This is a genomic window from Acinetobacter sp. C32I (assembly GCF_023702715.1).
In the GTDB taxonomy this organism is placed as follows: Bacteria; Pseudomonadota; Gammaproteobacteria; order Pseudomonadales; family Moraxellaceae; genus Acinetobacter.
Genome location: NZ_CP098480.1, coordinates 2,997,690 through 3,055,360, shown reverse-complemented (window position 1 = coordinate 3,055,360; position 57,671 = coordinate 2,997,690). Strand labels below are relative to the sequence as shown.

The 57,671-nt window shown below is 42.5% G+C and carries 50 protein-coding genes, 2 tRNA genes and 3 rRNA genes (1 of these 55 only partly in view); 31 read left to right on the top strand and 24 right to left on the bottom strand.

The window, feature by feature from the left end:
- A protein-coding gene (locus tag NDN13_RS14560) for an MBL fold metallo-hydrolase (RefSeq protein WP_251115969.1) crosses the window boundary here: on the bottom strand, nt 1-254 show its beginning. 622 nt of this gene lie to the left of the window's left edge; only the first 254 of its 876 coding nucleotides appear in the window; its start codon is at nt 252-254; its stop codon lies off the left edge, out of view.
- A 205-nt stretch (nt 255-459) separates the two neighbouring features.
- On the opposite strand from NDN13_RS14560, the gene NDN13_RS14555 reads away from it, so the two are divergent.
- From NDN13_RS14555 to NDN13_RS14535, 5 genes are all read left to right on the top strand, one after another.
- The gene (locus NDN13_RS14555; protein WP_251115968.1) at nt 460-876 is read left to right on the top strand and encodes a hypothetical protein; all 417 of its coding nucleotides are present in this window, start codon (nt 460-462) and stop codon (nt 874-876) included.
- The gene (locus NDN13_RS14550; protein WP_251115967.1) at nt 873-1,781 is read left to right on the top strand and encodes a matrixin family metalloprotease; all 909 of its coding nucleotides are present in this window, start codon (nt 873-875) and stop codon (nt 1,779-1,781) included. The genes NDN13_RS14555 and NDN13_RS14550 overlap by 4 nt, the downstream gene beginning before the upstream one ends.
- Before the next feature lie 381 nt (nt 1,782-2,162).
- Nucleotides 2,163-3,074: a matrixin family metalloprotease gene (locus NDN13_RS14545; RefSeq protein ID WP_251115966.1), complete on the top strand. Its 912-nt coding sequence runs from the start codon at nt 2,163-2,165 to the stop codon at nt 3,072-3,074.
- A 387-nt stretch (nt 3,075-3,461) separates the two neighbouring features.
- A complete protein-coding gene (locus tag NDN13_RS14540; RefSeq protein ID WP_251115965.1) occupies nt 3,462-4,370 on the top strand; it encodes a matrixin family metalloprotease in 909 nt (302 codons plus the stop codon).
- Nucleotides 4,371-4,489: 119 nt separating this feature from the next.
- Nucleotides 4,490-4,873, top strand: a complete 384-nt coding sequence (locus NDN13_RS14535; RefSeq protein WP_167539957.1) for a hypothetical protein — start codon at nt 4,490-4,492, stop codon at nt 4,871-4,873.
- Nucleotides 4,874-4,931: 58 nt separating this feature from the next.
- Here NDN13_RS14535 and NDN13_RS14530 read toward each other — a convergent pair whose 3' ends face one another.
- From NDN13_RS14530 to purE, 4 genes are all read right to left on the bottom strand, one after another.
- Nucleotides 4,932-6,230, bottom strand: coding sequence for a lytic murein transglycosylase (locus tag NDN13_RS14530; protein ID WP_251115964.1), 1,299 nt, complete (start codon nt 6,228-6,230; stop codon nt 4,932-4,934).
- Between the two features lie 583 nt (nt 6,231-6,813).
- A complete protein-coding gene (locus NDN13_RS14525) occupies nt 6,814-7,785 on the bottom strand; it encodes an acyl-CoA desaturase (RefSeq protein ID WP_251115963.1) in 972 nt (323 codons plus the stop codon).
- Nucleotides 7,786-8,111: 326 nt separating this feature from the next.
- Nucleotides 8,112-9,233, bottom strand: a complete 1,122-nt coding sequence (locus NDN13_RS14520; protein ID WP_251115962.1) for a 5-(carboxyamino)imidazole ribonucleotide synthase — start codon at nt 9,231-9,233, stop codon at nt 8,112-8,114.
- An 11-nt stretch (nt 9,234-9,244) separates the two neighbouring features.
- Complete coding sequence (gene purE, locus NDN13_RS14515; RefSeq protein ID WP_251115961.1) at nt 9,245-9,760, bottom strand: 5-(carboxyamino)imidazole ribonucleotide mutase; 516 nt, start codon at nt 9,758-9,760, stop codon at nt 9,245-9,247.
- A 229-nt stretch (nt 9,761-9,989) separates the two neighbouring features.
- On the opposite strand from purE, the gene NDN13_RS14510 reads away from it, so the two are divergent.
- Nucleotides 9,990-10,448, top strand: coding sequence for a hypothetical protein (locus tag NDN13_RS14510; protein WP_251115960.1), 459 nt, complete (start codon nt 9,990-9,992; stop codon nt 10,446-10,448).
- 64 nt (nt 10,449-10,512) lie between these two features.
- Here NDN13_RS14510 and NDN13_RS14505 read toward each other — a convergent pair whose 3' ends face one another.
- On the bottom strand, nt 10,513-10,863 hold the full coding sequence (locus NDN13_RS14505) for a DMT family protein (RefSeq protein ID WP_251115959.1): 351 nt from the start codon (nt 10,861-10,863) through the stop codon (nt 10,513-10,515).
- 223 nt (nt 10,864-11,086) lie between these two features.
- Between NDN13_RS14505 and mpl the strand changes: the two genes are divergently transcribed.
- Nucleotides 11,087-12,448: a UDP-N-acetylmuramate:L-alanyl-gamma-D-glutamyl-meso-diaminopimelate ligase gene (gene mpl / locus NDN13_RS14500; protein ID WP_251115958.1), complete on the top strand. Its 1,362-nt coding sequence runs from the start codon at nt 11,087-11,089 to the stop codon at nt 12,446-12,448.
- A 672-nt stretch (nt 12,449-13,120) separates the two neighbouring features.
- On the opposite strand, the gene NDN13_RS14495 is transcribed toward mpl, so the two are convergent.
- The 5 genes from NDN13_RS14495 to NDN13_RS14475 form a co-directional block, all read right to left on the bottom strand.
- Nucleotides 13,121-13,564 (bottom strand): hypothetical protein, encoded by a 444-nt coding sequence (locus tag NDN13_RS14495; protein WP_251115957.1) that lies wholly within the window; start codon nt 13,562-13,564, stop codon nt 13,121-13,123.
- Nucleotides 13,565-13,676: 112 nt separating this feature from the next.
- Complete coding sequence (locus tag NDN13_RS14490) at nt 13,677-14,420, bottom strand: SDR family oxidoreductase (protein WP_004803292.1); 744 nt, start codon at nt 14,418-14,420, stop codon at nt 13,677-13,679.
- Between the two features lie 16 nt (nt 14,421-14,436).
- A complete protein-coding gene (locus tag NDN13_RS14485) occupies nt 14,437-15,135 on the bottom strand; it encodes a histidine phosphatase family protein (protein ID WP_251115956.1) in 699 nt (232 codons plus the stop codon).
- A complete protein-coding gene (locus NDN13_RS14480) occupies nt 15,132-16,253 on the bottom strand; it encodes a phosphotransferase family protein (RefSeq protein WP_251115955.1) in 1,122 nt (373 codons plus the stop codon). The genes NDN13_RS14485 and NDN13_RS14480 overlap by 4 nt, the downstream gene beginning before the upstream one ends.
- Nucleotides 16,254-16,269: 16 nt before the next feature.
- A complete protein-coding gene (locus NDN13_RS14475) occupies nt 16,270-17,499 on the bottom strand; it encodes an acyl-CoA dehydrogenase family protein (protein ID WP_251118242.1) in 1,230 nt (409 codons plus the stop codon).
- A 105-nt stretch (nt 17,500-17,604) separates the two neighbouring features.
- On the opposite strand from NDN13_RS14475, the gene NDN13_RS14470 reads away from it, so the two are divergent.
- Nucleotides 17,605-18,522 carry a LysR family transcriptional regulator gene (locus tag NDN13_RS14470; protein WP_251115954.1) on the top strand — a complete coding sequence of 306 codons (918 nt, stop codon included), beginning with the start codon at nt 17,605-17,607 and terminating at the stop codon, nt 18,520-18,522.
- A gap of 62 nt (nt 18,523-18,584) precedes the next feature.
- Here the strand turns inward: NDN13_RS14470 and NDN13_RS14465 are convergent, their stop codons facing one another.
- The gene (locus NDN13_RS14465) at nt 18,585-19,781 is read right to left on the bottom strand and encodes a low temperature requirement protein A (protein WP_251115953.1); all 1,197 of its coding nucleotides are present in this window, start codon (nt 19,779-19,781) and stop codon (nt 18,585-18,587) included.
- A 400-nt stretch (nt 19,782-20,181) separates the two neighbouring features.
- On the opposite strand from NDN13_RS14465, the gene NDN13_RS14460 reads away from it, so the two are divergent.
- Nucleotides 20,182-21,138, top strand: a complete 957-nt coding sequence (locus NDN13_RS14460) for a TerC family protein (protein WP_251115952.1) — start codon at nt 20,182-20,184, stop codon at nt 21,136-21,138.
- 24 nt (nt 21,139-21,162) lie between these two features.
- Here the strand turns inward: NDN13_RS14460 and NDN13_RS14455 are convergent, their stop codons facing one another.
- The gene (locus NDN13_RS14455; protein ID WP_251115951.1) at nt 21,163-21,789 is read right to left on the bottom strand and encodes a nucleotidyltransferase family protein; all 627 of its coding nucleotides are present in this window, start codon (nt 21,787-21,789) and stop codon (nt 21,163-21,165) included.
- Nucleotides 21,790-21,928: 139 nt separating this feature from the next.
- Between NDN13_RS14455 and guaD the strand changes: the two genes are divergently transcribed.
- The 3 genes from guaD to NDN13_RS14440 all read left to right on the top strand — a co-directional run bounded on the left by guaD (nt 21,929) and on the right by NDN13_RS14440 (nt 24,482).
- Nucleotides 21,929-23,257: a guanine deaminase gene (guaD, locus tag NDN13_RS14450; protein WP_251115950.1), complete on the top strand. Its 1,329-nt coding sequence runs from the start codon at nt 21,929-21,931 to the stop codon at nt 23,255-23,257.
- Between the two features lie 212 nt (nt 23,258-23,469).
- Nucleotides 23,470-24,000 (top strand): hypoxanthine phosphoribosyltransferase, encoded by a 531-nt coding sequence (gene hpt / locus NDN13_RS14445; RefSeq protein WP_016162105.1) that lies wholly within the window; start codon nt 23,470-23,472, stop codon nt 23,998-24,000.
- Between the two features lie 230 nt (nt 24,001-24,230).
- Nucleotides 24,231-24,482, top strand: a complete 252-nt coding sequence (locus NDN13_RS14440; RefSeq protein WP_004656846.1) for a GlsB/YeaQ/YmgE family stress response membrane protein — start codon at nt 24,231-24,233, stop codon at nt 24,480-24,482.
- A gap of 54 nt (nt 24,483-24,536) precedes the next feature.
- Here NDN13_RS14440 and NDN13_RS14435 read toward each other — a convergent pair whose 3' ends face one another.
- Entirely contained in the window at nt 24,537-25,235 is a 699-nt protein-coding gene (locus NDN13_RS14435) for a DsbC family protein (RefSeq protein WP_251115949.1), read from the bottom strand.
- Between the two features lie 434 nt (nt 25,236-25,669).
- Between NDN13_RS14435 and NDN13_RS14430 the strand changes: the two genes are divergently transcribed.
- Nucleotides 25,670-26,851: a PilT/PilU family type 4a pilus ATPase gene (locus NDN13_RS14430; RefSeq protein ID WP_251115948.1), complete on the top strand. Its 1,182-nt coding sequence runs from the start codon at nt 25,670-25,672 to the stop codon at nt 26,849-26,851.
- Nucleotides 26,852-26,905: 54 nt separating this feature from the next.
- Here the strand turns inward: NDN13_RS14430 and mnmE are convergent, their stop codons facing one another.
- From mnmE to rpmH, 5 genes are all read right to left on the bottom strand, one after another.
- The gene (gene mnmE / locus NDN13_RS14425) at nt 26,906-28,261 is read right to left on the bottom strand and encodes a tRNA uridine-5-carboxymethylaminomethyl(34) synthesis GTPase MnmE (protein ID WP_251115947.1); all 1,356 of its coding nucleotides are present in this window, start codon (nt 28,259-28,261) and stop codon (nt 26,906-26,908) included.
- A 114-nt stretch (nt 28,262-28,375) separates the two neighbouring features.
- Nucleotides 28,376-30,136 (bottom strand): membrane protein insertase YidC, encoded by a 1,761-nt coding sequence (yidC, locus tag NDN13_RS14420; RefSeq protein ID WP_159414015.1) that lies wholly within the window; start codon nt 30,134-30,136, stop codon nt 28,376-28,378.
- Between the two features lie 2 nt (nt 30,137-30,138).
- Nucleotides 30,139-30,462: a membrane protein insertion efficiency factor YidD gene (yidD, locus tag NDN13_RS14415; protein ID WP_251115946.1), complete on the bottom strand. Its 324-nt coding sequence runs from the start codon at nt 30,460-30,462 to the stop codon at nt 30,139-30,141.
- Nucleotides 30,463-30,471: 9 nt separating this feature from the next.
- Complete coding sequence (rnpA, locus tag NDN13_RS14410; RefSeq protein ID WP_251115945.1) at nt 30,472-30,867, bottom strand: ribonuclease P protein component; 396 nt, start codon at nt 30,865-30,867, stop codon at nt 30,472-30,474.
- 27 nt (nt 30,868-30,894) lie between these two features.
- Nucleotides 30,895-31,029, bottom strand: coding sequence for a 50S ribosomal protein L34 (gene rpmH, locus NDN13_RS14405; RefSeq protein ID WP_000831329.1), 135 nt, complete (start codon nt 31,027-31,029; stop codon nt 30,895-30,897).
- A gap of 669 nt (nt 31,030-31,698) precedes the next feature.
- Here rpmH and dnaA point away from each other — a divergent pair.
- From dnaA to gyrB, 4 genes are all read left to right on the top strand, one after another.
- Nucleotides 31,699-33,096, top strand: a complete 1,398-nt coding sequence (dnaA, locus tag NDN13_RS14400) for a chromosomal replication initiator protein DnaA (protein WP_251115944.1) — start codon at nt 31,699-31,701, stop codon at nt 33,094-33,096.
- A 90-nt stretch (nt 33,097-33,186) separates the two neighbouring features.
- Nucleotides 33,187-34,335 carry a DNA polymerase III subunit beta gene (gene dnaN / locus NDN13_RS14395; RefSeq protein WP_016543212.1) on the top strand — a complete coding sequence of 383 codons (1,149 nt, stop codon included), beginning with the start codon at nt 33,187-33,189 and terminating at the stop codon, nt 34,333-34,335.
- A gap of 28 nt (nt 34,336-34,363) precedes the next feature.
- Nucleotides 34,364-35,446 carry a DNA replication/repair protein RecF gene (gene recF, locus NDN13_RS14390; protein ID WP_016543211.1) on the top strand — a complete coding sequence of 361 codons (1,083 nt, stop codon included), beginning with the start codon at nt 34,364-34,366 and terminating at the stop codon, nt 35,444-35,446.
- Between the two features lie 49 nt (nt 35,447-35,495).
- Nucleotides 35,496-37,964 carry a DNA topoisomerase (ATP-hydrolyzing) subunit B gene (gene gyrB / locus NDN13_RS14385; protein WP_251115943.1) on the top strand — a complete coding sequence of 823 codons (2,469 nt, stop codon included), beginning with the start codon at nt 35,496-35,498 and terminating at the stop codon, nt 37,962-37,964.
- 32 nt (nt 37,965-37,996) lie between these two features.
- On the opposite strand, the gene NDN13_RS14380 is transcribed toward gyrB, so the two are convergent.
- The 4 genes from NDN13_RS14380 to NDN13_RS14365 all read right to left on the bottom strand — a co-directional run bounded on the left by NDN13_RS14380 (nt 37,997) and on the right by NDN13_RS14365 (nt 42,355).
- Nucleotides 37,997-38,173, bottom strand: a complete 177-nt coding sequence (locus tag NDN13_RS14380; protein ID WP_251115942.1) for a hypothetical protein — start codon at nt 38,171-38,173, stop codon at nt 37,997-37,999.
- Nucleotides 38,157-39,317: a PepSY-associated TM helix domain-containing protein gene (locus tag NDN13_RS14375; RefSeq protein ID WP_251115941.1), complete on the bottom strand. Its 1,161-nt coding sequence runs from the start codon at nt 39,315-39,317 to the stop codon at nt 38,157-38,159. Before NDN13_RS14375 ends, NDN13_RS14380 begins: the two co-directional genes overlap by 17 nt.
- Before the next feature lie 209 nt (nt 39,318-39,526).
- Nucleotides 39,527-40,084 (bottom strand): VTT domain-containing protein, encoded by a 558-nt coding sequence (locus tag NDN13_RS14370; RefSeq protein WP_241305868.1) that lies wholly within the window; start codon nt 40,082-40,084, stop codon nt 39,527-39,529.
- A 342-nt stretch (nt 40,085-40,426) separates the two neighbouring features.
- Nucleotides 40,427-42,355, bottom strand: a complete 1,929-nt coding sequence (locus tag NDN13_RS14365; RefSeq protein WP_251115940.1) for an ATP-binding cassette domain-containing protein — start codon at nt 42,353-42,355, stop codon at nt 40,427-40,429.
- 213 nt (nt 42,356-42,568) lie between these two features.
- On the opposite strand from NDN13_RS14365, the gene NDN13_RS14360 reads away from it, so the two are divergent.
- The 5 genes from NDN13_RS14360 (at nt 42,569) to erpA (ending at nt 47,757) form a co-directional block, all read left to right on the top strand.
- Nucleotides 42,569-43,576: a putative solute-binding protein gene (locus NDN13_RS14360; protein WP_251115939.1), complete on the top strand. Its 1,008-nt coding sequence runs from the start codon at nt 42,569-42,571 to the stop codon at nt 43,574-43,576.
- A 204-nt stretch (nt 43,577-43,780) separates the two neighbouring features.
- Nucleotides 43,781-44,782 (top strand): putative solute-binding protein, encoded by a 1,002-nt coding sequence (locus NDN13_RS14355; protein WP_005201754.1) that lies wholly within the window; start codon nt 43,781-43,783, stop codon nt 44,780-44,782.
- Between the two features lie 216 nt (nt 44,783-44,998).
- On the top strand, nt 44,999-46,006 hold the full coding sequence (locus NDN13_RS14350) for a putative solute-binding protein (RefSeq protein ID WP_251115938.1): 1,008 nt from the start codon (nt 44,999-45,001) through the stop codon (nt 46,004-46,006).
- 289 nt (nt 46,007-46,295) lie between these two features.
- Nucleotides 46,296-47,300 (top strand): putative solute-binding protein, encoded by a 1,005-nt coding sequence (locus tag NDN13_RS14345; protein ID WP_004656876.1) that lies wholly within the window; start codon nt 46,296-46,298, stop codon nt 47,298-47,300.
- 121 nt (nt 47,301-47,421) lie between these two features.
- Nucleotides 47,422-47,757 (top strand): iron-sulfur cluster insertion protein ErpA, encoded by a 336-nt coding sequence (gene erpA, locus NDN13_RS14340; protein ID WP_130163104.1) that lies wholly within the window; start codon nt 47,422-47,424, stop codon nt 47,755-47,757.
- Nucleotides 47,758-47,808: 51 nt separating this feature from the next.
- Here the strand turns inward: erpA and NDN13_RS14335 are convergent, their stop codons facing one another.
- Nucleotides 47,809-48,942, bottom strand: a complete 1,134-nt coding sequence (locus tag NDN13_RS14335; RefSeq protein WP_251115937.1) for an anhydro-N-acetylmuramic acid kinase — start codon at nt 48,940-48,942, stop codon at nt 47,809-47,811.
- 61 nt (nt 48,943-49,003) lie between these two features.
- On the opposite strand from NDN13_RS14335, the gene tyrS reads away from it, so the two are divergent.
- The 9 genes from tyrS (at nt 49,004) to NDN13_RS14295 (ending at nt 57,341) form a co-directional block, all read left to right on the top strand.
- Entirely contained in the window at nt 49,004-50,236 is a 1,233-nt protein-coding gene (gene tyrS / locus NDN13_RS14330; protein WP_251115936.1) for a tyrosine--tRNA ligase, read from the top strand.
- A 497-nt stretch (nt 50,237-50,733) separates the two neighbouring features.
- Nucleotides 50,734-52,271: ribosomal RNA gene (locus NDN13_RS14325) — 16S ribosomal RNA — on the top strand.
- Between the two features lie 59 nt (nt 52,272-52,330).
- Nucleotides 52,331-52,407 (top strand) — tRNA-Ile (locus NDN13_RS14320).
- Between the two features lie 55 nt (nt 52,408-52,462).
- Nucleotides 52,463-52,538, top strand: a tRNA-Ala gene (locus tag NDN13_RS14315).
- 438 nt (nt 52,539-52,976) lie between these two features.
- A 23S ribosomal RNA gene (locus NDN13_RS14310) occupies nt 52,977-55,869 on the top strand.
- Between the two features lie 158 nt (nt 55,870-56,027).
- Nucleotides 56,028-56,142: ribosomal RNA gene (gene rrf, locus NDN13_RS14305) — 5S ribosomal RNA — on the top strand.
- The 16S, 23S and 5S rRNA genes sit together here with 2 tRNA genes alongside, the layout of an rRNA operon.
- Before the next feature lie 147 nt (nt 56,143-56,289).
- A complete protein-coding gene (locus tag NDN13_RS14300) occupies nt 56,290-56,703 on the top strand; it encodes a hypothetical protein (protein WP_251115935.1) in 414 nt (137 codons plus the stop codon).
- Nucleotides 56,691-56,891 carry an HNH endonuclease gene (locus NDN13_RS19860; RefSeq protein WP_353050812.1) on the top strand — a complete coding sequence of 67 codons (201 nt, stop codon included), beginning with the start codon at nt 56,691-56,693 and terminating at the stop codon, nt 56,889-56,891. Before NDN13_RS14300 ends, NDN13_RS19860 begins: the two co-directional genes overlap by 13 nt.
- A gap of 141 nt (nt 56,892-57,032) precedes the next feature.
- Nucleotides 57,033-57,341, top strand: a complete 309-nt coding sequence (locus NDN13_RS14295) for an ankyrin repeat domain-containing protein (RefSeq protein ID WP_251115934.1) — start codon at nt 57,033-57,035, stop codon at nt 57,339-57,341.
- Nucleotides 57,342-57,671: the final 330 nt, after the last annotated feature.

The following is a 57,671-nucleotide window of genomic DNA, read 5'->3' as shown; positions in this document are numbered from 1 at the left end:
TGTCCAATCAACACCTCATCCGCATCAGGGATATAGTGTTTAACCAATGCGGGATCGCTAGATAAAGGCTGAGTAAAGGTCTGCCAAAGACTTGGGCGGCTAATAAAAGGATCAAGCACTAAGCTTCGATTATTATCAGACAGAATAAACCCTGCAGTCCCCAGATATTTAATTTTTAGATTTTCTGCCTTTGCTGGTGCGGGCGAAGTCGCAGCCCAGACAGCCTCAGGTGCTTTGAGTAAATATTTCAGCATGCATATTCCTTTGCACTTTGTTTTAATTGTCAGTCTGAATGAATTGCCTCATCCACGATATGATCCGTGTATGAGTGAGTCCTCTCTAAAATACTAAACCTAAACCTTGAGCAAATCGAGTTGAATACCACAAGATTGGCTTGATACACATGAAATTATTTTCGGTATAATCCCAAGTATTAAAAAAATGATCGCTAGATGAAAAATGAAAACCGATCCCGTTATCAGCAAAACCCAATTTAGATTAATATTTATTGTTTCGCTGCTTAGTATTTTTATAGGTGCAATATTTGATGCATACGATGAAACATCGATTGCAATTAATGAACTATTAGCAACAGAACCACAGAACTGGGAACTTGTCATCTCAGGCATACTGACCGTTGGTTTTGTTATTGTATTTATCGGCTTACTGCTATTTAAACAATGGGCAAGAAAACTTTATGTCTATAGTTTTTTCCCCCTGTTACTTATTTATCTGTTACCAAGCTATTCTTCGACATTCATCTCTGGGTTTGGTGCTATTTTTTATGAGTTAGGCAATATTCTCTCTACACTGATCTGGGGAATTTTAGTGATGCCAAGCCTCTATCAACCGCTATTTTCCAAAAATAACGAATGAAATTCTTCCTCCTTGTTGTATTGGTGCTATTTCTGCTTTGGTCAGGCTATCAAACGCATCAACACCCGCAACTCAAATTTAACTCATTGACAGATCGCATTACCCATCCAATGGACACGCGTCTGCGTTACCGGATTGCCGAAGTCGATCCGCGCTTTAAGCTCAGTATTGAACAAGTCAAAAGCATCAGCCAGCAAGCCACCCAAATCTGGCAAGATGGTACTGGACAGGATTATTTTGTCTATGATCCCAATGCCCAACTCGCCATTCACCTGATTTATGATGAACGCCAAATCGAAAGTGAGCAACGCCGAGAACATTTAAGCCAACTCACATCGAATCAACAACATTGGCAAGAGAAAAAACAACAACTGGATCAAATCGAACAGGAAATTATACAGAGCAAGCAATTTTTGGATTTAAAACAACAACAACTGAATCAGCAAATCCAACACTATAATCAAGAACAACAAAATGCACGACAGCATCCAAGCTCATTTGCCAATTCGGACTATTTTCAGCAACGCCAGCGAGACCTAGAGCAAAATGTGCAAACCTTGCAGCAGGAAATTAACCAATATAATCAGAAGATTGCTCAATTAAATCAGCAAGTCGATGAACTCAATGCTTTAGACCAACAACTCAATGCCTCGGTGAGCCAATATAAACAGCGCTTTAAACCCCACTTATTTCACAAAGGCTTATTTAATGGCAAACAGATCTTTATTTATGAATTCGAATCAGAGGATGATCTACGTTTAACACTGGCTCACGAGTTCGGCCACGCATTGGGCTTAGCCCACGCTGAAGATGCTCAAGCCCTGATGTATCCAATCATGAAAGAACAAAATGCTGCTCATTTTCGTCTGACTCAAGCCGATCGTGCGCTATTACAGACAAGATAGTCTTTGTCCCTGCCGAGCTCAGATATCTCCAAAATAACTCAAAACTGGATGGACTATAAATGTCACAATCAAACAATTATTCACTGAAAAGTCAAAAACTTGCCGCTTTCAGAAAAAATTTACAAAAGTTAACAATAGGTCGATTTTTTTGCATTGAACCCTGAAACGTTTATGACTGTTGATTTAATCTGTTGATATTTTTTGAATTATGCTTAAAAAAACAACAAAAACATCATTTTTTGATTGTGTAAATCATTCGATTCATTTTTTTATTTATTAGAAAAAAATCACACTTTTTCATTTTATTTATTAACTACATAGCATTTTGACGCCCACAAAATAATGATCAAAAATAAGTTTTTATTTTGGGGAGATTTCACAATGCGAGTTCATTCTCTAGCATGTTTGATCGCTTGTTTAAGCATGGGCATATCTCAATTCAGCAATGCGCAAAGCAATACCCATTCATTGGATGCACACCAACACGCAAGCCCAAAAAAAATCGTGCATTATCGTATCGCAGACATTGATCCACGCTTTAATTTAAGCCAGCAACAAGTACTTGAGTTGACCCAACAAGCTGCCACACTATGGGAACAAGAAACAGGACAACAAAATTTCATTTATGACCCGCAAGCCGAATTTAGCATTCATTTAGTCTTTGATGAGCGTCAACAACGCAGTGCTGAGCGACTACAAGGCTTGGATCAACTGAAACAGCAGCAAAAGCAATGGGAAACGCTGAATCAACAATTAAAACAGGCCAAAGATGAAATCCAAAAAACGACCGCTTTGATTGCCACTAAACAGGCTCAACTCGCTGCCCAATTCCAGCACTATAATGCAGAAGTACAGCGCTTCAATCAAAGCCGTTCCAGTTCCAAAGACTTGGCACAACAATTTTCACAAAGACAAAAAGCATTACAACAACAGTCTTTGGCACTGCAGCAGGAAGTTCAAGAACACAATCAACGTACCCAACAACTCAATCAACGTATCCAGAGTTTAAATCAGAACAATCAACAACTGGTTGCGTCAGCAAGTCAATTTAATCAAGTGTTTCAGCCCCACTTATTCCATAAAGGCCATTTCAACGGCAAACAGATTCTGATTTATGAATTTTCTTCAATCAATGACCTCCGTTTCACCCTGGCTCACGAGTTTGGGCATGCGCTTGGCTTAGAACATACCAATGATCCAAGTTCACTGATGTACCCTGTCATCCAAAAACAAAACCTGCAGCAATTTGCACTTACCGATTCGGATAAAGACCTTGTAAAAGCCATTTATTAAACTGATTTCAGGTCAAAATGCTTTACAAGAATTAACAATCACTAGACTTTGAGTATAGTTTTTGTACAAATAGATAAATATTTTACGTGAAATAGAATGTATTTTTTGAGCTGAAAAAAAATATCTTTTCTAAATGTTTCGAGCAATTTCTATGGATCAAGCCGATTTAAAATAAAAAATAAACAATTGTTCTGATGTCGGTTTTAGATCATTTAATAAACAATTTTTGTTTTTTTATCACGATTTTTTCGCTATATGTCTACAAATGTATTTTTATTCATTTTACGGAAATATCGTTAAAACTCATAAGCTACATCCTATTACATCAATTTGACTACTGTTTTTTTTCGCTTAAAATGTGACCTCTTTCATGTTTTATCTCCTATTATGCGTCTTTTATCTCTCCTTTTGGCTACATGTTTTAGCGTGCTAGCCCCAGTCACGGCTTTTGCTCAAATTTCCTCAACGGCCTCGGCACAGTCACAGGTGCGCTATAGCACAGAACAGCCTTTGCGCTATCGTATCGCTGAACTCGACCCACGTTTGAATATTGATCAACAGCAAATGGTCGACTTAAGTCAGCAAGCAGCAGCAATTTGGGAAAAAAACACCGGTCAAAAATATTTCGTGTATGACCCTGAAGCTGAATTTGCCATTCATCTGGTATTTGATCAGCGCCAAATTCGCAGTATGAAACGTTCTGAAAGCTTAGGTCAACTTGAGCAGGAACAACAGAATTGGGTAAACCGAAATGAGCAGTTGCAAAAAGTTAACACTGACTTAGCTGAAAGTAGCGCCCAACTTGAGCGTCAAAAGCAAGCTTATGAAAACCAAGCTCAGCAATATCAACAAGGCTTAGCTCAATATAAGGCAGACAGCAGTAATAAAGCACTGTTCATTGCCTTACAAAAACAGCAGCAGCAATTACAGCAACAAGCTCAGAAGTTGCAAGCCAAGATCACTGAATACAATCATAAAGTTCAGCAAAATCAGCAACAGGCTGAAAAATCAAAGCAGATTCATCAGCAATTAAGTGCTTCTGTGAATGAGTTTAATGAAACCTTTAAGCCTGAAGTACTACACAAAGGCCAATTTGATGGAAAACAGATTTTTATTTATGAGTTCTCTTCAATCGATGATCTACGTTTAACTTTAGCACATGAATTTGGTCATGCTTTGGGCCTCAAACACACTCGTGATCCGAAGTCTTTAATGTATCCACGGATTAAAGATCAAGATGCCAAAGATTTCCAGCTAACGGATACAGATCTCAAGTTACTCGGTTTGGCTGATTAAAAGCAGATCATAACGCATGCTAGATGAATATAAGATGATCTGCTAAGCAATAACAAGAATGGGTCGATTGTTTTGATTTATTCATGTTATTGTGGTGTTAAAACATCATCTTAGCCTTAATGGAGATCAGCATGAGTTATTATCATATCTTAATTGAAGTGAACGACCACATCAGTACGATTGAACAAACTCGTGATGTCGAACTCTTGGATATTCAAGATATTAGCCCATATCTGCACTCTATTTTAATTCCTTATTTCAATGAGCAAGAAATCGAGCTTGAAGATGAAAATGTGGCATATGACGAGATTCTGCATTTAGAAGTTAAACAGACGCTTTTGCCGATTGAACACTTGATTGAAGAAGAACAGAAACAACTCCCAAGCGATACCGATGTCACCATCACCGCTTTTGAGATCTTTAATGATCGTGATTTAAGCCAAGATGTGACCGCGGTGATTTTTGATATTTTAGAGGCCGTGAAATTAGACGCAGCACCATAAAACTGAAAGATAAAAAAGGTCTGCATTAAGCAGACCTTTTTGTTTTATCGAAACCGCTTTATTGCATCATTTGCTTGGCCTGTTCCTGACGGAAAGCACGTAAAATCTGTTGCCCTGCACGCCCAGTCTGATTTAAACCCAAACGGCTCTGTTCCTGGCGAATAGCTTGACGGCTTTTATCACCAATCAAACCATCAACAGCACCAATATCATAACCACGCTGCACTAAGAACTGTTGAATTTCACGACGTTCAGCACGGGATGTACCTGCATCATCAGTCGGCCAAGTGGTTAAAAATGGCGTGCCACCACGTAAACGATCAGATAAATGCGCAATGGCTAAACCATAGCTTTCAGCTGCGTTATAGCTATAAATCGCATCAAAGTTTTTAAACACCAAGAACAAAGGACCATTAGCACCTGCTGGTGACATGAGTCCTGCTGGTGTGCTGCCTGATAAATTGCCTTGAATCAAGGCAGTCCCATCCGCACGGGTTAGGCCTTGTGCAATCCAGCTATTCAGTGGTTTTTTATTACGACGGCTTTCACCAGAGATTGACATACCTTGTGGGATTTTAACCTCAAAGCCCCATGGCATACCTGTTTGCCAGCCAGCACGCTTTAAGAAGTTTGCAGTCGAAGCCAAGGCATCGGTAGTGCTTGAAACCAAATCACGGCGGCCATCGCCATCAAAATCAACCGCAAGACGTTCATAGGTCGATGGCATAAATTGAGTATGACCAAAAGCCCCTGCCCATGAACCATACAACTGATCTTGGGTTAAATCGCCACGTTGCAAAATACGCATGGTGGCAAAAAACTCACCACGGAAATAACTTTGACGACGACCTTCACAACTTAAAGTACCGAGTGCTTGTAATAAAGGATATTTACCCGAAATATCACCATAATTACTTTCCACACCCCATACGGCAACCACTGTTTCAGCAGGTACACCATAGGCCTGTTCCACTCGGTTCAAAACTGCACGGTGTTGTGTGAGTTTTTGTTGTCCTGCCTGTACGCGTTCGTTATCCACAAGACCGGACAAATAATCCCAGATTGGGGTCGAAAATTCAGGCTGATAATTTAATTTATCAATCACCGAATAATCTGGGGTTAAATTTTGGGTATAACGATCATAGGTTGCGCCTGATACACCCGATGCAATCGCCTGTGAACGTAAATTGGCGATACAACCCTGAAAATTGGAATTTGGCGTATAATTACGACTGGCCACAGCTGCTGTTGTGGTGGGTGTCGAAACCGTTGCACCGTTAATCACAAGCTCAGCATGCGCCTGATTGAAAAAAGTAAATAAGGCAGTGCCTAGAAAAAAAGAAAAATGACGTTTCATGACTGAACCAAAACTTTTGAATTTAAATTTCTTCTCCACCTTAACACGCTCTATCAAGATGTATAGTTTGGAAACGTAACTTTGAATTCATTTCTGGGTTTTAAATTTAAAACACGGTTTTTAAATTCATAATTCCACCCTTATTTTAAATTTAAAAGTTATCAACACCCCTTCATTTAAATTCAAAAAACATAACAACCAGATACGCTATTTTAAATTTAAAAAGTTATCCACTTTTAAATTCATTTCAACCCAAATAAGCAACCAAATACAGGATAGATCATTGACCTGCCACAACTTAAATCATGAAAACAATAGATACCCACAAGCCATTTATTTAAATTTAAACCTCAATAGATTGGTTTTTTAAATTTAAAAACTGAGATTGTTTTTGAATTTAAAAATACATAGCCACCGTCAGGCTGGTTTTAAATTCAAATTAACCACTTTATTTTAAATTCAAAATCCATAATCAAGTTATCCACAGAAAAATATCCTGCGGTTTTAAATTCAAAAATAATCACACATAAAAAAAGCTTAATGAAGTTAACCCCACTAAGCTTTTATTCAATGCTAGCTATAGCTAATCAATCAAACTCAATACAGGACATTTAAAAGGAGCCTTACTCCCTTTACCCTGTATTGCTCTATAAGTCAGTGCTTTTAAATTATGGCGATGCGGTAAGTTTTCAGGCAATACAATATCCCAAACCAAGCCCAAATTATTTAAAGCATTTAAAGCCCACCAGCCAGGATCAGGTTGATTCTCATAGATCCCCAAAATTGCTGATTCAGGATAAGCATGATGGTTGTTATGCCATGATTCACCCATGGTAATATAAGAAGCCCATTTCACATTATGTCCTTGAACTGCAGCGCCCACCACCTCATTGTCCATTTCTCCATGATTATGAGCAAAATAACCAATCAGCCAATGCCCCGTCACAGAAACAACAATACGCGCAGAAATCCCCCAAATAACCCATGCAAAACCACCACAAATAAATAAAAGAATTGCCAATGGAAGCTGTTGCAGCATCCATGTTCTTTCCATAAATTGATAAATCCAATTATCTTTCAAATGAGATTCAGACCTAAACACAGGTGGATGCTTCAACTTAAGGTCACAATGTAATTGCCACCAACCATCCTTGATAATACATTCACCATGGCGTAAGTAAGAATGGCATTGCTTTTGTCTTTGTGCCCAGTCTCTTAAGTCATGGGTATGCACCATCCCAAATGGCCCAGCCAAGCCAACCAATACACCCAGATGAACTAAAAAATATTCTAGCCATTTTGGGCACTTATAGCTGTGATGAATCAATTTACGATGCATTCCCAAAGAATGCCCAAAACACAAAGTAAAAGCAGTCGTTAATATAAATACCAATAGTGCATCCACAGAAAAAGTTAACGCACCACCAATCAATGCAATCGCCAAATGACTAAATACCCATAACGATTTTAAAGGTGACCACCGCACCTCACCATCCATCGCATTGGTTAAAGGACTCTGCATTTTTATTCGAGCAATTTCAATTTTTTCAGACATCAAACCCTCCCACAGGCTTAGCCAACTTTTTTTTTATTTAGAATCTCTTTTTATCTATTTGTTATAGCGATTATCCCAAAGCAAGTAAATCACTGTTTTCTTTTTATACAATCCCAAATCAAACAACTCAACATCGATCACACACAGAACAACAACTCAGGTCGGTTTTAAATTCAAATCAGGCCTTTTATTTTAAATTCAAAATCCACAATCAAGTTATCCACAACCCCTATTTCTCAGATTTTTAAATTTAAAAGTTTAAATTCAAAATCAATCTGCAATAAAAAAGCGATCCGAAGACCGCTTTTAACAGATTGTGGATAAGTTTAGAGTGTCATTTCTGCGGTTAATGCCAATGGTACAGGTAAAATTTTCGCCAATTGACGGCATAAAGCTGTTAAATCATCAGCATTATTTGGCATCAAGGTGATATGGCCCAGCTTACGGCCGCTACGTTCAGTCTTATTATAAAGATGTAAATGCGCACCATGCAGTTCCAGAACCTGTTCAGATTTTGGATGCTGACCAATAATATTGATCATCACAGTAGGGCGAATGACTTCCGTAGAACCCAATGGCAAGCCTGCAACCGCACGAATATGGTTTTCAAATTGCGAGCAAATTGCACCTTCAATCGACCAATGACCCGAGTTATGTACACGGCACGCCATTTCATTGGCATATAAACCTTGTTCCGTCACAAACAGCTCAAGCGTGAGTACACCAACATAATTTAAGTGGTTTAACAAACGGGTAATATAGTCCTGCGCCACAGGCTGCAAATCAACGCTATTCGGTGCAGGTACAATCGAATGCGACAGAATGCCGTTGTGATGATGGTTTTCTGCCAAAGCCCAAGTTTTCACATCACCATTTTGACCACGTACCGCAATGATAGAGACTTCACGGCTGAATTTAACAAAGCTTTCCGCGATCAAGCTTTTCGCAGGGCCGAGTTCAGCCCAAGCCGTCTCGATTTGATCTGCCGTACGTAGTACGAATTGACCTTTACCATCATAGCCACCGGTTACGGTTTTCAATACGATAGGTAAGCCTAACTCCGCCACCGCTTGTTTTAAGCTGTCCAAGCTATCCACAGCACGATACGGCGCAACTGGAATACCGAGTTCATCAAACAAACTTTTTTCTGCCAAGCGATTTTGTGCCGTCGCCAAAGCAAGGCGAGGAGGGTGCAAGGTTTTGCTTTGCGTCAACACATCTACATCTGCAACAGGCGTGTTTTCAAATTCAAGGCTAAATACATCCGCACTGGCAATAAAATCGTGTAAGCCTTGCGGGTTTTGGCTGGAAAATACAGGACCTAAAATTGCAGCTGGACAATCCGTTTCTGCTTCAAAGAAAGTACATTGAATATTCAGTGGTAAAGCAGCTTGCGCCATCATGCGGCCAAGCTGCCCGCCACCAAAAATACCGATGGTTTTATTCATGTTCAGCCCCGTTACACTTGACCAGGGATATTATTATTCGACACTTTTTCGGTTTGTGCTGTACGGAAGTCCGCTACATTTTTTGCAATGTCTGGGCGGGTTAAGCCTAAAATCTGCGCCGCCATAATCGCTGCATTGGTTGCACCGGCCTGACCAATGGCCAAAGTACCGACTGCGATACCTGCTGGCATTTGTACAATCGAAAGCAATGAATCTACGCCATTTAAAATCGAAGACTTCACTGGTACGCCAAGCACAGGTAAATCAGTTTTCGCTGCACACATACCCGGTAAATGTGCTGCACCGCCAGCACCTGCAATAATCACTTGAATACCACGATCACGTGCAGTTTCTGCATATTCAAACAAACGGTCTGGGGTACGGTGTGCAGAAACAACTTCCGCTTCAAATGGGACACCAAGCTGTTTAAGCATATTGGCAGTATGTTCGAGAGTTGCCCAATCTGATTGAGAACCCATGATAATTCCAACAAGTGGTTGAGCGTCTTGTGCTGCGGCCGCATTCATTGCTAATGTTCCAGAGACAAAAATTAAAGAAGATAAATCTCGACGAGAGCCAAGCTTTAGAGGATTCAGAACCCCATTATTATAGACTGATTTTTCATCTCACGAAAATTTAACTGAACCACGATCAACAGATTTTTTAACAAATAAGGAAAATTGATCGAATGAACAATGACATAGCGTTGAATTTCTACAATAATAGGGCACAACCACCTCAATCAGAGCCTTCATCATGAAAAAACGGCTAAGCCTGTTGCTCATGGCACTTTTTACGGCGCACAGCAACGCCGCTTTGGTGAATTTAAATCTCGATGAGTTTCAAAAAACCTTTCAGTCTTTAAATAAAACGCAAGGCTATAACGGTGAAATTAAAAGTGATGCACTGACTGGAGCAACACACGAAAAGTTTATTGTCATAGGTTCATCGCATAGCGATGAAAGAGAGCCTGTATTAATGACGGGTTATTATATCAGCCCAACCCAGATCGGAATGCTTTACGCCATTACTCAATATCGTGTGTACTGTGATGATGAGACCTATAGCTACACCTTGTCTAACTTTGAGCCCAATGGTGCCTTATCCAGTACCAACATGGACACAGACTATGCCTTTGAATATGAAAATCCCTCAGCAAGAGATCAACAGTTTGCCAAGATTTTAAAAAATGCCTGTCAGCATCCTGCCAAATAAACCCGAACCATGAAATCACAAGGGGCAAGCCCTCAAAACTCTATTTGATCCCCGCCATTGTGATTTATTGATTTCTAAATACGAAATAGACACAGCCCATTAAACACAGCATCGCCCAGATGTAATCGAGTTTAAATGGTTGTTTAAATAGAAAAATCATAAAAGGTACAAACACCAATAACGTCACCACTTCTTGGGTAATCTTCATTTCACCCAAACTCCAGCCATGCTGATTGAGCAATTTGGTGGCAGGAATCATAAAACTGTATTCCAGCAGCGCAATACACCAACTAAATAAGATGGCTTGCCAGAGCGGTGCATCATGCAAGATTTTCAGATGCCCATACCATGCCAAGGTCATAAAACAGTTGGAAATAATCAACAAACATAGTGCTAAAAGTGTCGGGCTCAACATCGGGTTCTTTTATCCAAATCAGGGCTGAACAATAGGGAATAGCATGCCAGTAAAACCGTTGAAATATTAGCATCTATCCGCATCATTATAAGTAAACAACAACAACGAATTTTGACTATCTTTTCCATGCAAGCCTTGCTATCGTTGCGTTTGATTTTTATTGATAACGACAATCATACACACAATATCAGTGCTGTATGAAAAGCAGTGGAGAAGGCGCGTTATGCATCTGCATATTTTGGGTATTTGTGGCACATTTATGGGGTCTTTGGCTCTACTCGCACGAGATTTAGGACATAAAGTCACAGGTTCAGATGCCAATGTTTATCCACCAATGTCGACTCAACTGGAAAATGCAGGTATTGAATTGATGCAGGGCTATGACCGTAGCCACTTGCAACCGCATCCTGATCTTGTGATTGTCGGCAATGCCATGAAACGTGGTATTGATGCGATTGAATACATGCTGAATGAAGGCCTGCCTTATATTTCTGGCCCGCAATTCTTGGCCGACCATGTACTGCAAGGCAAACATGTGCTTGGTGTCGCAGGTACACATGGTAAAACCACTACCACAACTATGCTGGCTTGGGTGCTTGATCAAGCAGGCTTAAATCCTGGCTTTTTGATCGGTGGCGTACCGCTTGGTTTTAGTGAAAGTGCACGTTTAGGTGGTGGCAAATATTTCTGTGTAGAAGCAGATGAATATGATTCTGCCTTCTTCGATAAGCGTTCTAAGTTTGTTCACTATCACCCTAAAACTGCAATTCTCAACAACCTTGAATTTGACCACGCCGACATTTTTGATGATCTGGCTGCAATTCAAAAACAGTTCCATCATTTGGTGCGTACTATTCCAAGTGAAGGCCGTATTATTGCGCCAATTACTGAAACCAATATTGATGAAGTATTAGAGCAGGGCTGCTGGACCCCTGTGCTTCGTACCAGTCTAGAACCAAATGACCAAGCCGCGTTATCTGCTGAGTTGATCAGTGCCGATGGCAGTCACTTTAAAGTACTTGAACACGGCAAAGTGATTGGTGAAGTGAAATGGAACATGACAGGGCAGCACAGTGTTGCCAATGCTTTAGCAACCATTGCTGCTGCACAACATGTCGGTGTCAGCCTTGAACAAGCCTGTGAAGCTTTATCTAACTTCGGTGGTGTTAAGCGTCGTATGGAGCTGTTAGGTACGGTGCGTGGCATCGAAGTCTATGATGACTTTGCCCACCACCCAACTGCGATTGAAACCACACTCGACGGCGCACGTAAACGTTTAGGCGAACGTAAGCTATGGGCGATCATTGAACCACGTTCTAACACCATGCGTATGGGCAGCCATAAAGATGGTTTGGCACATTCAGCTCGTTTAGCGGATGAAGTGATTTGGTATCAACCAGAAGGCTTGGATTGGGATTTACAACCTGTGATCTCAGCATCAGCAAACAAAGCTGAAGTCAGTCGCTCTTTAGATGACATCATTGCCCGTGTGGTGAATGAAGCAGGTGAGGGCGATGCTGTGGTGATCATGTCAAATGGAGGCTTTGGTGGTTTACACCAAAAGTTGATTAGAGCTTTGTCTTAGTAAATACAGGTATTGCACGGCCTCATTTATTAGGAAAAAAACCTATACCCTTTGTATAGGCATATCTCACTTTTCAGGGATGAAAAGTAAGCAAAAATCCTTTGTTTGGCAGAGGGTACATCCATGTGACCCCTACCAAACAGGCGGCATCCATGCCGCCGTCACAATAGTAAATATCAGCAAGAAATTAATTTAATCTGAGTTCGACAAGAAAGATGATACGCGTAAACGTCATCCACAACCTGAGCTAACCAAAGCGCTTAAAGCTTTGGGCTAGTGCAAGACAAACAAAGTGCGTAGTTTATTGCTCAAGCAGAGCTTTTACCTTGCGGTACGGCAAAGATTATTAATCTTTACTATTCGTACCTCAGGTTTTGCCTACTTTTCCCGAAAGAAAAGTAGGTCGAGCCTGAACGAAGTTGAAATATATTTCAACTGAAGTGCAAGACGTAGTGGCTTAGTCTAAAATTAAAATGAGACCACAGTAAGACTTTGCTATAACGTAAAGTTCGCATGCAAATGCAATTGGAGGCACCGAAGGCAGCCACCAGCCAGAAAAATCCTGATTTTCCAACAGGTCTCTGTAAAACTGCTATTACATTTTCTGGATTTACCGTAACCAGTTTCAATTTACCCACAAGTACAGCTCGTGAGGGCTTTTGGACAGAGTTGTTAGGTTTCGAGTAAAATGATATCTAGCTGTGAATCTTGAAGAATTCTTTTGCCACAGTAATAACCACTAGCCCTTTTCATGAGGTGTTTCACTACATCGCTAGGAAAACGATAGGTATGAAAAGTTGCATTAACGTCACTAACCCTGAGACGGCTACGCGGCCCAAGAATGACAATCAGCTCATCATATTTATCTGGATCACCCACATTTAAATTGGTACCTTCAGGCGAGTTGTGAACTTTTACTTGAACACGTGATGTACCAATTTTTCCGTCATAGCCAGGATGGCGACCACTAGTCTCAAGGACAAGGCCATATTTTTCTACGCAAAGCCGCTCACCGATATCACCAAGAATTTTGTCCGACCGCACAATCCCTGCTTTCAATAGCTTAGATGTACAGTTAAAGAACTCTTGTATTAGTACTGCATTTTCGGGGGACATATGATAAAAACCTAACTTTAAGATCGCACGCTTATCGTTTGTTTCATTATGGCTAACAAATCAGGTAAGACTGTACGCCTATGATATTTTGCATTATGCCTAACTATTTAAATCAACTCAATTTATTTACCAATTTCAACGGCAAAATCTTCATCGCAATCCCCATTGGCAACCACGGCCACTGCGGCACATAAGCCTTCACTGGTTCCTTCTCAATCGCTTTCACCAAAGCCTTACTTCCCGTTTTCTCATCCACTTCAAACGGTAATTTCTTCGCACCTTCATTTAATTCAGTGCGAATATAACCCGGGAAAATCGTTGAGACTTTAATTGGGGTATTCAACAACTCAGCACGAATCCCTTCCGCCAAATGCGCCACAGCAGCCTTACTCGCGGCATAGGTCGATAAATGCTTGGGTAAACCACGCATCGCACTCATCGAAGAAATCACCACCAAATGACCTTTATTTTGCGCTCTAAAGATTTCAACCGCGGCTTCACACTGCGCCAGTGCCGAAATAAAATTGGTTTCAGCGGTAGCACGATTCACCTCAAAATGCCCCTTACCAATACGGCGACCATCACCGACGCCTGCATTGACAATGATTCGGTCAATTGTCCCAAATTCTTGCTGAAAAGCATGGAACACCGTAAACACATCATCATAATGGGTCACATCAAGGGTTTTAATCTTGACCTGAATCGAAAACTGGCTTTGCAACTGTTGTTGTAAGGCTTCCAAACGCTCTAAACGTCGTGCACAAAGCGCCAGATTGTAGCCTTTGGCGGCAAATTCACGCGCCATACCTGCGCCCAAGCCCGAACTTGCCCCTGTAATTAAAATCGTCTTTGCCATGCCTGCCACCTATTTTTTAAATCCATGTTAAAAGTTCAGCATCACGCGCTTTCAAATAATGATGCTCATTGAAACTGAGTAATTGCAAACGACCATCTGTCCAACGCAACGTGGTAATACTGGCATTGGCAATCGACCAATTCAGTGCAAAAATCTGTTTAGCATCCAGACCCAATACCTGACCGACCGCCACCGAAATCACACCGCCAGAACTAAATACCACCGCCTGACGCGGTTGTGTGGCATCAATCTGCTGGCACAAACTGTGCAAAGCACTTTCTACACGTGATTGAAAGCTCAACCAGGTCTCATGATATTCATGGTCATATTGCTCTCCAATCCAGCGATCAATCGCGCCATCAAAGATTTTGGCGAGATAAGCACGTGGATTGGCCATCAATTCAACATCCTGTTTCAGCAATTCAGGTTGATTAAAACGTGGTTCGTACTGTGCAAACACCTGTTGATGATCAAACTCATTCCATACCGATTCAGTTTGAATCGCTGCATCATGAAAGCTTTGTGATAAGGCTAATTGCGCCGTCTGCTGATGACGTTGCATGGAACCCGCCACAATCAGCGGCGTTTGCTTTAGGGTCTGTTTAAAAAAATCACCCACAACCTGTGCCTGCTGTTCACCTTTGGCTGATAGTTGGTCATAACTTGCCGCACCAAAAGATGCCTGCCCATGTCGCACCAAATAAATTGTGGTCATCGTTTTAAAATATCCTGTAGTTTTACGCCATATTCAGTAATCAATTGCTGTGCTTGTGGATGGTTTTGCGCAATCAGTTTTAAGGCCCGAATATGTAAGGCATGAATCATAATCCAAAAATCTTTAAAGGCTGGATTATCGGTTTGCTGATGGTAATAACGATAATAAATCTGTTGCGCAATCACCGCTAAGCGGAACAAACCAAACACTTCATAAAATGCCCAGTTATCAGGCTGTAAACCTGTTTTTTTCAGATAATAATCGACCACTTGTTGCCGTGTCAGCATGCCTTTTAAATTGGTGGGTTGGCGGCGGCTGGATTTCATCAAAGCATCATCATCCTCTTGAATCCAGTAGGCGAGTGCGCTGCCCAAATCCATCAACGGATCACCCAGTGTCGCCATTTCCCAGTCCAGCACCCCAATCACTTGCGTCGGTTGTTGTGGATCTAAAATGACATTATCAAAACGCCAGTCATTATGAATCACGCAAGTTTTAGCATCGGCAGGGATATGTTGCAGCAACCATTCACGCACAAAGGAAAAATCAGGTACATTTGGTGTCAGTGCTTTACTGTAACGCGCATCCCAACCCTCAACCTGACGACGGCAATAGCCTTCACCTTTGCCTAGTTTTTCCAGTTCAGTCCCTTGATAAGGTACCTGATGCAGTTCAATCAATTTATCCAGAACATTCAGACACAGCTGCTGTACTTGCGGCTCATCCAGCTGTAACTCCTTGGGTAAATTAGCACGCGGAATAATGCCCTCGATCCGTTTCATGACATAGAAGTCACAGCCAATCACGCTCTCGTCCTGACACAGTGCAATCATTTCAGGCAGGACAGGGTAGAACGGCGCAAGATGCTTCTGCACATTGTATTCACGCGCCATATCATGCGCTGATTTGGCTTTGGTCCCTTTCGGTGGACGACGTAAAATCAGGTCTGCATTGTCATACTGCAAACGATAGGTCCAATTCGATGCGCCACCTGAATATTGGGTCACTTGTGCCTGTCCTTGCAGATCCACACCTTGGTTTTTTAACCAGCTTTCAACCGCTGCAATATCCAGTTCTTCACCGTGACGAACCTGTCCACCAATATCAATCATTGTCATTGTTGTATTTTCCTTATCAACGAGCATAGCCACGTTTTTTCAGTTCTAATTTGGCAATCATGCCTTTATGGACTTCATCAGGTCCATCGGCCAAACGTAAACTCCGCGCTTGATTGAAAAATGCAGTCAGTGGGGTATCGCGTGAAACACCTTCACCACCATGAATCTGGATCGCCATATCGACCACATGTTGCAATACGCTCGGTGCCACCACTTTAATCGCAGAAATCTCTGTCAGTGCCGCCATATTGCCCAAAGTATCCATCTTATAAGCGGCATATAGCGTTAATAATCGCGCTTGATCGATCTGCACACGTGCATCTGCAACGCGCTCTAAATTGCCACCCAATTTCAGGATTTCTTTGCCAAAAGCTTTGCGTGACATGCCTCGATCAATCATCAGCTCCAAGGCTTTTTCTGCCGCACCAATACAACGCATACAATGGTGAATCCGCCCTGGTCCTAAACGGCCTTGGGCGATTTCAAAACCTTGCCCAGCGCCACCAATAAAGCTGCTGACGGGTACACGCACATGATCAAAACTAACCTGTCCATGCCCATGCGGCGCATCGTAATCGCCAAACACAGGCAACATCCGTTCAATCGTCACCCCTTGTGTGTCGATCGGCACCAGTACCATCGAATGTTGATGATGACGGTCTTTGCTTGGATCTGGGGTATAAGCCATAAAGATAATCACTTTGGCATTCGGATCACCCAAGCCAGATGACCACCATTTGCGTCCATTCAAGACAATCTCATCGCCTTCAATTACTGCCGTAGCTTGCATATTGGTGGCATCACTGGATGCCACCGCAGGTTCAGTCATACAGAATACGGAACGGATTTCGCCAGCGAGCAGGGGCTGCAACCATTGTTGTTTTTGCTCATCGCTACCATAACGCCATAACACTTCCATATTGCCGCTGTCTGGTGCATTACAGTTAAATACGGTCGGAGCGAGCAGACTACGTCCTGTCAGCTCCGCAATATGTGCATATTCCTGAACTGATAAGCCTGCACCGAGCTCTGCATCAGGTAAGAACATATTCCATAAGCCCGCCGCTTTTGCCTTATCTTTTAATTGTTGTAATTGTTCAGGCCATTGCCATTGGGTCCAGTCACCATCAACATTGCGATGATGCACTTCATCCCAGAACGCTTTTTCAATCGGTTCTATTTCTTGTTGAATAAAGGCTTTAGTTCGTGCAATAAAGTCCTGTGCGCGTTCAGATAATGCAAACATCATCATTTCCCTCAATGTAAAATATGGCGAATATTGATTCGCTGCTTTACATCACCATAAGTGAAAATTTATTATGAATGAAATGATTTAATTTTATGCAAAACTATGAATCAGATTCATAATACAAACCCACTGGAAGTGGCGCATTTTCATCGCATCGATATCAATCTGTATCCTCTTTTTATTGCCATTTTTGAGCAGAAAAGCATTTCCAAAGCCGCACAACTGCTCTGTATCAGCCAATCTGCGGTCAGCCATGCTTTACAGCGCTTACGCACACAACTCGGAGATGATCTATTTGTGCGTAGCGGGCAAAAGATGCTGCCCACACCCTATGCCGAGCAAATTTATCAGCCGATTCAAACGGCATTACTGGCGATTCAACAGATTGCAGTGCCCCAGCAGGACTTTATGCCGAACATGCTGCAAAGCCTGAAAATTGCCATTCATGATGAAATCGAACCGATTATTTTCCCGCAACTGGTTCATCATTTTGCCCAATTGAATCTGGATGTTCAGTTTCTAAGTTCCAAGCTGGATCGTAAAAACATGTTGGCAGATCTCTCCGCCCAACAAATTGATTTTGTGATTGATCTGGTACAACCGCATCAGGATCATTTACAGTTTGAAAACCTAATGGAAGACCATTTTGTGGTCTGTACCCAACAGCAAGACATGAATTTATCCCTGTATTTATCTTCACCGCACATTGGGGTATCGTCACGGCGCACAGGCTTATTACTGGAAGATATTTATCTCAATCGGCAGCAACTGTCACGGCAGATTTTTCTGCGTTGCCAGCATTATGCAACGGCACTGCAAGTCTTGGCTCAATATCCGAAAGCGATCTTGACCATTCCGCAAAGTATTCTCAAACATCTACATTATGCGGAGAATCTGAAGATTCATGCACTGCCCATAGAGCTCCCTAAAATCAATATGGGCATGTATTGGCATGAGCAGGTGAAACATAATTCACGCCATCAATTCTTACGCACAGAAATTCTAAAAATCTTTGCTTAAAACAAGCGCGTATATCTCGTTTCTCGCTTGTTCTCGCAATCTACGTGATAGCAGTACTTTGATTATGTGCTTGCAGCCATCCGCTTATCATTACAATTGTTCAAATACAGTTTAGCAATGACAAGACGTAGGATATAAACCACTGCCATCGCAAAAACGATATAACCAATATCGGCAAAAAATAAAGGAATCGTGAAAAGGATCAAAATGGTGATTGGATAGAGCCAACGTCGCCATCCAGATAAATCAAAGGCCTCGTAAAACAACCAAATATAGGTGCTATAAATCGCCAGACAGGCAGCGATCAGCCATCCCATCATTTGGCTGGAAATGTGGGCATGTTGAGTTGAAACATCAACCGCTGCTGCCAAAGCAGCGCCTAAGACCGCAATACTGATAAAAATAAAAAAATGACCATAGCCCCATAAAAAAGGCTGTACCCCACGACGTTGATGGTGATGATGACTGCGGTCAAAATAGACCCACCACATGGCAAACATCATCAACAGTCCACCAATCACCAAAAAGATTTCTTTGAAATTGACATCATGATTGGAAAAAGCTTCCTGCGTTGCGGCAAAACTGCCAATAATCGACTCTCCCAACACGATGATAGTGAGTAATGCATAACGCTCAACAATATGATGTGGATGCCAAGGTGTTACTGCATACTTTTCGGCATATAGCGGTACAGCGAGTTCAGCCAAAACCAGAATAAGGAATAGCAAAGGCGTCATATGAATGGCGCTGAAATTTCCAATTAACCATCCCAACTGTACCAAGACAATGCCAACAGCATAGCGATAAGCCGTCACCCTTCGTTCAGGATCATGCTTGGCGACACGAATCCATTGGGTCACTAAAGCCAAACGCATAATCACATAACCAATGATGATCACATCGAAATTATGTTCTTGAAACACTGCAGGGATGCCCGCTGCCATCACCAATGAGCCGACGATTTGCACAAAGGTCAAGCAGCGATACAGCGTGTCATCATTGTCATAGGCTGAGGCAAACCAGGTGAAATTCATCCATGCCCACCACAAGGCAAAAAACACCATCACATAGGTCGGTAAAGCATGCCATAAATGAGCTTCAATGATCGCATGGTGGAGTTGTTGTCCTGCGGTTGCAATCGCAACTACAAAAATCAGGTCAAATAACAATTCTAGGGGGGTCGCGGCTCGGTGGGCTTCGGTTGGATCACGCGGTGCTAATACCTTTCGGGATTTATCTTGAATTTTTGCAGGACTCATCTGTTTTTTATTCTCATCACGTTACTAAGCAGTTCGAGTTTAAATTAATCCAAGTTGAGGAATTTTCCTATCTCACCAAGATAAAAAATAATGTTTAAAATTTATGCATGCAAAGTTTGCTTAAATCGATTATTTATGTAATTCTATGTCTATCTTTGGATGTCATCATCCATAACAGAATTTGACAAGGGGAGTAGCCTCCTCCAAGCCTAGGTTGTGAAACTGAACAATTTAGGTGTCAGAGTTTCGTCATTACACTTTGCAAAAAGTCGGACTCTGAGCATCACAAACGATCGTGATGTAGGCAAGACCTTGATCATGTTGAAACAGATGTTTTATTTAATTCATCTGGCAACTGGTCAAGGTTTTTTTATGTCCATTTGCCAGATAGGGAGTTGTGATGGAAACTATCGGTAATTTATGGCTGTACGTTGCGTTCTTCGGAATCGTAACGGTCATGCTACTGGTCGACTTTTTAGGCTTTAAACAAAAACAAAACCAAGATGTACCCATCAGGCAAGCGGCTTACTGGAGTATTGCGTGGGTCACCGTTGCCATGATCTTTGGTGGTGGTTTGTGGTTGTATCTACAACAAACCGTTGGTGCAACCATCGCCAACCAAAAAACCATGGAATACTTTGCGGGTTATTTACTGGAAAAATCGCTGGCAATTGATAACGTCTTTGTCTGGCTGATGATTTTTGCGGCTTTTGCAATCCCTCCTGCATTCCAGCGTAAAATCCTGCTTTACGGCGTACTCGGTGCAATCATTTTAAGAACCATCTTTATCTTTATTGGTGCTTGGTTTGTACAAGAGTTCTCTTGGGTGCTGTATATCTTCGGTGCGTTCCTTATCTACACAGGCTTTAAGTTCCTAAAAGGGCAGGATGAAGAAGACACCAATATTGAAGATATCAAAATCCTGAAATGGTTACGCAAACACATGCGGATTACCCCACAGTTAGAAGGCAATAAGTTCTTCGTTCGTCAGAACGGTGTGTTATGGGCAACACCTTTGTTCTTGGTATTAATCTTGGTAGAAGCGTCTGATGTGATTTTTGCGGTGGATTCTATTCCTGCGATTTTCGCTGTGACCAGTGACCCATTCATTGTGTTAACCGCAAACTTAATGGCGATTTTGGGCTTACGTGCGATGTTCTTCTTATTGGCAGGTGCTGCAAGCAAAATGCATTACTTACCCTATGGTTTGGGCATCATCTTATTGTTCATTGGTGCAAAAATGTTATTGCTCGATGTATTCCACATGCCAATCTGGATCTCGTTAGGCTTTATCGTACTGGTGTTGAGCATCACCGCTTATCTCTCGTTACGTCATAACAAACGCCAAGTGCAATAAGCGCAAAGCATCTCAAAAGGGTCTTCAATGAAGGCCCTTTTTTATTTGAGCATCATCAACTAATTGCAATTTAGGCCATTGTTGTAACCACTGTTTGGATTCAAGCCGTTGTTTAAATGTGTCATAGCTGACCAATGCCGGATTCCAACGTAATCTCAGTGCAAATAAATCATGCAGGCCAAAGGGTGCGATCAGTTCCAGTTCTCCAGCGCAGTTTAACCTGAGCGCAATCGCCGTTGCTGTGTCTGGCCATAGCGACAAGGCATGTTCAAGCGATACTAAGGGTTGAATGTTTGCTGCATTGTCCTGACGATACCAGATATGTACCAAGGCCTGATTCACCACATCCCATTGTTGTTCAGGAAAGATACGCTCTAAATCTTGCTGCAATTGTTTTTGCAAACGCTCATCTGTTTGCATTGCATCATGATAAATCACATCTATATCGCAATTGTTCAAGTCAAAGCTTTGACCATGTAAATGTGCCCATACGGTATTCCGAAGCACACCCGCACTTAAATAAGCTGCAGGATGTAATCGAGCCAATTGCTGCAACATCCCATACAAGGCAGGGGACTGCATAATCAGATCAAATAGTCTGCTTCGATTGCTTTGCTCTGTCTCTGCGTTTCCCCCAGATAAGACATACATTTCGATCTCCCCAAACTGAGTTGCTTTAAATTATGAGTCACATTTATATACCTTTTAAGCCGACGAATTAGACGAATAATCCAGTAACTTTGGCAAAATCAGGTACAATCAACCGAAAAAAGTAAAATTGTAGGTTGTTATGACTTTGGCTACTCCAATCACGGTGATTCGTGGTCGCTTCTTAGATATTCAAAAAACCGTTTCCCAAGCTGCTGAAATTGCCGATCAAGTGCGTTATCTCGAAGATGGTGTCATGATCACTGAACAGGGCAAAATTCGCTGGTTTGGCACGTGGAACGACGCTCAAGCCCATCTTCCTGCAAACGTTGAAATTCAGCATTATCCAGAACAGTTGATCATTCCGGGCATGATCGATACCCATATTCACTTTCCACAAACCGAAATGGTCGGGGCCTACGGCGAGCAACTTTTAAGCTGGTTAAACACCTATACCTTTCCAACTGAAATCCAGTTCAAAGACCAAGCCTATGCGAAAGAAATTGCGCAATTCTTTGTCAATGAGCTACTCAAAAATGGCACCACCACAGCATTGGTATTCTGTACGGTACATCCTGAATCGGTGGATGCCTTATTTGAGGCCGCAGCACAGCACCAAATGCGCTTAATCGCGGGTAAAGTCATGATGGATCGTCATGCACCCGAAGCCTTGTGTGACACCGCAGACAGCGGCTATAACGATTCTAAAGCATTAATTGAGAAGTGGCATGGCCAAGGTCGTGCACTGTATGCAATTACCCCACGTTTTGCGCCGACCTCCACCCCAGAACAACTCGAAAAAGCAAGCCAACTCAAAGCACAATTCCCAGATGTCTATGTGCATACCCATTTGAGTGAAAATAAAGATGAGATTGCTTGGGTCAAAGATTTGTTCCCTGAGCAAAAGAGCTATCTGGATGTCTATCATCACTATGGTTTAACTGGCCAGCGCTCGGTATTCGCACACTGCGTGCATTTAGAAGATGCTGAATGGAAATGCATGCATGAGACTGATTCTGCAATTGCCTTCTGTCCAACCTCAAACCTATTCTTGGGTAGCGGTTTATTCCCATTGAACAAAACTTGGCAACAGCAGGTTAAAGTCGGCCTTGGCACCGACGTTGGGGCAGGGACCTCGTTTAGCTTATTGCAAACCGTCAATGAAGCGTACAAGGTTCAACAGCTACAAGGTGATAAACTGTCTGCGTTTGAGTCGCTCTATCATGCAACCTTAGGCGGAGCAAAAGCCTTGCATCTGGATGACAAACTCGGTAATTTCAATCTCGGCAAAGAAGCTGATTTTGTGGTACTGAACCTGAAACCGACCGCATTGCAGCAGCTGCGTCAGTCCCGTTCAAAATCGGTTGATGACAGCCTATTCGCCTTATTCACCATGGGCGATGACCGAAATATTGAGGCAACCTATATCTATGGACAAAAAGCCTACAGCCAAAGCGAAACGTTTAAATAAACAAAAACTTGGGTGGATCATATTCGCCATTGGATGCGCTGTTCTGTTAAAACGTGACCGTGCATCTGCTCAAAATGAAACATATTCTTCATCATCAAAAGGTGCATGAAAGGTGATTTTGTTTTAAAATTGGCGGATTAGCTCAAGATTTCGAGGTGTTGCAGGTCAACACCTTTTTTATTTTCCCGTTTTTAAGTTTTAGGAATCTACCGATGACCATTGCAATGCGCATTATGATTTCAAGTGAAGAGATTCAAGCCAAAGTCAAAGAACTGGGCGAAAAGATCAATGCACACTATGCTCAAAGTGATAAAGAACTGGTATTGATTGGCCTGTTACGTGGTTCAGTTATTTTTATGGCCGACCTATGCCGTGCCATTGAAAAGCCACACGAACTCGATTTTATGACTGTTTCTAGCTACGTCAATGGCACCACTGTTTCATCAAGAGACGTCAAGATCCTGAAAGATCTGGATGGTGAAATTCATGGTAAAGATGTGCTGGTGGTGGAAGACATTATCGACTCGGGCAACACCTTAAGTAAAGTGGTTGAAATGCTGCAAACACGTAACCCGAACTCGATTGAACTGTGTACTTTGGTCAGTAAGCCGTCACGCCGTGAAATTCCGTTAGAAGTTAAATTTCTCGGTTTTGAAGTCGAAGATCGCTTTATTGTTGGTTATGGTCTGGATTTCGATCAAAAGTACCGTCACCTCCCATTTATTGGTGAAATCGGTCTTTAATAGTTCAACCTTACTGGCATTGCATCAGTACCGATGACAACTGTCATGGGCTGATCATAATGCTGACTCAGAGGTGCCTTAGGGCGCCTTTTTTATGCTGTATGATTAAACAAAGCCTGCTAAAGAATGCACAAAAATACGACATAAATAGGCAATCCACTACAGACAAAGTAGGCTCGAATCAAGCAGGATAATAAGAAATACCGCTTTTAAAACAAGGAGAAAAGATAATGTGGTCTCTGATTGTAGCCATTGTTGTTGGTTTTTTTGCTGGTTTAATTGCACGCGCAATACATCCAGGTGATGACAAAGCTGGCTTTATTGTCACGACCTTATTGGGTATCGCAGGTTCATTACTCGCTACTTACGGTGGACGTTTACTTGGCTTATATGCTGAAAATTCGGCAGCTGGTTTTATTGCGTCTGTCTTGGGTGCGGTGATTATTTTATTCCTTTATAAACTCATCACCAAAAAAAGTTAAATACCTTCAGAAGGCTCCCCATTCATTTTAAACGATGATTGGGGAGCTTTTTCATTAGAGTCCAAGCTCTTTCCAAATCATCTGAATTTCTTCAGCACTGCGTCCACCGACCATTTTCAAACCATTTGAGAAAATCAAGGTTGGCGTGGCATCCACAGCAAGTTTACGACCGAGTTCAAGGTTACGCTCAATCGGGTTGGCACAACTTTTTTCTTTCGGTTGCAGATTCTTTTGTATCAAGTTTTTCCATGCATAGGCTGGATTGGCATCACACCAAACCGATTTTGACACCGCGATCGATTGTGGTTTTAAAGCATAGATAAAGGTATAAATCGTCACATCAGTCAGCTTGTCCAGTTCAGCTTCTAATTTTTTGCAATATGAACAATTTGGGTCCGAAAATACCGCTAACTCACGCTTACCATTGCCTTTAACCGTTTTAATCGCATCCTTAAAAGGCAGTTGTTTCCAGTCAATCGAATTTTGTTGGATCACTAAATCCTTGGTCAGGTTCTTTTGATCTTTTAGGCGTACCATAGAACCCACAAACATGTGTTGTGCACTTTCATCCAAATAAATAATTTGATTATCCAGACTGGCACTATATAAACCAGTCATTTCTGTAGGTTGGATGTTGCTGACTTGGATATTGGGATATTGCTTATTTAAATTGCTTTTTAAGCTGTCTACGTTGGCAAAACTCATCGCTGACATACAGCTCAATAATGAGAACATCCCAATTTTTTTTAACATGACGAACACTCAATTCAAAAATCAGCGGCTATTGTAATCAGTCTCAAGCCGCTCAACAGCCAAGCTTACTCAGTAACAACCAAAACTCAACCAATTCATGCGATGTTTCACGTGGAACGTCCGTTTATCCTGTTCATATCCCCCCATACACGCGCTGCAAGCGATCGATTCAGTAAAAAACTGACAATTTAGGTCCATCATATTGATAATTATTTAATAATTTTAAAAAGTACATAGATCAGCACCTCGCTTTTTGGAATAATTCGCATCATTCAGCAACACCGTGAAGATGATGGAATAAAATGGCCTAAATCGAGTCGCCTTGATCTATCATTATTCATTTTCAAGAAACAAAAAAATGTTTCCCTATCGGGATGATTGTCATCGTATTACAGCAATGAACTTCGCTTCATTGTAAAAATTTAGGTAGCTCAATGTATAACGCGGAACTATTAGAAGAAGCCAAAACCTTTATGTTTCATATGCTTAGTAAAGTAGTGGAATATGGGGGATCCGATTTATTTATCACCGCTGATTTTCCACCGAGCATTAAATTGCAAGGCCTGATGCGTCCATTGGGGCAACAGGCACTCACCGCAGATAAAACCAAGCTATTTGCCTATAGTTTGATGAATGAAAAACAGCGCCAAGAGTTTGAAACAGAATGGGAATGTAATTTCGCAATCAATGTACCCAATGTTTCCCGTTTCCGTGTCAACGTGTTTAAACAACAGCTGCAAATCGGCATGGTGATTCGTACCATTACCTCAGAAATTCCAACCTTTCAAAAGCTGAAACTGCCAGAATCGCTGAAAAATGTGATTATGGAAAAGCGTGGCTTGGTACTGGTTGTTGGGGGGACAGGCTCAGGCAAATCCACCTCTTTGGCGGCCATGATTGACCATCGTAATGAAAACTCAGCGGGGCATATCATTACCGTTGAAGACCCAGTGGAATACGTGCATAAACACAAAAAATCGATGATTACCCATCGTGAAGTGGGGGTTGATTGTCATTCATGGCACCACGCCTTGAAAAACACACTACGTCAGGCACCTGATGTGATTCTGATTGGTGAAATCCGTGATACTGAAACCATGGAACACGCGATTGCCTTTGCGGAAACAGGACATCTTTGCTTAGGTACTTTACACGCCAACAATGCCAACCAAGCACTGGATCGAATTATTAACTTTTTCCCAGAAGAGCGTCGTAATCAGTTACTGATGGATCTTTCATCCAATATGAAAGGGATTATTTCACAACGTCTGGTACGTACCCAAGATGGCAAAGGTCGTCGTGCTGCAATTGAAATTTTATTGAATACCCCATTGATTGCCGACAATATTCTCAAAGGACAGTTCCACGCACTGAAAGAGATTATGAGCAAATCGCGTGAGCTGGGTATGCAAACCTTCGACCAAGCCTTATTTGAGCTGTATAACGAAGGCGCGATTAGCTATGATGAAGCCTTACGCAATGCAGATTCAGTCAATGAATTGCGTTTGCAAATCAAGCTGAAGAGTACTCGCCAAGAGGGTGCACCTGCCGCAATGATGACCGCATTAAATGTGGTACAAGAACAAAAAACAGAGGAAGAACAAGAAGAAGGTTGATAAACAATGGCTTAGATCATCACGATCTAAGCCATTAACAATTGATTTAATTCATTATTTACCAATACAGAACGAACCAAAAATCTTCCCGAGAAGATCATCCGCACTAAAATCACCCGTGATTTCACCCAATGCATTCTGCGCCAAGCGCAATGACTCGGCCACCAGCTCACCAGCATTAAACACCACCAACTGCTCACGTGCCTCAGACAAATAGCGCTGAGTACGCTTCATTGCATCTAAATGGCGTGTTCGGGCGATAAAGGTGTCTTCCTCAGGTTGAAAGCCTGCATGCGCTGTAATCGCATCTATGAGCGCCTGAACCCCCATATCCTGTTTGGCTGAGACACGAACATGTCGGAAACCCTGATAATCAGTCATTTCGGTCTGTTGTCCAGTTAAATCGCATTTATTGCCAATCAATAACAAACGTTTTGGTTCTAGATGATCAGCAAAATATTCATGCGCCAGCTGTAATGGCTCATCAGCTTGGTTCAAGTCATACACCAACAGCAATAAATCTGCCTGTTCAATTTCCTTGATCGCACGACGAATCCCTTCCTGTTCGACAATATCACCGGTTTCACGTAAACCCGCAGTGTCTGTTAAGGTGATCGGCAAGCCATTTAAACTGATCTTTTCATGCAGCACATCTCGGGTAGTCCCTGCAATATCGGTCACAATGGCACGCTCATGGCCTGCAAGTGCGTTTAACAGGCTCGATTTACCTGCATTGGGCTTACCCGCAATCACCACTTGTAAACCTTCACGTAGCAATTGGCCCTGACGCGCAGACTGCTGCACCGCTTTGACAGAGTCTTGTACATCGTCCAACAAAGCCAAAATCTTGCCGTCAGCCAGGAAGTCAATTTCTTCTTCTGGGAAATCAATCGCGGCTTCAACATGCAAACGTAAGTGAATCAGCTTTTCTAAAACCGTATTAATTTTGGTTGAAAATGCACCTTGTAAAGAACGAACCGCCGAACGTGCTGCTGCTTGTGATGTCGCATCAATCAAATCGGCAATCGCTTCCGCTTGCACTAAATCCATTTTGCCATTTTCAAAGGCACGCATGGAAAACTCACCCGCCTTTGCAGCAGTTGCGCCTAAATCCAGTAAACGTGCTAATAACGCATTCTGAATGACTGGACCACCATGACCTTGTAATTCCACCACATCTTCCCCAGTAAAGGAGTGCGGGTTCGGAAAGCACAATACGATGCCTTCATCCATTACCGAGCCATCAGCATCACAAAACTGACGGAAACCAGCCATACGTGCTGCAGGGAGCTGTTTTTGGGTCAGTTGCTCTGCTATCGCATAGGCTTTCGGCCCAGAGAGTCGAATCACCCCCACACCACCACGACCTAATGGGGTAGCAATCGCAGCAATTGTGGTTTGATGTTGCATGTTAAATTCACCTAAAAAACGCAAGGGTTGTTGGGTTCAACCGCTAAATACAGACAAAGAAAAATCCGCCTAAGATTACCATCTTAAGCGGATTTATTCAGTAAAAGTTCGAACTTAAGCGCTCGGCTCAACCTTGTTGAGACGGTCTTTTTCGACACCTTTGTTAATAAACCATTGTTGCAAAATGGTAATACTGTTGTTGACGATCCAGTAAAGCACTAAGCCCGCAGGGAAGAACAACATGAATACCGTAAACATGATTGGCATGATACGGAACACTTTGGCCTGCATTGGATCAGTCGGTTGTGGGTTCAACATTTGCTGAACGAACATGGTCACACCCATGATCAACGGCAAGATAAACCATGGATCCATCGCAGATAAATCTTGAATCCAGCCTAACCACGGTGCATGACGGAGTTCAACTGATTCCATCAATACCCAATACAAGGCTAAGAAAATCGGCATTTGTAACAGCAATGGCAAGCAACCAGACAATGGGTTGACTTGTTCACGCTTGTATAACGCCATCATTTCTTGCGAGAAACGCATGCGGTCTTCACCAAATTCTTCTTTCATGCGTTGCATTTCTGGTGCAATTACACGCATTTTCGCCATCGAACGATAACTTTTTGAAGAAAGTGGCCATAAAATCAACTTCACCAAGATCGTCAATAAGATAATTGACCAGCCCCAGTTACCGATAATGTTATGGAAGAATTGCAGGCCCAAGAACAATAATTTCGCAATTGGCCATAACCAACCATAATCAACAGTTTGGTTTAAACCAGCAGCTAAGTCTTTGAGTTCAGATTGGATTTTTGGACCTGAATACAGTTTAGCATCCACTTCCATTGATGTACCTGCAGGTACATTGATCACTGGAGAAGTGAAGCCCATGATATTCATGCCGTCCGTAGACTGACGTGACTCTAATTTTGCATTATATGGCTGACCATCGGCCTGAGTCAGTTTTAAGTTCCCAGGAATCCATGCGCTCACGAAATAATGCTGAACCATGGCAACCCAGCCGCCTTTGGCTTCAACATTTAATTTTTCGTCATTAAAGTTGGCAAATTTTAACTTGTTATAATGCGCATCTGGTGTACCCCAAGCGCCACCAAGATAAGTACCCAAGGTAAAAATACCTTGTGAAGACTTACCAGGGTCATCCGAATTATCACGCTTTAACTGACCAAACATTTGACCTTGCCAGTTTTGCTGACTGCGGTTAATGACTTGATGTTTAACGGTAATTGGGTAATCGCCTTGTGTGAAGGTGAACGATTTGATCACTTCCACACCTTCAGGTGTTTTAAATACCAATGGCACAGTCAACACTTGCTGTGTTTTACCATCTTTCGACGCAACGCTTTTCGCATCTGCCAAGGTATATGCTGTTTTTTCAACATCATACATTGGACGGCCGCCACGGCTGCTATCTGGTCCATTTAAACCAATTAAACCAGATTGAGCGACGTAAGTACGTTTCGCATCGCTTTCCAGCATGACAAACGGTTTGTCGCTGTCTTTGCTTTCATCATGGCTTAACAATTCAATACGGACGATATCACCACCTTTAGGATTGATCCACAGGTGATAAAGATCAGTTTGTACTGAAATCAGTTGCTGACTCACAGATGTATTATGTTCTGTGGCTTGTGATGCAGTCACATTTGCTTGTGGCAAGTCTGAAGCCGCTGTTGCATTTTGAGCATTTGGCAAATCTGCAGATACTTCATGTGCAGTCACAGCAGCCGCTTGTTGTTGCGGTGCTGGTGCAGCATGACCATAATCTTTTTGCCAAGCCAAAATAAGCAAATATGCGGTAACAAACATGGCTCCAAGAATTGCAAATCTGGCCCATTGTTGCATATCTATAATCCCAAATGGTTAGAGAGATTTTGCTTGAATAAACGATCACGAAAGGGTACAGCAACGTGATGCATTTGAGAATCTATTTGATGAAACGAAATAAAACGAAGTGCTTTACGAGGCACAGGTTCATAGCCTGACCCACCCCAAGGATGACAACGGCAAATTCGCTTAGTCGATAGCCATACACCTTTGACCGCGCCATGTGTCTGCAACGCTTCGATTGCATATTGCGAACAAGTGGGAATATAGCGACAACGAGGACCCAATAATGGACTAATTGCGATTTGGTAACATCTTATCAACCAATGCAGTAAACGTACCATTGGAGATCTCTAATTTTGGAGGGATGTCACAACGACTTTGGAATGCTTCTTTGCTAAGCGTTGTAATTTTTGCCAAGCAAAATCTAATTGTTGATGTAATTCTTGATTTGCGATTGCTTCTATACCTACTTTAGGCATCACCACAATATCGATATCAGCATTAAATTGCGCTTGATGTAAACGAAAGCTCTCCCGAGCAAGACGTTTTATTCGATTTCGTTCATGTGCACGACGCACCTTTTTTTTAGCAACGACAATACCCAAACGGCTTTTCGGCTGTTCGGTTAATTTTGCTAAAAAAAGGAAATGGGGCTGATGCACTTTAAAAAGCGCACCATCAAATACACTTTTATAATCAGCGGCACAACGAATACGAAATTCAGTGCCGAAACTGTAAAGTGTCATCACCCAAGTCTGGTCAGCTTAACAGTATTAAACAGTTAAGCTATGACGACCTTTTGCACGACGACGAGCTAAAACTTGACGACCTGCTTTAGTAGCCATACGAGCGCGGAAACCATGAACGCGTTTACGCTTTAATTCAGATGGTTGGAAAGTACGTTTCATTTCGAAACTCCAAAATGATCTTTCTATAAAGGTCCGCGATTTTATTGCGCAATGTTTACGCTGTCAATGAAAAATCAAAAACTTTACATTTTGTTTGTTCTGTTTTGAAGCAATAGAACTGCGCGAAGTTATATGCTTTTATTGAAAACAAAAAATATACACAAGCTATCTATTTAAATAATATCAGTATTCGTCTATATTCACAGCTTACAAACAAGCTTATCAACAATCCATCTTCTGATTTAAATTTAATTCTTGGATTTTGAATTTAAATTTCGATATGCTCAGTTATCCACAATTTGAGTGAACCCTATAAGTAAATTCAAATTTTAAAATTTAAATTTATTCTTATTAGGGTGGATTTATTCTGTGGAAAGTGATGTTTTTTTATGAATAAACATAAAGTTATGCTGTGGATAAGCATGTTTTTATCATTTTTATAGTTTGTGGATAACTTTGAGCTTAAAACTATCCACAGCTTGTGCAAAAAGTTATGCACATGTGGCTTTGAATTTAAATTTATAAACGAATGCTGTCTTTTTCAGCAAAAGTCCCATAAATTGTCCTGACAGATGTGGATAACTTGGTTAGAATGGCGACCCCTTTGAAAGATGAGGGGTGACGGTTTTTTATTTTTGAATTTAAAAAATGGATATATAGGGGATGCACATGCTCTGGACAGACTGCTTAACTCGCTTGCGACAAGAGCTATCTGATAACGTCTTTGCGATGTGGATTCGTCCTTTGGTTGCTGAAGAGGTTGATGGTGTGATGCGTTTATACGCACCGAACCCCTATTGGACGCGTTATATTCAGGATAACCATTTAGAACTGATCTCTATTCTTGCTGAACAATTGTCGGAAGGCCGAGTTCGTCAGGTTGAAATTCTGGTTGATTCACGTCCTGGGACTATTTTGTCTTCTAATGAGCAACCTGCAACCACTACAGCAGCGTTGAGTAGTGCACCTGTTGCTGTTCCAACAAAAGTAAAAAAAGAATCTGATTTGGTTCAACCGAGTCAAAATGTCACTAAAATACCGAAGAAAAGACAACTCAATCCGTTATTTACCTTTTCTTTGTTTGTTGAAGGCCGTTCTAACCAAATGGCTGCTGAAACCTGCCGCAAGGTTTTAACGCAGTTAGGTGCTTCGCAACATAACCCTTTATTTTTGTATGGCCCAACAGGTCTGGGTAAAACCCATTTAATGCAGGCCGTGGGCAATGCGCTGTTACAAGCCAAGCCAAATGCACGTGTGATGTATATGACTTCGGAAAGTTTTGTACAGGACTTTGTCAGTTCATTACAAAAAGGTAAGGTTGAAGAATTTAAGAAAAACTGTCGTTCTTTAGATTTATTGTTGGTCGATGATATTCATTTACTCGCAGGAAAAGAAGCAAGCCTTGTTGAATTCTTCTATACATTCAATGCTTTATTGGATGAATCTAAACAAATTATTTTAACCTCAGATCGTTATCCAAAAGAACTCACTGAACTTGATCCACGTTTAGTTTCTCGCTTTTCATGGGGCTTATCTGTGGGGGTTGAACCGCCAGATATCGAGACCCGAATCGAGATCTTGCTGAAAAAAGCGGAAAATAGTGGAGTTGATTTACCACGAAACTGTGCTCTGTTTATTGCCCAACAAGTGGTTGCAAACGTACGAGAGCTTGAAGGTGCACTTAATAAAGTCGTGGCAATTTCACGTTTTAAAGGTACTGCAATTGATTTGGATGTGGTGCGTGAGTCGTTAAAAGATGTTTTGGCGATTCGTGCACGTACCATTAGTGTTGAAAATATCCAGCGGGTGGTAAGTGAATACTTCCGAATTCCATTAAAAGAATTGATTGGGCCAAAACGTACCCGTATTTATGCACGTCCACGGCAATTGGCCATGGGTTTGGCTCGTGAATTAACTGGGGATAGTTTCCCTGAAATTGGTATGGCTTTTGGTGGTCGTGACCACAGTACCGTGATGCATGCCTGTGAAAAAGTGGTCAGCTTGCGTGAAGAAGACCCTATTTTTAATGAAGACTATAAAAATTTACTGCGCTTGTTACAAAGTTAATCTATTTTTCAGAGTTGCAAACTATTTTTAAGTGCAGCATAGTACACTGCTAACATTCATATCGGCTTCTGTTGTAAGAGGAATAAAATCGTGCGTTTGAAAATCGCTAAAGAAAGTTTAGTCAATGTTTTATCCCATGTGGTGGGGGCTGTTGAACGCCGTCATACCTTGAATATTCTTTCAAACGTTAAAATTCAAACCACACAACAGGCCTTAACCATTACAGGTTCTGACTTGGAAGTTGAATTGGTTGCCAGCACCACGTTAGCAGAAGGTGCTTGTTTAGAAGCGGGTGAAACCACTGTTCCTGCACGTAAACTGGTCGAAATTTGTAAATCTCTTCCTACAGCAGCCTTGATTGATCTACAAATTACTGAAGATCAACGCTGTATTTTAAAATCGGGCAATAGCCGTTTCGTGTTGGGTACACTTCCTGCCGAAGATTATCCATTATTGACCACTGAAAATAGCCAAGGGACACAAGTCCAGGTTACCCAGCGTGAATTAAAGCGTTTATTTGAAAAAACGGCCTTTGCCATGGCGGTTCAGGATGTCCGTTTTTACCTGACGGGTACATTGTTGGAAATTGATCAAAATCAATTACGTACAGTGACTACTGATGGACATCGTTTAGCCTTGTGTGAGGTGTTGGCATCATCAACAGCAGCAGCGCCGATGCAGGCCATTGTTCCACGTAAGGCGGTCGGTGAATTACAGCGTTTACTCAGTATTGAAGATGAACAACTCACCTTATTGATTGGCCGTGAATTATTGAATGTCACCATTAATACCCCAAGCCGTGATAAAGAGCAGGGTGATATTACCGTTCGTTTTACCACGAAACTGATTGATGGAAAATTCCCTGATTATCGCCGTGTGATTCCAAAAAATGGGGATAAGCATGTCTTTATTGCACATGACGTCTTTAAACAATCGTTGCAGCGTGTAGCAATTTTAAGTAATGAAAAACTTCGTGGTGTATTCTTGAACTTTAATCAAGATTCATTACAGTTACGTGCCAATAACCCTGAACAAGATGAGGCGGTTGAAGATATTGCAATTCAATATCAAGATGCACCGTTGGAAATGTCATTTAATGCACAATATATCCTTGATGTTTTAAGTGTTTTAGATGGTGATGATGTAAAAATGAGCATGAGTGAGGCCAATCAGTCTGTGCTTGTTCAAGATCCAGCCCATCCAGATCAAACTTATGTTGTCATGCCAATGCGTGTTTAAGCTCGTTTGATGGTTTGAGTCTTAATTCATGCAAATTACGCGTTTAAATATCGAGCGTGTACGTAATTTAAAGGCGGTTGCACTCAATGAGTTGCAACCGTTTAATATTTTTTACGGGGCCAATGGTTCTGGAAAAACCTCGATTCTCGAATCCATCCATTTGTTGGCCACAGGTCGCTCATTTCGCACCCATATTCCAAAACATTACATCCAATACGAGGCGGACGATGCGATTGTGTTCGCACAATCGGCCAGTGAACGTATCGGCATGCAAAAACTGGCTTCTGGCGAGCAACTGATTAAAGTGAATGGCGATACCATTGCCACCCAAGGTCAGTTGGCAAAACTCTTGCCTTTACAGCATATCGACCCACAAAGTACCGATATTATTGATCATGGCGCCAAGCCCAGACGGCAACTGTTGGATTGGTTGATGTTCCACGTGGAACCTGAGTTTTATTTTGCTTGGCAGTATTATTCGCGAGCATTAAAACAGCGCAACAGTTTACTCAAAACACGGCGTAATCTCAGTCTGGCTGATTTAGAGCCGTGGAACAAAATGCTCAGTGATTATGGCGAAATTTTGCACTCACAACGGGTTGGAATCGTTGAGCAATGGAATCAGTTTTTCCATGAAGATTTGCAGCAGTTGTTGCCCAATCTGCAGATTGAACTGGAATACAGTGCGGGCTTTCATACCGAGCAGGGCTTGCTACAGGACTTGATTCAGCAGCATCAAAAAGACCTTGATCGCCGTTATACCGAGTACGGTCCGCACCGTGCAGATCTACGCTTAAAAACGCCGTTTGGCAATGCCGATGATGTGCTCTCTCGCGGGCAAAAAAAGTTGTTAATCATGGCATTAAAACTGTCACAAATTGCAATGCTGCATGCGAGTAACAAGGAAACTGTGGTATTATTAGATGATCTGACAGCAGAGTTAGATTTAGCTGCACAACAACGTTTAATTGAGCGACTGAGTCAGTTGGGAAGTCAGGTTTTTATGACCACCTTAGACCATGCGTCGGTATTAAAACACTTACATGATCTGTCGATTCCCTTTCAATTGTTCCATGTTGTTCACGGCCAAGTCAGTCTTGCTGCGCCATAATTTTATTTCCTCATCTTTGGATAGATTAGATATTTACTAGGGAGTAACCATGAGTTCAGAGTCTCAATCAGTCTCTCAAACAGAACAAACAAATGAAAAGGCTTATGATTCCTCTAGTATTAAAGTATTACGTGGATTAGACGCGGTTCGTAAACGCCCTGGCATGTATATCGGTGATACCGATGACGGTACAGGTTTGCACCATATGGTGTTTGAGGTGGTGGATAATGCCATCGATGAAGCTTTAGCAGGACACTGTGACGAGATTTTAGTGACCATTCATGAAGATGAATCGGTCAGCGTCTCGGATAATGGTCGTGGTATTCCGACCGATATTCACCCAGAAGAAGGGGTGTCTGCGGCAGAGGTAATTCTGACCATTCTGCATGCTGGTGGTAAGTTCGATGATAACAGCTATAAAGTGTCGGGTGGTTTACACGGTGTAGGTGTCTCAGTTGTTAATGCTTTATCTAAAAAATTGCATTTGACCATTCACCGTGCTGGCCAAATCCATGAGCAAGAATACGCACATGGCGATCCGCAATATCCGTTAAAAGTTGTGGGTGAAACCGATACATCGGGGACGACCGTTCGTTTCTGGCCAAGTGAACTGACCTTTAGCCAAACCATTTTTAGTGTCGATATTTTGGCACGTCGTTTACGAGAACTTTCGTTCCTGAACGCAGGGGTACGTATCGTACTGCGGGATGAGCGTGTCAATCTCGAGCATGTTTATGACTATGAAGGTGGTTTATCTGAATTCGTTAAATATATTAACGAAGGTAAAACCCATCTGAATGACATCTTCCACTTCACGATGGATGCGGATAATGGCATCGGTGTCGAAGTTGCATTGCAGTGGAATGACAGCTATCAAGAGAATGTCCGTTGCTTTACCAACAACATTCCACAGAAAGATGGGGGTACACACCTCGCAGGCTTCCGAGCTGCATTAACCCGTGGCCTCAACAGCTACATGGAAAATGAAAGCTTACTGAAAAAAGAAAAAGTAGCCGTTACGGGTGATGATGCGCGTGAAGGCTTAACCGCTATTATTTCAGTGAAAGTGCCTGATCCAAAATTCTCTTCACAAACCAAAGAAAAATTGGTGTCGAGTGAAGTAAAACCTGCTGTTGAACAAGCCATGAACAAAGAGTTTTCAGCGTATTTGCTAGAAAACCCACAGGCAGCAAAGTCAATTGCAGGTAAAATTATTGATGCGGCACGTGCGCGTGACGCGGCGCGTAAAGCCCGTGAAATGACCCGCCGTAAGAGTGCTTTGGATATCGCAGGCTTACCAGGTAAGTTGGCAGACTGTCAGGAAAAAGATCCAGCATTATCTGAACTGTATCTGGTCGAGGGTGACTCTGCAGGCGGTAGTGCCAAGCAAGGTCGTAACCGTAAGATGCAGGCGATTTTGCCGCTCAAGGGTAAAATCCTGAACGTTGAACGTGCACGTTTTGACAAGATGATTTCAAGTCAGGAAGTCGGTACGTTAATTACCGCGCTTGGTTGTGGTATCGGACGTGAAGAATATAATCCAGACAAATTGCGTTATCACAAAATCATTATCATGACCGATGCGGACGTGGATGGTTCACATATTCGGACCTTGTTATTGACCTTCTTCTTCCGTCAAATGCCAGAGTTGGTTGAACGTGGTTATATCTATATCGCGCAACCACCGCTGTACAAGTTGAAGAAAGGTAAGCACGAGCAATACATCAAAGATAATGAAGCACTGGAAACTTTCCTGATTTCTAATGCCATTGATGAGCTTTCATTGCATATCAGTGCGGAAGCACCTGCGATTACCGGTGAAGCCTTATCGAGAGTGATTGCAGATTATCAAGTCTCACAAAAAAGCTTACAGCGCTTAACTCAACGTTATCCTGCAAGTTTGCTCGATGGCCTACTTGAGTTGGATGCATTTAAAGCGGATCACAATCATGAACGTGATTATGTAGAAGCGTGGGCAGAGCAATTACGTGTTGCGATTGAAAAATTACAACCAAGCTTGCGTCCAGAAATTACATTGGAAGCGTTTGAACGTGAAAATGCACAAGGTGAGAAATCAGCACATTACTGGCCGCGTGTCACCGTGTATGTGCATAACTTACCGCATTCGTATTTACTCGATGCAGGTCTGTTAAATTCTGCTGAATATGCACGTTTGCTGAAAAACTCGAAGAGCTGGTTCAAGTTGCTGGAAGAAGGGGCTTATCTGCAAAAAGGTGATCGCCGTATTCAAGTCAGCAGTTTCCATCAAGTGTGGCAGCACATTTTACAAGACTCACGCCGTGGCATGATGATCCAACGCTATAAAGGTTTGGGTGAGATGAACGCTGAGCAACTTTGGGAAACCACCATGGATCCTGAAAACCGTAATATGTTGCAAGTGACCATTGATGATGCAATTGAAGCAGATCGCATGTTCTCATGCTTGATGGGGGATGACGTAGAACCACGTCGTGCTTTCATTGAAGAAAATGCCTTGAATGCAGATATTGATGCTTAATTGACTTAAGCATCAATATCAATCAAGCTGGCTTATCTTTTACCGCGCTGTAAAAGATAAGCTCTCCAGCCTGCAATCAGAATCGGCAGCAGGGTAATAATCAAAAAAATAATATCCGCAAGCCCATCCATCAATAACATTCCAATAATTCCACCCATACTACACAGTGCAAGTAGCCATAAAGTACTGAGCTTATTCCATCGCTGCATTGTTGTTGCCTCCTTTTAAGCTCTTTTGTTGACGTTTTGCCCACCATAGCCATGCGCCATTTAAGGTAATAAATAGGGTAAGCAGGGTGCATAAACTCCATAAAATCTTTAAGGGCATGCCCCCATAATTGCCAAAATGTAGCGGTTGAGACAATAAAATGGCTTTCAAATAAGTCGGTAATTCCTCAATGGTATCCACTTGTCCTGTTTCTGCATTGACCAAGGCCACTTTAAGCATCTTTTCGTTCAAGCCTTCATTGCCTTGTAACAGCACCATATAATGCCCTTGGGTGGCATATTCGGTTTTGGGGTAGAACACACTGCTGGGATGCCACGCTGTTTGACCTTTTTGCGCAGCGGCATACACCTGATCAATGCTTAAATGAGGATGAATCACCCGGGCATGCTGATATTTATCTTGGAGGGCTTTCAGCTCAGTCATTTGCCAAACACCAATCGCCACTGTACCGAAACCCAGTAAAAAACCTGTTATCGTCACCACCAGTGCCCAACCGAGGATTGCAGAACCAATTAAGTTGTGTAGATCGAGCTGTAATAGACGTTGTCCCTTGTTAAAACGAAGAATGCCAAACAGGAATTTTTTCACATAAGGGGCATACACGACCAAGCCAGAAACCAAAGATAAGAACACTAAAAAGGCGATCAGTGCACCAATCAGTTGTCCAATAAAACCTAAGAACCAATTGGCGTGCAGTTCCAGTAAGAATCCCGTTAAGGTATCTCGTTCATTCGGTTGCTGAATGAGTGTTGCAGAACCAATATCGGCAAACAGCCAACGCGCTTGTTCGAAGCTTTGCTCTGGTTTTGCCATACCAATCAACAGCACACCTGGATGATGCTCAGGATCATAGCCTGTACTGATAATCTGCTCATTGGGGTAGGTTTGTTGGGCGGTTGCAATAGAATCTGCTAATGGCCGCTGCTGTGATAGAGAGGAATGTAGCGCCGTAGGCTCAACCCCAAGTGCATGATCAATCTCTTCATGGAAAATCAGAATAACCCCAGTGATCGATAAAATCGCAAAGGGAATTACAATCACCAAGCTGACCCAGCGATGAATCCATAAATTAAGACGAAACCAGCGCGAGTTGGTTTTCTTGGTTGAAGGAATGGTTTGCTTCATAACTGATTTTCCAATGCGGCTGTGCGCACGGGATCCCCTTGATGATTAGTTTTTTTATAGAGTGATTTTATTTTTATTGATAATTATTTTCATTATTATTTACTATTGTTTTTTACGTTCCACGTGGAACTTAACAAGGAATAAATTGATTAAAAAAAGCAGGAGAGCTGAGCTTTCCTGCTGAATTATAAAAACGTGGGCTATAAAAATTAACTTTCTACAAAGTCACTCACTTGAATCAATGCATGGCCGAACAGGTATCCTGCAGTGACCAAGACACTGATCCACAGCAATGCACCCAAGATATTATAAATAACGAAATGGCTATAGTTCATATTGCTTGAACCAGCTGCTAAGGGCGCAAATGAACGGGCAAATGGAATAAAACGAGCCAGCAAAATAGTTTTTCCACCGTGTTTCAAAAAGAACACATTGGTTTTTTGCAAATATTCTTGCTTAATAAAGCGTGATTTTATATTGAAAATACGGTCACCAAAATGACGACCAATATGATAGTTCACCATATAGCCCAATGCTGCAGCAAAGAACAAAAGGCTGATCATATAGCCAAGATGCATGATCTCAACCACAGAGCATAATGCACCCACGGTGAGTAATAGACTGTCACCAGGTAAGAAGAACATAAAAACAAAGGCGGTTTCTGAAAAAATAATCAGAAAAAGAATGGCATAAATCCATAAACCGTACTCTTGAACCAAGACCGGCAGAATATGTTCAAAATTAAAAATAAAATCTAAAGAATTCATTCAGTTTGTATGATCCAAGATAGAGTACTCACCAAATTAAAGTACAAAAAATGTAAAATGAATTTAACCCTCAGGATTCATTCGTCAGTTATAAATTTACAACAGTGGGGGCTGAGTATATCGAGCCTGACACCAAAGCTCAATTTTCTGAGAAAATTCCAATTTTTACCTTATCTGAAATTCTCGACAAATTCATGACATTTTTCATGCTATTCATAGTGTTTTTAAGTATCTGAACTATCTTTTAAGGCCATAAATAGGATGATGCTGTTTCAACAAATGACCTTAAATGTTGTGATTCATACACACTCAAATAGAGCTGTGTATGAATCAGCTAGCAGCTTAATCTGCAAAAGAGCTTTCTAGCTCTTCAAGTTCCATCATCAGTTCTAAAAGCTGTTCTTCATACTGTTCTAACTTGGCTTTGAGCTCATTTTGCTCATTCATCAGCTTGATCAAATCATTTTTGCGATCGGCCTCATACAAGGCACTATCCGCTAAAGCATGTTCAATGTCGGCTAAGCGTGGTTGAACTTTTTCAATTTGAGCTTCGACTTTTTCGATATTTTTACGAATCGGGCGGGTCATTTCACGGCGACGAGCTGCTTCTTTACGTTGCGCTTCTTTATCTACTTTTGTGACAGGAGCTTGGGTCGACGTACTTTGCTGCTGTGATGCATTTTGTGCATTGATCTGTTGCTGGCGTGCTTCACGTAACCACTTGGCGTAGTCTTGTAGATCCCCTGCAAATTCTGTGCATTGACCTGCATGTACTAATAACAAGTCATCACAGACACTGGCAATCAATTGGCGTTCATGTGAAACCAGCACCACTGCACCATCAAAGTCCTGTAGCGCCATGGTCAGTGCCAGACGCATATCCAAGTCTAAATGGTTAGTTGGTTCGTCCAGAATCAAGACATTAGGGCGTTGCCATACAATCAGCGCCAAAGCTAAACGAGCACGTTCACCACCTGAGAAGCTTTCGCACGGCGTATCCATACGCTCGCCACTAAAGCCAAAACTACCTAAAAAGGCACGTAAAGCAGCTTCACTGATGTGTTTATCGGCAATTCGAGCCAATTGCAGCATTGGGCTGGCATGGGCATCCAAAGCATCCATTTGATGCTGAGCAAAATAACCAATGTTGAGCAACTCAGAGGCTTTGCGTTCGCCTGCAAGTAGTGGTAAATCACCGACAAGGGTCTTGATCAAGGTTGATTTACCGGCACCATTCATCCCGAGTAAGCCAATACGTGAACTTGGGGTGATTTGCAGACGAATTTTTTCAGCAATGATTTTATCGCCGTAGCCAATCGTAGCAGCATCCAGGCTCAGCAGAGGTGAACTCATTTTGGTTGGTTCACGGAAGCTGAAGGTAAATGGCGTATCAACATGTGCTGGTGCGAGTTGCTGCATGCGCTCTAATTGCTTAATTCGGCTTTGTGCTTGGCGGGCTTTGGTGGCCTTGGCTTTAAAGCGGTCAATAAACTTTTGTAGATGTGCGCGGGTTTCTTGCTGCTTCTCAAAAGCTTGCTGTTGCTGCGCTAAGCGTTCACTACGAGTGGTTTCAAAGGTGGAGTAATTGCCTGTGTATAAGGTCAGTTCTTGATTTTCGATATGCAGAATATGATCGGTAATCGCATCCAAGAAATCTCGGTCATGTGAAATCAGGACCAGCGTACCTTCATACGCTTTGAGCCAGTCTTCTAACCACAAGATCGCATCCAAGTCCAAATGGTTGGTCGGTTCATCCAGCAACAGCAGATCTGAACGGCTCATCAGGGTGCGCGCCAAGTTTAAGCGCATACGCCAACCACCCGAGAAGCTCGCGACATTTAATTTTAATTGGTGATCAAGAAAGCCGAGACCAGCCATCAATTGTGCTGCTTTGGCAGGCGCTGCATAACCATGAATTTCGTCAAAACGACCATGCAGTCGGGCCAAGTCATCATTACTGAGTTGATCTGGATGCGCTAATTTTTCTTGAATATCCCAGTATTCTTCATCGCCTGACAGCACAAAATCAATCGCTGGCATTTCTAAGGCTTTAATTTCTTGCGCCATATGCGCCACAGTCCACACCGCAGGGCGAGTCAAATTGCCCTCATCTGCAACCAAATCTCCTAAAAATGCAGCAAATAAGGTCGATTTACCTGCACCATTCACCCCAGTAAGACCAATTTTCCAGCCAGGATGAAGCTGCATTGATGCTTTTTGGAACAGAACTCGCCCACCACGGCGTAATGAAACTTGGTCAAATTGGATCATGAGCATGCAAAATAGCGAATAGATAGCTGCATTTTAAGGTGATCGCCCATGAATGCAAATTTTTATATTTAAGATCAAGTTGTTCGGATTGAGCTGATCAATCAATGATAAAATAGAGTAAAAGCTCTATTTTTGTGACGCGAATCAGATTATTATTTAAATTATATGAAAAAATAAGCAACAAGACTAAAAGTAGCAGCATAGGATTTAAGGATGAACAAGCGAATTCTTGCATTGGGGGCAATGCTGGTGTTGGGGAGCTATACAGAAACACATGCAGCGAGCAAAATTTGTGTTTTTGATTTGTTGGGGAAATCAGGAGAAGCCTATAAGGCCATGGAAGAGTGGGCCTTGGCTGCGAAAGCATGGCGTGGTGATACCTTTCTGATCAGCTATCAGAATGAAGCGTTGGCGGAAAATGATTTTGAACAAGGCAAATGTGATGGCGTCTATATGACTTCAATGCGTGCGCGCCGTTATAACAAATTTGCAGGTTCGATTGATGCCATTGGGGCGGTACCAAGTTATGCGATTGCACAGAAAGCGATTAGCTTTGCTTTGGACAAGCGTAATCAACGCCGTTTGCTCAGCACCGTTGATAATGAAAACTATGAAGTTGCTGGGATTTCGCAAATTGGTTTGGCCTATATTTTTGTCAAAGACAAGAAGATGAATACTATTGAGCAAATCAAAGGGAAAAAATTTGCAGTGCTTGGCTATGACGAAGCACAAAAGATCGTGGTGAAAAGCCTAGGTGGACAAGCCGTACTTGCGGATATCTCTGATATCGCCAAAAAGTTTAATACTGGTCAGGCCGATATTATGGCGGCACCTGCCTATGCCTATAAGCCTTTAGAATTGTCAAAGGGATTGGGAAATGAGGGCGCGATTATTACTTTCCCAGCGGTGAATATGACCATGGACTTAATTATCCGTCCTGAAAAATTCTCCAGCAATTTTGGACAGAACTCTCGAGCGTGGTTTCTAAGTCGTCTGAATACCAATTTCGCACTGATCCAGCGTCTTGAATCAGAATTGCCTGCCAAATATAAAATCAACCTCAGTAATGAGGATAAAACCCGTTATCAGCAAATCTTGCGTGAAGCACGTATGGGATTGACCAAACGTGGTATTTACGATGCCAGCATGATGAGTGTACTGAAACGCGCGCGCTGTACGGTAGACCGAACCAATTTTGAATGTACTTTAGGTGGTGAATAAACCAATACATAAGAGGATGGATGTCTCAACATCCTGCTTTTGAGTTGATATTGGCCTAAAAAATTAAAACGTGATCAAGTCTGTTAAAACAGATGAAAACCCGACATATGTATATAAAAGTGCTATTCTTTTGGTCAAAATCTGACTATATTGAATCAGCACTGCTGGAAAATTGTGCAAAATAGCAAAGTAAGGGAAAACAAGATGAAAAAAGGACTTTGGGCATTGAGTGCTACAGCTCTATTTGTCATGAGCACTCCTGTACAGGCAAAACAACAAATTTGTGTTTTTGATTTATTGGGTAAGGCTGGGGAGTCTTATAAACTGATTGAGGAATGGAAGCTGGCTTCTAAAACATGGCAGGGCGATGTTGAGCTGATTCCTTATCAAGACGAAGAAAAAGCGGAAAAAGATTTCGATGCGGGCAAATGCGATGGTGTCTATATGACCTCGATGCGTGCCCGTAAATATAATAAATTTGCAGGCTCGGTGGATGCGGTCGGGGCAGTCACCAGCAATGCCATTGCGCAAAAGGCGATTACGTATGTACTGGATAAACGTAATCAGCATCGTTTAACGGCAACGATGAACGGGGAGAAATTTGAAGTTGCAGGTATTATCCAAGTCGGGCTGGCGTATATTTTTGTACGTGACAAAAAGATCGACACCATTGAAAAAGCCAAAGGCAAAAAATTTGCTTATTTACATTATGACCAAGCGCAAAAGGCCATTGTAGAAAGTATCGATTTGGTGGCGGTACCATCGGATATTTCTGATTTTGTGAAAAAATTTAATAGCGGACAGGTGGATGTGATTGCCGCACCTGCCTATGCCTATAAACCTTTAGAGATCAGTAAGGGCTTGGCCAATGGGGCATTGTTTAATTTCCCTGTGGTCAATATTACCGGTGACCTGATTATTCGTCCTGCACAATTCCCAAGTGGTTTTGGAACCCAGTCTCGACAATGGTTCGTAAACAAACTGCCAAGTAACTTTGCCATGGTGCAACGCTTAGAAGCAGGGATGAATGCCAAAAAGATTACTTTGACCAATGAAGATAAAACCCGTTATCAAAAAATGTTACGGGATGGACGCATGAATTTAACCAAGCAAGGCGTGTACGATGCGAGTATGATGAATGTGCTGAAGCGCGCCCGTTGTACGGTTGAACGGACTAACTTTGAGTGTACTTTGAGTGGCGAATAACAGAGGAGAATATTGGCCTAGATATAAATCTATACATAAACTGAGGCAGATATAACAAAAATGCCTAAGAAAATAATAGAAATAGATAAAAGAGGGTAAAAAATAAACAATCCAGTCATAAAAATAGAGTAGAAGCTCTATTTTTTTTCAAAAAACATGATTAATATTTGCTTCGAACAAGGAGACAAACATAAAGTTTGTGAAAGGATGAAAAATATGAAAAAAATTGCACTTGCTCTTGCAGCAACTTCGATCTTTGGTGTATCTGCTTCTACTCAAGCAGCAATTGATGTGTGTGTATTCGACTTATTAGGAAAGTCAGGTGAATCATACAAAATGATGCAGGACTGGGCACTCGCAGCGAAAAGCTGGGGCGCTGATGTCAACCTACTTGCAATCACGGATGAACAGGTTGCAGACAATAACTTTAAAGCGGGTAAATGTGCTGCTGTTGCGATGACAGCAATGCGTGCTCGTCCATATAACAAATTTGCGGGTTCAGTCGATTCATTGGGCGGTGCGCCAAGCAATCAAGTTGCACAACGTGCGATTACCTATGTACTGGATGCACGTAATGCAGCAAAAATGACTACCAATTTAGGTGGCAATAAATACGAAATCGCGGGTATCGCGCCTTTAGGTGCTGCTTACATTTTCGTACGTGACAAGAGCATTAACTCAATTGAAAAAGCAGCGGGTAAAAAATTCGCAGTATTGGGCTATGATGATGCACAAAAAATCATGGTACAACGCGTAGGCGCGCAAGCGGTACTTTCTGATATTTCTAACTTTGCTGCGAAATTTAACAACGGTCAAGTTGACATGGTGGGTGCGCCTGCTTATGCCTACAAACCATTAGAATTAAGCAAAGGCTTAGGTTCAAATGGTGCGATGTTTAACTTCCCAGTATTACAAGTCACTGCAGATCTTGTGATTCGTCCAGAGAAATTCCCTGCTGGTTTTGGTCAAAAATCTCGTGATTACTTTGTGAAGCAACTTCCAAAAGCATTCGCTATGATCAAACGTTATGAAGCTGAAATTCCAGCTAAATACAAAATGAACTTGAGTGCTGAAGATAACTTGAAATATCAAAAATTATTACGTGATGGCCGTATGGACCTAACTAAACGTGGTATTTACGATGCAGGTATGATGTCTGTATTGAAGAAAGCACGTTGTTCAGTCGACAAAGCAAACTTTGAATGTGCATTACCGGGTGAATAATCCAGAATTGTCATAATCAAGACTTAAAGCCTAGATTTATCTAGGCTTTTTGTTTTTTTGCAGATGTCATTTAAGCCATTGTTTTGATGTGCAAAGATCGTAATTATATAAAGATATAAAAACCAAATGGAATCTTGAAGATTTAAAAGATGTTTCAATCAGGATGATTAAACATGACTGTATTAAAAACAATGATTCATTGGTAAACCCTATTTAAAGATATACCGCCAGTCTTTTGATTTTGGATGGGGTGCAACAACAATCAGCATAGATGCAAAGGAAAAATAACATGCAATGGTTTAAAACTTTATTACTTGCGACTGGGATCGCCGCGGTCTCTGCGGGCACTCAGGCAAAACAAACAATTTGTGTATTTGATATCGTGGGCAAAAGTGGCGATGTTTATGCATTAATGAAGGATTATCAACTCGCTGCAAAAACTTGGGGCGCTGATATTGAGCTTAAAGTCGGAACCAACGAAGCGGTAATTGCAGAAGACTTTAAAGCAGGAAAATGTGATGGCGTGAGTATCACAGGGATGCGTGGTCGTCAGTTTAACCAGTTTACGGGTTCATTAGATGCAATCGGGGCGATTACCGACCTTAAATTGGCCGTTAAAGTGATGCAGGGTTTAGCCAGCCCGACTTTTGCCAAAGCGATGGTGAATGGAAAATATGAAGTGGTTGGGGTCATTCCTGTGGGCGATGCCTATTTGTTGGTGAATGATCGTAATATCAATACGGTGGCTAAAGCGGCAGGCAAGAAAATTGCTGTCCTAGATTATGATGAAGCACAAAAAATTATGGCTTCACAAGTCGGTGCACAAGCAGTCAGTTCCGATATCACCAACTTTGGTGCCAAGTTCAATAATGGTCAAGTGGATATTATTGGTGCACCAGCCGCTGCCTTTAAACCTTTGGAACTGTATAAGGGTTTAGGAACCAAAGGGGCGATTGTCAATTATCCAATTCTGCAAGTGACTGGCAATTTAATTATTCATCCAGAGAAATTCCCGACAGGTTTTGGTCAAAAATCTCGAGAGTGGGTGAAGGCACAATTGCCACGTGCATTTACCATTCTTGGAAAAATGAAAGCCGATATTCCGCAAAAATATTGGATGGAAGTGCCTGCTTCTGACAAACCTGGTTATCAAAAGTTAATGCGTGAAGCACGTATTAATCTGACGGCTAAGGGAATCTATGACAAGCGCATGATGAAGCTGTTATGGCAATTCCGTTGCCGTGAAGATGCCAAAAACTTTGAATGTGGCTTACAAGACGAGAACTACAAATAATCGTATAAAAAGTCTTTAACAGCACTTTAAACTTCAAATACAGACCCGATATTGAGTATGCTATACTGAATATCGGGTCTTTTATTTATTAAAGACGAAGTGAAGTCGAGGAAAGTCCATCATGAACGCCCAAGCTCTAGAATTGTCAGATAATGCTGCCAAAAAAGTTCGCCAACTACGCGAAAGTGAAGGCAATAACGACCTTATGTTACGTGTTTATGTAACGGGTGGTGGTTGTTCAGGATTTTCTTATGGCTTTAACTTCGCTGAAAGCGTCAATGAAGATGATGCTGAGTTCAGCAATGGTGATGTGAAAGTCTTGGTTGACTCGCTCAGCTATCAGTATCTCGTGGGTTCAGTGGTCGACTATCTGGAAGGACTGGAAGGTTCACGTTTTGTGATCCAAAACCCGAATGCGACCACAACCTGTGGATGTGGATCATCTTTCTCGATTTAATCGATTTTTTGATGTAAAAAAAGCTTCTCCAATTGAGAAGCTTTTTTTGTTTTATACCATAGTGATGGTGCCGAGAATACGATCTCCAGCTGCACCCGTCACCGCAGGTAAATTACCACTGAGCTGCTCTACAAAACGCATGGCTAACCACGCAAAAGCGGTCGCTTCTACCCATGTCGGGGCTAAATCAAGTGCATCCGTGGTTTGTACCGACCAATTGTGCTTACGCAAGCGCCAGCGGAGTTGCTCAAGTAAATGTGAATTATAAGCACCGCCACCACAGACATAGATTTCCCCCGTTGGCATGGTTTCTTTACTACGGTAAATCGCTTTTTTAATCGCACGTGTGGTGAGCTTCATTAAAGTAGATTGAATATTTTCTGGAGTATCTTCCAATTCATCATATTCCAGATCATTACGCCAATCACTGAGTTGCTCATCTAGCCATTCTAAATTAAAGTCTTCGCGACCAGTGCTCTTCGGGGGTTCTTTGGCAAAGAATTCATGATTCTGTAGGCGTTCCAATAACGAACGGATGGGATTGCCATAGGCAGCCCAATCACCATTTTCATCATAAGGATGCCCTGTATGGCGATGACACCACGCATCCATCAAGATATTGGCAGGACCAGTATCAAAACCATAAACGCCGTCTAGGTTATTTGCAGGCAGCATACTGACATTGGCAATGCCACCTAAATTTAAAATCACGCGGTGAATGCTGTCATGTTGAAACAGCGCTTGATGGAAAGCAGGTACTAAAGGCGCGCCTTGACCACCAGCGGCCATGTCACGACGACGGAAATCCGACACTACAGGCAGTTGCGTGATTTCTGTGATGATATTGGGGTCACCAATTTGTAAGGTGAAGCCGTGTTCAGGACGATGGCGAATGGTTTGTCCATGTGAACCGATGGCTTTAATCTGGCTCCGGTCTAAATTATTTTGTTGAATCAGTTGATTGATACCATGACCAATCATTTGCGCCAAAGCGACATCGGCTTTGCCCATACGATCGATTTCATTGTCATCAGGAAGCGTCAATGCCATCAACTCATCGCGTAATTCAAGTTCAAAAGGCACTGTGAGTGTGGCATGCAGTGTTAAAGGGTCGAATGAAGTTGCAACAATATCAACACCATCCATGCTCGTGCCTGTCATTACACCAATATAGATCGCGCTCATATACAACTTATCCTGCAAGATGCTGAAAAAATGTTAGTATATCGCACAAATTGAATAACTGATGTGTTTAGGTTTTGTGATGTCAAATTTCTTGCCAGCCGAAGAACAGCTTGCTCTCATTCAACGAGGCACGCACGAGATTATCTCTGAAGAAGATTTATTGAAAAAACTGAAAGAGAATCGTCCACTCCGTGTAAAAGCAGGCTTTGACCCAACGGCTCCTGATTTACACTTAGGACATACGGTTCTAATTAATAAATTAAAAACTTTCCAAGATTTAGGACACGAAGTCACCTTTTTGATTGGTGACTATACGGCCATGATTGGTGACCCGTCTGGGAAAAGCGCAACACGTCCGCCGTTGTCTCGTGAGCAAGTTGAAGCCAACGCGAAAACCTATCAAGAACAAGTTTTTAAAATCTTAGATCCAAATAAAACCAAAGTTCGTTTTAACTCGGAATGGTTTAATCAAAGAACAGCAGCTGATTTAATTCAATTGGCGAGCCAGCAAACCGTATCACGTATGTTAGAACGTGATGACTTTACTAAGCGTTATAACAACCATCAACCGATTGCAATTCATGAGTTCTTGTATCCATTGGTACAAGGCTATGATTCGATTGCACTTGAGGCAGATGTCGAGTTAGGTGGTACGGACCAGACCTTTAACTTGTTAATGGGTCGTACTCTACAAGGTCGTTACGGTCAAGAATCACAAGTGTGTATTACTGTGCCGATTCTTGAAGGTTTAGATGGCGTGAATAAGATGTCTAAATCTTTAGGTAACTATATTGGTGTATTTGATACTCCAGGTGCAATGTATCAAAAAATCCTGTCGATGCCAGATAGCTTGATTGAACGTTACTTTGATCTACTAAGCTTTAAGTCACTTGATGAAATCAAAGTTTTGCTGGATGAAATGGCTGCGGGTCGTAACCCACAGGAAATCAAACGTATCTTGGCGCTTGAGTTGGTTGAACGTTTCCATGATGCAGAAGCAGCGGAAAATGCACATAAGAGTGCAGGTAACCGTGTGACCGAAGGTGAAGTGCCAGAAGATACACCAGAAGTGACGATTTCTCGTGGCGAGTTTGGTGGTGAGTTATTTATTGCAACGATTCTTCGTGTTGCAGGTTTAAATCCAAACGCAGCAGCAGCAAAAGACGCCGTGGGTCGTGGTGCAGTAAAAGTTGACTGGAATGTGGTTGATATGAGCTTCTCTGTAAAAGAGAATGTCACTTTAATCATCCAATCGGGTAAAAAAGCCATTGCTCGTGTGACTTTCACTGATTAATTCACAATGAAAAAATAAAAAGCAGGCCATGAGCCTGCTTTTTATACGTAAATAGCTGATAAAAACAACGAAAACACTGAATTTGTAGAAAAAAGAAACATGCAAAAGAAAATAATAAAAAAGGGGGTTGTATTGGGTTGGGAATGCTGTAGAATGCACATCCATCGGCGGTGATGCAGATAAAAACTTGTTGAGAAACAAGGATTTGGCTAAAGTGGTTGAGTTCTTGGGTTGATTGATAAGTTTGTTAAATATCTAAATTACCTGTTGACTTTTAAGAAATTGAGAGTAATATAGCCGACCTAGCTTGATGATGACGAATCATCGAGAAGATCATTAAGAGAATAGAAGAACAACTTGTGTGGATTTTTACTAGTTGATCAATCGAAAATATTTCATTGATTGAAGAGTAGAAATTTCTCGAAGTTTATTTGAGCGAATTTTTAGTCAGAAAATTGATGAGCCAAGATTTGTAGCCATAAGCTACTAATGATTTTAAACTGAAGAGTTTGATCATGGCTCAGATTGAACGCTGGCGGCAGGCTTAACACATGCAAGTCGAGCGGGGAAGGGTAGCTTGCTACCTAACCTAGCGGCGGACGGGTGAGTAATGCTTAGGAATCTGCCATTTAGTGGGGGACAACATTCCGAAAGGAATGCTAATACCGCATACGTCCTACGGGAGAAAGCAGGGGATCTTCGGACCTTGCGCTAAATGATGAGCCTAAGTCGGATTAGCTAGTTGGTGGGGTAAAGGCCTACCAAGGCGACGATCTGTAGCGGGTCTGAGAGGATGATCCGCCACACTGGGACTGAGACACGGCCCAGACTCCTACGGGAGGCAGCAGTGGGGAATATTGGACAATGGGCGGAAGCCTGATCCAGCCATGCCGCGTGTGTGAAGAAGGCCTTTTGGTTGTAAAGCACTTTAAGCGAGGAGGAGGCTACTTAGATTAATACTCTAGGATAGTGGACGTTACTCGCAGAATAAGCACCGGCTAACTCTGTGCCAGCAGCCGCGGTAATACAGAGGGTGCGAGCGTTAATCGGATTTACTGGGCGTAAAGCGTGCGTAGGCGGCTTTTTAAGTCGGATGTGAAATCCCCGAGCTTAACTTGGGAATTGCATTCGATACTGGGAAGCTAGAGTATGGGAGAGGATGGTAGAATTCCAGGTGTAGCGGTGAAATGCGTAGAGATCTGGAGGAATACCGATGGCGAAGGCAGCCATCTGGCCTAATACTGACGCTGAGGTACGAAAGCATGGGGAGCAAACAGGATTAGATACCCTGGTAGTCCATGCCGTAAACGATGTCTACTAGCCGTTGGGGCCTTTGAGGCTTTAGTGGCGCAGCTAACGCGATAAGTAGACCGCCTGGGGAGTACGGTCGCAAGACTAAAACTCAAATGAATTGACGGGGGCCCGCACAAGCGGTGGAGCATGTGGTTTAATTCGATGCAACGCGAAGAACCTTACCTGGCCTTGACATACTAGAAACTTTCCAGAGATGGATTGGTGCCTTCGGGAATCTAGATACAGGTGCTGCATGGCTGTCGTCAGCTCGTGTCGTGAGATGTTGGGTTAAGTCCCGCAACGAGCGCAACCCTTTTCCTTATTTGCCAGCGAGTAATGTCGGGAACTTTAAGGATACTGCCAGTGACAAACTGGAGGAAGGCGGGGACGACGTCAAGTCATCATGGCCCTTACGGCCAGGGCTACACACGTGCTACAATGGTCGGTACAAAGGGTTGCTACCTAGCGATAGGATGCTAATCTCAAAAAGCCGATCGTAGTCCGGATTGGAGTCTGCAACTCGACTCCATGAAGTCGGAATCGCTAGTAATCGCGGATCAGAATGCCGCGGTGAATACGTTCCCGGGCCTTGTACACACCGCCCGTCACACCATGGGAGTTTGTTGCACCAGAAGTAGGTAGTCTAACCGCAAGGAGGACGCTTACCACGGTGTGGCCGATGACTGGGGTGAAGTCGTAACAAGGTAGCCGTAGGGGAACCTGCGGCTGGATCACCTCCTTAACGAAAGATTGGTGACTGGTAAGAATCCACAACAAGTTGTTCTTCGAAGATGTATCTGAGGGTCTGTAGCTCAGTTGGTTAGAGCACACGCTTGATAAGCGTGGGGTCACAAGTTCAAGTCTTGTCAGACCCACCAAATCTGATTGCAGTAGCTTGGATTGAAAGATATGTCGTTCATTAAGTGATAAGCTGGGGACTTAGCTTAGTTGGTAGAGCGCCTGCTTTGCACGCAGGAGGTCAGGAGTTCGACTCTCCTAGTCTCCACCAAATTCGAGGGTAAACAAAGCAACGCTTTGTCCGAGAATTTAAGCAAACAGCTATGCTGTGCGCAGGCACACATAGGATGTAGCTTGAAGCTAAGAAGATTATAGAGTTTAGTGAATACAGTCCAAGTTGACTGGTTTATTAATCTCTGTGATTTATCACAGTTTACTACTCACCGACGAGGTGGTAGTTAATCATTAACAGATTAGAAAATTGAGTCTGAAATAAATTGTTCAAACTCGATTAGATATAAGCTTAACAAGCAATTGTTAAGAAGATATTTAATCTGAGAACTAGCAAAAACACTGAATCAAGCGTTTTGGTATATGAATTTAGATTGAAGCTGTATGGTGATTAAGTTCACAGACAACAAACCAGTGGCAATTAAGTTTGCAACGATAACACTCACTTGTATGTGTTAACGACTGTTTGGGGTTGTATAGTCAAGTAATTAAGTGCATGTGGTGGATGCCTTGGCAGTCAGAGGCGATGAAAGACGTGATAGCCTGCGAAAAGCTCCGGGGAGGCGGCAAATATCCTTTGATCCGGAGATTTCTGAATGGGGGAACCCACCCGCTATAAGGCGGGTATCATAAGCTGAATACATAGGCTTATGAAGCGAACGAGGGGAAGTGAAACATCTCAGTACCCTTAGGAAAAGAAATCAATTGAGATTCCCTTAGTAGCGGCGAGCGAACGGGGAGCAGCCCATTAAGTTGTGTGTGTTCTAGTGGAACGCTCTGGGAAGTGCGAACGTAGAGGGTGATATTCCCGTACACGAAAGGGCACACACAATGATGACGAGTAGGGCGAGGCACGTGAAACCTTGTCTGAATATGGGGGGACCATCCTCCAAGGCTAAATACTCCTGACTGACCGATAGTGAACCAGTACCGTGAGGGAAAGGCGAAAAGAACCCCTGTGAGGGGAGTGAAATAGATCCTGAAACCGCATGCATACAAGCAGTGGGAGCCGACTTGTTCGGTGACTGCGTACCTTTTGTATAATGGGTCAGCGACTTATATTCAGTAGCAAGGTTAACCGCATAGGGGAGCCGTAGAGAAATCGAGTCTTAATAGGGCGTTTAGTTGCTGGGTATAGACCCGAAACCAGGCGATCTATCCATGAGCAGGTTGAAGGTTGGGTAACACTAACTGGAGGACCGAACCCACTGTCGTTGAAAAGCCAGGGGATGACTTGTGGATAGGGGTGAAAGGCTAATCAAGCCTGGTGATAGCTGGTTCTCCCCGAAAGCTATTTAGGTAGCGCCTCGGACGAATACCATTGGGGGTAGAGCACTGTTTCGGCTAGGGGGTCATCCCGACTTACCAAACCGATGCAAACTCCGAATACCAATGAGTACTATCCGGGAGACAGACTGCGGGTGCTAACGTCCGTAGTCAAGAGGAAAACAATCCAGACCGCCAGCTAAGGCCCCAAAATCATAGTTAAGTGGGAAACGATGTGGGAAGGCATAGACAGCTAGGAGGTTGGCTTAGAAGCAGCCACCCTTTAAAGAAAGCGTAATAGCTCACTAGTCGAGTCGGCCTGCGCGGAAGATGTAACGGGGCTAAAACTATGTGCCGAAGCTGCGGATTTACGCATTAGCGTAAGTGGTAGGGGAGCGTTCTGTAAGCCGATGAAGGTGTATTGAGAAGTATGCTGGAGGTATCAGAAGTGCGAATGCTGACGTGAGTAACGACAAAACGGGTGAAAAACCCGTTCGCTGAAAGACCAAGGGTTCCAGTCCAACGTTAATCGGGGCTGGGTGAGTCGACCCCTAAGGCGAGGCCGAGAGGCGTAGTCGATGGGAAATTGGTTAATATTCCAATACTTCTGTGTAATGCGATGAGAGGACGGAGAAGGTTAAGTCAGCCTGGCGTTGGTTGTCCAGGTGGAAGGTTGTAGGCATGCATCTTAGGCAAATCCGGGGTGCTCTATGCTGAGAGCTGATAGCAAGCTGTACTTGTACAGTGAAGTGGCTGATACCATGCTTCCAGGAAAAGTCTCTAAGCTTCAGTTACACAGGAATCGTACCCGAAACCGACACAGGTGGTCAGGTCGAGTAGACCAAAGCGCTTGAGAGAACTCTGCTGAAGGAACTAGGCAAAATGGTACCGTAACTTCGGGAGAAGGTACGCTGCTGACGGTGATGGGACTTGCTCCCTGAGCTATTGGCAGCCACAGAAACCAGGCCGCTGCAACTGTTTATTAAAAACATAGCACTCTGCAAACACGAAAGTGGACGTATAGGGTGTGATGCCTGCCCGGTGCTGGAAGGTTAATTGATGGGGTTAGCGTAAGCGAAGCTCTTGATCGAAGCCCCAGTAAACGGCGGCCGTAACTATAACGGTCCTAAGGTAGCGAAATTCCTTGTCGGGTAAGTTCCGACCTGCACGAATGGCATAATGATGGCGGCGCTGTCTCCAGCAGAGGCTCAGTGAAATCGAAATCGCTGTGAAGATGCAGTGTACCCGCGGCTAGACGGAAAGACCCCGTGAACCTTTACTGCAGCTTGACATTGAACTTTGACCTTACTTGTGTAGGATAGGTGGGAGGCTTTGAAGTACGAACGCTAGTTTGTATGGAGCCGTCCTTGAAATACCACCCTGGTAATGTTGAGGTTCTAACTCTGCCCCGTAATCCGGGGCGAGGACCATGTCTGGTGGGTAGTTTGACTGGGGCGGTCTCCTCCTAAAGAGTAACGGAGGAGTACGAAGGTGCGCTCAGCGTGGTCGGAAATCACGCGTAGAGTATAAAGGCAAAAGCGCGCTTAACTGCGAGACCCACAAGTCGAGCAGGTACGAAAGTAGGTCTTAGTGATCCGGTGGTTCTGTATGGAAGGGCCATCGCTCAACGGATAAAAGGTACTCTGGGGATAACAGGCTGATACCGCCCAAGAGTTCATATCGACGGCGGTGTTTGGCACCTCGATGTCGGCTCATCTCATCCTGGGGCTGAAGCAGGTCCCAAGGGTATGGCTGTTCGCCATTTAAAGAGGTACGCGAGCTGGGTTTAGAACGTCGTGAGACAGTTCGGTCCCTATCTACCGTGGGCGCTGGAAATTTGAGAGGATCTGCTCCTAGTACGAGAGGACCAGAGTGGACGAACCTCTGGTGTACCGGTTGTGACGCCAGTCGCATCGCCGGGTAGCTATGTTCGGAAGGGATAACCGCTGAAAGCATCTAAGCGGGAAGCCTACCTCAAGATAAGATTTCCCTAGGAATTTATTCCTCTAAAGAGCCGTTCGAGACTAGGACGTTGATAGGTTGGGTGTGGAAGCACGGTGACGTGTGAAGCTGACCAATACTAATTGCTCGTGAGGCTTGACTATACAACACCCAAACAGTTGTTGTATTCAAGATAAATTCAATACATAACTTGATTTAGTGTGAAATCTAGTTACAATACAGACCAATTATCTAATCCGTTAATAACTCTTTCGGTACTAAGTGGCAAAAAATGTAAGACCACCCAAAACCAAAACAGTTTGCTGGCGACAATAGCAAGAGTGAACCACCTGATCCCTTCCCGAACTCAGAAGTGAAACCTCTTAGCGCTGATGGTAGTGTGGCACTTGCCATGTGAGAGTAAGTCATCGCCAGCTTTTAAATCTAAACACCCCCAACCTAACTGGTTGGGGGTGTTTTTTATTGGCAATGGAAAAAGAAAAATATAAGCCAATATTTAACGAGTTGTGCTATTTTTATCCTGATTAAATATTGTTAAATTTAAATAAATATTAGACGTTAATATGAGACAGTCTCTACAACAGCCAATTAAAGAGTTAGAACTTGCGGCAAAGTTATTGGATGCGGCAGCGGATGCATTTATCTTAAAGAACTACAAACTTACTAATTCATTGATTTGGGCTGCAAATTTCCCAGAAATTACCGAATATGCAAAGAGTATTGTTGGAAAGCTCAGTATTGATATCCATCATCAAACAAAGTTGCCAAAACGGATTCCTATATCAATGCGCGATCCGACTAGAATGCCATCTCAAGTAGAGCAAAATGCAATATTTTTACGAGATGGGTGGCGTTGTCGATTTTGTGGAATAAAGGTCATTTCTAGGAAAGCAAGAACACTTTTCTCGAATTCATTTCAAATAGAAAAGCACTGGACAAGTATTAACTCTCAGCAAACTCTGCGTTGTATGCCTTAGCATCCTCATTAGATCACATAGATCCGCATGGACGAGGTGGAAAGAATGAACAGTCTAATTTTGTGACAGCATGCTATTGCTGTCAGTTTGGTCGAGGGGATTTCACTCTTGCCGAGATTGAGGTTTTAAACCCGTTAGGCAGAATGCCAATAATTGATGACTGGGATGGCCTTACAAGAATATTGTAATGCAAACACTGCTTTGTAGGTGTGATGAACTTGATAAGTCATAACTTAGAGTCTAAATATTATTTGGGCGTAAAAATTCAATATAGATACACCATAGAATTTAGGTTTTAATTAGATTGGTACTAAAACGGGTCATTCATTATGAAACTTAACTCTTTCTCTCCACTCTCTGAAGATGATGAACTGCATCTGCCTGAGCTGGTGTATTGGGCATCCCTCGGTGATGTGGAACAAGTTGAGCAACTATTGGCAGAGGGGATAGACCCAAACCAGACCGATGATGAAGGCTATAGTGCATTACAGGCCGCTGCAGAGAACGATCATTTGGCGGTGGTGAAACTACTTGTGAGTAAGGGTGCAAATGTGAGGTATCAAGGCGAATATACTGCATTACAGCTTGCAGAAATGGCAGAACATAGCGAAATAGTTGAGTACTTAAAAAGTCTTTAAATCACCTATAAAAATGATAGATAAAAAGAAGCCCCATCATCCTGACGGGGCTTCTTCATATTCAGTTTATGTCGTTGATATCCTATTAACGACCACGTCCTGTGTGTTTTATTATTCTCAATGAGACTTCCTGTCTCTCTATGCTTTCTATGATAGGTGAAAAGCTTTGCTTGGGATATTCGCCAATTGCTGCGATTGTTGTAGGTTTTAGCGTACATTCAGTTCAACGATATTTATAAATCTGGGGATAAATAGTGCTTTATTATCATAATTTCAGCTAAGGTTAGCAGCAAATCACATTTGTATATCAACTTTCATTATATAGACTCC

Bases quoted from the DNA above. Each gene is read 5' to 3' on its own strand.
- NDN13_RS14380 (WP_251115942.1), bottom strand. From the start codon at position 38,173: ATGCAGCGATGGAATAAGCTCAGTACTTTATGGCTACTTGCACTGTGT.
- guaD (WP_251115950.1), top strand. From the start codon at position 21,929: ATGACTTTGGCTACTCCAATCACGGTGATTCGTGGTCGCTTCTTAGAT.
- NDN13_RS14495 (WP_251115957.1), bottom strand. From the start codon at position 13,564: ATGTCCCCCGAAAATGCAGTACTAATACAAGAGTTCTTTAACTGTACA.
- NDN13_RS14435 (WP_251115949.1), bottom strand. From the start codon at position 25,235: ATGTTAAAAAAAATTGGGATGTTCTCATTATTGAGCTGTATGTCAGCG.
- NDN13_RS14440 (WP_004656846.1), top strand. From the start codon at position 24,231: ATGTGGTCTCTGATTGTAGCCATTGTTGTTGGTTTTTTTGCTGGTTTA.
- NDN13_RS14335 (WP_251115937.1), bottom strand. From the start codon at position 48,942: ATGAGCGCGATCTATATTGGTGTAATGACAGGCACGAGCATGGATGGT.
- NDN13_RS14535 (WP_167539957.1), top strand. From the start codon at position 4,490: ATGGAGATCAGCATGAGTTATTATCATATCTTAATTGAAGTGAACGAC.
- rnpA (WP_251115945.1), bottom strand. From the start codon at position 30,867: ATGACACTTTACAGTTTCGGCACTGAATTTCGTATTCGTTGTGCCGCT.
- NDN13_RS14355 (WP_005201754.1), top strand. From the start codon at position 43,781: ATGAAAAAAGGACTTTGGGCATTGAGTGCTACAGCTCTATTTGTCATG.
- NDN13_RS14350 (WP_251115938.1), top strand. From the start codon at position 44,999: ATGAAAAAAATTGCACTTGCTCTTGCAGCAACTTCGATCTTTGGTGTA.
- NDN13_RS14545 (WP_251115966.1), top strand. From the start codon at position 2,163: ATGCGAGTTCATTCTCTAGCATGTTTGATCGCTTGTTTAAGCATGGGC.
- NDN13_RS14370 (WP_241305868.1), bottom strand. From the start codon at position 40,084: ATGAATTCTTTAGATTTTATTTTTAATTTTGAACATATTCTGCCGGTC.
- NDN13_RS14480 (WP_251115955.1), bottom strand. From the start codon at position 16,253: ATGACAATGATTGATATTGGTGGACAGGTTCGTCACGGTGAAGAACTG.
- mpl (WP_251115958.1), top strand. From the start codon at position 11,087: ATGCATCTGCATATTTTGGGTATTTGTGGCACATTTATGGGGTCTTTG.
- gyrB (WP_251115943.1), top strand. From the start codon at position 35,496: ATGAGTTCAGAGTCTCAATCAGTCTCTCAAACAGAACAAACAAATGAA.
- NDN13_RS14475 (WP_251118242.1), bottom strand. From the start codon at position 17,499: ATGTTTGCATTATCTGAACGCGCACAGGACTTTATTGCACGAACTAAA.
- NDN13_RS14520 (WP_251115962.1), bottom strand. From the start codon at position 9,233: ATGAATAAAACCATCGGTATTTTTGGTGGCGGGCAGCTTGGCCGCATG.
- NDN13_RS14345 (WP_004656876.1), top strand. From the start codon at position 46,296: ATGCAATGGTTTAAAACTTTATTACTTGCGACTGGGATCGCCGCGGTC.
- mnmE (WP_251115947.1), bottom strand. From the start codon at position 28,261: ATGCAACATCAAACCACAATTGCTGCGATTGCTACCCCATTAGGTCGT.
- NDN13_RS14505 (WP_251115959.1), bottom strand. From the start codon at position 10,863: ATGTTGAGCCCGACACTTTTAGCACTATGTTTGTTGATTATTTCCAAC.
- purE (WP_251115961.1), bottom strand. From the start codon at position 9,760: ATGAATGCGGCCGCAGCACAAGACGCTCAACCACTTGTTGGAATTATC.
- rpmH (WP_000831329.1), bottom strand. From the start codon at position 31,029: ATGAAACGTACTTTCCAACCATCTGAATTAAAGCGTAAACGCGTTCAT.
- NDN13_RS14530 (WP_251115964.1), bottom strand. From the start codon at position 6,230: ATGAAACGTCATTTTTCTTTTTTTCTAGGCACTGCCTTATTTACTTTT.
- yidD (WP_251115946.1), bottom strand. From the start codon at position 30,462: ATGGTACGTTTACTGCATTGGTTGATAAGATGTTACCAAATCGCAATT.
- yidC (WP_159414015.1), bottom strand. From the start codon at position 30,136: ATGCAACAATGGGCCAGATTTGCAATTCTTGGAGCCATGTTTGTTACC.
- NDN13_RS14300 (WP_251115935.1), top strand. From the start codon at position 56,290: ATGAGACAGTCTCTACAACAGCCAATTAAAGAGTTAGAACTTGCGGCA.
- NDN13_RS14430 (WP_251115948.1), top strand. From the start codon at position 25,670: ATGTATAACGCGGAACTATTAGAAGAAGCCAAAACCTTTATGTTTCAT.
- NDN13_RS14540 (WP_251115965.1), top strand. From the start codon at position 3,462: ATGCGTCTTTTATCTCTCCTTTTGGCTACATGTTTTAGCGTGCTAGCC.
- NDN13_RS14525 (WP_251115963.1), bottom strand. From the start codon at position 7,785: ATGTCTGAAAAAATTGAAATTGCTCGAATAAAAATGCAGAGTCCTTTA.
- NDN13_RS14365 (WP_251115940.1), bottom strand. From the start codon at position 42,355: ATGATCCAATTTGACCAAGTTTCATTACGCCGTGGTGGGCGAGTTCTG.
- tyrS (WP_251115936.1), top strand. From the start codon at position 49,004: ATGTGTTTAGGTTTTGTGATGTCAAATTTCTTGCCAGCCGAAGAACAG.
- hpt (WP_016162105.1), top strand. From the start codon at position 23,470: ATGACCATTGCAATGCGCATTATGATTTCAAGTGAAGAGATTCAAGCC.
- NDN13_RS14510 (WP_251115960.1), top strand. From the start codon at position 9,990: ATGAAAAAACGGCTAAGCCTGTTGCTCATGGCACTTTTTACGGCGCAC.
- NDN13_RS14555 (WP_251115968.1), top strand. From the start codon at position 460: ATGAAAACCGATCCCGTTATCAGCAAAACCCAATTTAGATTAATATTT.
- NDN13_RS14465 (WP_251115953.1), bottom strand. From the start codon at position 19,781: ATGAGTCCTGCAAAAATTCAAGATAAATCCCGAAAGGTATTAGCACCG.
- NDN13_RS14375 (WP_251115941.1), bottom strand. From the start codon at position 39,317: ATGAAGCAAACCATTCCTTCAACCAAGAAAACCAACTCGCGCTGGTTT.
- erpA (WP_130163104.1), top strand. From the start codon at position 47,422: ATGAACGCCCAAGCTCTAGAATTGTCAGATAATGCTGCCAAAAAAGTT.
- NDN13_RS14485 (WP_251115956.1), bottom strand. From the start codon at position 15,135: ATGACCACAATTTATTTGGTGCGACATGGGCAGGCATCTTTTGGTGCG.
- NDN13_RS14490 (WP_004803292.1), bottom strand. From the start codon at position 14,420: ATGGCAAAGACGATTTTAATTACAGGGGCAAGTTCGGGCTTGGGCGCA.
- recF (WP_016543211.1), top strand. From the start codon at position 34,364: ATGCAAATTACGCGTTTAAATATCGAGCGTGTACGTAATTTAAAGGCG.
- NDN13_RS14550 (WP_251115967.1), top strand. From the start codon at position 873: ATGAAATTCTTCCTCCTTGTTGTATTGGTGCTATTTCTGCTTTGGTCA.
- dnaA (WP_251115944.1), top strand. From the start codon at position 31,699: ATGCTCTGGACAGACTGCTTAACTCGCTTGCGACAAGAGCTATCTGAT.
- NDN13_RS14455 (WP_251115951.1), bottom strand. From the start codon at position 21,789: ATGTATGTCTTATCTGGGGGAAACGCAGAGACAGAGCAAAGCAATCGA.
- NDN13_RS14360 (WP_251115939.1), top strand. From the start codon at position 42,569: ATGAACAAGCGAATTCTTGCATTGGGGGCAATGCTGGTGTTGGGGAGC.
- NDN13_RS14470 (WP_251115954.1), top strand. From the start codon at position 17,605: ATGAATCAGATTCATAATACAAACCCACTGGAAGTGGCGCATTTTCAT.
- NDN13_RS14295 (WP_251115934.1), top strand. From the start codon at position 57,033: ATGAAACTTAACTCTTTCTCTCCACTCTCTGAAGATGATGAACTGCAT.
- NDN13_RS14460 (WP_251115952.1), top strand. From the start codon at position 20,182: ATGGAAACTATCGGTAATTTATGGCTGTACGTTGCGTTCTTCGGAATC.